Annotated in this window: 47 protein-coding genes (1 of these 47 running past the window's edge); 27 read left to right on the forward strand and 20 right to left on the reverse strand. The window is 40.2% G+C overall.

Annotated features, from left to right (window positions below; all coding sequences use genetic code 11):
• Positions 1–43: 43 nt before the first annotated feature.
• From QL229_RS08275 to QL229_RS08285, 3 genes are all read right to left on the reverse strand, one after another.
• Positions 44–334, reverse strand: a complete 291-nt coding sequence (locus QL229_RS08275) for an AMP-binding protein (protein WP_281546765.1) — start codon at positions 332–334, stop codon at positions 44–46.
• A gap of 9 nt (positions 335–343) precedes the next feature.
• A complete protein-coding gene (locus QL229_RS08280) occupies positions 344–1,024 on the reverse strand; it encodes a hypothetical protein (protein WP_138557782.1) in 681 nt (226 codons plus the stop codon).
• 103 nt (positions 1,025–1,127) lie between these two features.
• Positions 1,128–2,141, reverse strand: coding sequence for an AraC family transcriptional regulator (locus QL229_RS08285; protein WP_138557781.1), 1,014 nt, complete (start codon positions 2,139–2,141; stop codon positions 1,128–1,130).
• Positions 2,142–2,289: 148 nt separating this feature from the next.
• On the opposite strand from QL229_RS08285, the gene QL229_RS08290 reads away from it, so the two are divergent.
• From QL229_RS08290 to ahpF, 4 genes are all read left to right on the forward strand, one after another.
• Complete coding sequence (locus QL229_RS08290; RefSeq protein WP_138557780.1) at positions 2,290–3,291, forward strand: NAD(P)-dependent oxidoreductase; 1,002 nt, start codon at positions 2,290–2,292, stop codon at positions 3,289–3,291.
• A gap of 47 nt (positions 3,292–3,338) precedes the next feature.
• Entirely contained in the window at positions 3,339–3,842 is a 504-nt protein-coding gene (locus tag QL229_RS08295) for a 2,4'-dihydroxyacetophenone dioxygenase family protein (protein WP_138557779.1), read from the forward strand.
• 208 nt (positions 3,843–4,050) lie between these two features.
• A complete protein-coding gene (gene ahpC, locus QL229_RS08300; protein ID WP_135926910.1) occupies positions 4,051–4,620 on the forward strand; it encodes an alkyl hydroperoxide reductase subunit C in 570 nt (189 codons plus the stop codon).
• Positions 4,621–4,775: 155 nt separating this feature from the next.
• Positions 4,776–6,356 carry an alkyl hydroperoxide reductase subunit F gene (gene ahpF / locus QL229_RS08305; RefSeq protein ID WP_138557778.1) on the forward strand — a complete coding sequence of 527 codons (1,581 nt, stop codon included), beginning with the start codon at positions 4,776–4,778 and terminating at the stop codon, positions 6,354–6,356.
• Positions 6,357–6,444: 88 nt separating this feature from the next.
• On the opposite strand, the gene QL229_RS08310 is transcribed toward ahpF, so the two are convergent.
• The 10 genes from QL229_RS08310 to QL229_RS08355 all read right to left on the reverse strand — a co-directional run bounded on the left by QL229_RS08310 (position 6,445) and on the right by QL229_RS08355 (position 15,230).
• A complete protein-coding gene (locus QL229_RS08310; protein WP_138557777.1) occupies positions 6,445–6,915 on the reverse strand; it encodes a DM13 domain-containing protein in 471 nt (156 codons plus the stop codon).
• A gap of 2 nt (positions 6,916–6,917) precedes the next feature.
• Positions 6,918–7,724, reverse strand: coding sequence for a transporter substrate-binding domain-containing protein (locus QL229_RS08315; RefSeq protein WP_138557776.1), 807 nt, complete (start codon positions 7,722–7,724; stop codon positions 6,918–6,920).
• A gap of 18 nt (positions 7,725–7,742) precedes the next feature.
• Positions 7,743–9,374 carry a methyl-accepting chemotaxis protein gene (locus QL229_RS08320; RefSeq protein WP_348649180.1) on the reverse strand — a complete coding sequence of 544 codons (1,632 nt, stop codon included), beginning with the start codon at positions 9,372–9,374 and terminating at the stop codon, positions 7,743–7,745.
• A 114-nt stretch (positions 9,375–9,488) separates the two neighbouring features.
• Positions 9,489–10,325, reverse strand: a complete 837-nt coding sequence (locus tag QL229_RS08325; RefSeq protein ID WP_138557775.1) for a patatin family protein — start codon at positions 10,323–10,325, stop codon at positions 9,489–9,491.
• A gap of 86 nt (positions 10,326–10,411) precedes the next feature.
• Positions 10,412–10,864 (reverse strand): NfeD family protein, encoded by a 453-nt coding sequence (locus QL229_RS08330; protein WP_138557774.1) that lies wholly within the window; start codon positions 10,862–10,864, stop codon positions 10,412–10,414.
• Between the two features lie 8 nt (positions 10,865–10,872).
• Positions 10,873–11,826, reverse strand: a complete 954-nt coding sequence (locus tag QL229_RS08335) for an SPFH domain-containing protein (RefSeq protein ID WP_135926916.1) — start codon at positions 11,824–11,826, stop codon at positions 10,873–10,875.
• Positions 11,827–12,179: 353 nt separating this feature from the next.
• Positions 12,180–13,097: a GGDEF domain-containing protein gene (locus tag QL229_RS08340; RefSeq protein ID WP_135926917.1), complete on the reverse strand. Its 918-nt coding sequence runs from the start codon at positions 13,095–13,097 to the stop codon at positions 12,180–12,182.
• Between the two features lie 150 nt (positions 13,098–13,247).
• Entirely contained in the window at positions 13,248–14,141 is an 894-nt protein-coding gene (locus tag QL229_RS08345; RefSeq protein WP_138557773.1) for a bile acid:sodium symporter family protein, read from the reverse strand.
• Positions 14,142–14,150: 9 nt separating this feature from the next.
• Entirely contained in the window at positions 14,151–14,900 is a 750-nt protein-coding gene (locus tag QL229_RS08350) for a class II aldolase/adducin family protein (RefSeq protein WP_135926919.1), read from the reverse strand.
• 9 nt (positions 14,901–14,909) lie between these two features.
• Positions 14,910–15,230 carry an Mpo1-like protein gene (locus QL229_RS08355; RefSeq protein ID WP_135926920.1) on the reverse strand — a complete coding sequence of 107 codons (321 nt, stop codon included), beginning with the start codon at positions 15,228–15,230 and terminating at the stop codon, positions 14,910–14,912.
• Positions 15,231–15,327: 97 nt separating this feature from the next.
• Between QL229_RS08355 and QL229_RS08360 the strand changes: the two genes are divergently transcribed.
• From QL229_RS08360 to QL229_RS08375, 4 genes are all read left to right on the forward strand, one after another.
• Positions 15,328–16,293, forward strand: coding sequence for an AraC family transcriptional regulator (locus tag QL229_RS08360; protein ID WP_138557771.1), 966 nt, complete (start codon positions 15,328–15,330; stop codon positions 16,291–16,293).
• Between the two features lie 232 nt (positions 16,294–16,525).
• On the forward strand, positions 16,526–18,460 hold the full coding sequence (locus QL229_RS08365) for a methyl-accepting chemotaxis protein (RefSeq protein ID WP_138557770.1): 1,935 nt from the start codon (positions 16,526–16,528) through the stop codon (positions 18,458–18,460).
• Between the two features lie 205 nt (positions 18,461–18,665).
• Positions 18,666–19,559 (forward strand): cation diffusion facilitator family transporter, encoded by an 894-nt coding sequence (locus QL229_RS08370; protein ID WP_135926923.1) that lies wholly within the window; start codon positions 18,666–18,668, stop codon positions 19,557–19,559.
• Positions 19,560–19,621: 62 nt separating this feature from the next.
• Positions 19,622–22,411, forward strand: a complete 2,790-nt coding sequence (locus QL229_RS08375; protein ID WP_240704574.1) for a response regulator — start codon at positions 19,622–19,624, stop codon at positions 22,409–22,411.
• Here the strand turns inward: QL229_RS08375 and QL229_RS08380 are convergent.
• A complete protein-coding gene (locus QL229_RS08380) occupies positions 22,383–26,915 on the reverse strand; it encodes an EAL domain-containing protein (RefSeq protein WP_281546766.1) in 4,533 nt (1,510 codons plus the stop codon). The genes QL229_RS08375 and QL229_RS08380 overlap by 29 nt on opposite strands.
• 168 nt (positions 26,916–27,083) lie before the next feature.
• On the opposite strand from QL229_RS08380, the gene QL229_RS08385 reads away from it, so the two are divergent.
• From QL229_RS08385 to QL229_RS08395, 3 genes are all read left to right on the forward strand, one after another.
• Complete coding sequence (locus tag QL229_RS08385; protein WP_138557769.1) at positions 27,084–27,638, forward strand: isochorismatase family protein; 555 nt, start codon at positions 27,084–27,086, stop codon at positions 27,636–27,638.
• A 75-nt stretch (positions 27,639–27,713) separates the two neighbouring features.
• Complete coding sequence (locus QL229_RS08390) at positions 27,714–29,180, forward strand: methyl-accepting chemotaxis protein (RefSeq protein WP_138557768.1); 1,467 nt, start codon at positions 27,714–27,716, stop codon at positions 29,178–29,180.
• Between the two features lie 13 nt (positions 29,181–29,193).
• On the forward strand, positions 29,194–29,679 hold the full coding sequence (locus QL229_RS08395; RefSeq protein WP_138557767.1) for a DUF6436 domain-containing protein: 486 nt from the start codon (positions 29,194–29,196) through the stop codon (positions 29,677–29,679).
• 121 nt (positions 29,680–29,800) lie between these two features.
• Here the strand turns inward: QL229_RS08395 and QL229_RS08400 are convergent, their stop codons facing one another.
• A complete protein-coding gene (locus tag QL229_RS08400; RefSeq protein WP_138557766.1) occupies positions 29,801–32,074 on the reverse strand; it encodes a CHRD domain-containing protein in 2,274 nt (757 codons plus the stop codon).
• Positions 32,075–32,375: 301 nt separating this feature from the next.
• Between QL229_RS08400 and QL229_RS08405 the strand changes: the two genes are divergently transcribed.
• The 6 genes from QL229_RS08405 (at position 32,376) to QL229_RS08430 (ending at position 39,641) form a co-directional block, all read left to right on the forward strand.
• Positions 32,376–32,786: a hypothetical protein gene (locus QL229_RS08405; RefSeq protein ID WP_138557765.1), complete on the forward strand. Its 411-nt coding sequence runs from the start codon at positions 32,376–32,378 to the stop codon at positions 32,784–32,786.
• Between the two features lie 397 nt (positions 32,787–33,183).
• Positions 33,184–33,378, forward strand: coding sequence for a (2Fe-2S)-binding protein (locus QL229_RS08410; RefSeq protein WP_135926929.1), 195 nt, complete (start codon positions 33,184–33,186; stop codon positions 33,376–33,378).
• A 155-nt stretch (positions 33,379–33,533) separates the two neighbouring features.
• Positions 33,534–35,063 (forward strand): phospholipase D family protein, encoded by a 1,530-nt coding sequence (locus QL229_RS08415; protein ID WP_135926930.1) that lies wholly within the window; start codon positions 33,534–33,536, stop codon positions 35,061–35,063.
• Between the two features lie 253 nt (positions 35,064–35,316).
• Entirely contained in the window at positions 35,317–37,572 is a 2,256-nt protein-coding gene (locus QL229_RS08420) for an acyl-CoA dehydrogenase (protein WP_135926931.1), read from the forward strand.
• Between the two features lie 144 nt (positions 37,573–37,716).
• Positions 37,717–38,667, forward strand: a complete 951-nt coding sequence (locus tag QL229_RS08425; protein WP_138557751.1) for a phosphotransferase — start codon at positions 37,717–37,719, stop codon at positions 38,665–38,667.
• 2 nt (positions 38,668–38,669) lie between these two features.
• A complete protein-coding gene (locus QL229_RS08430) occupies positions 38,670–39,641 on the forward strand; it encodes a Gfo/Idh/MocA family oxidoreductase (RefSeq protein WP_135926933.1) in 972 nt (323 codons plus the stop codon).
• On the opposite strand, the gene QL229_RS08435 is transcribed toward QL229_RS08430, so the two are convergent.
• On the reverse strand, positions 39,638–40,456 hold the full coding sequence (locus QL229_RS08435; RefSeq protein ID WP_138557750.1) for an ABC transporter substrate-binding protein: 819 nt from the start codon (positions 40,454–40,456) through the stop codon (positions 39,638–39,640). The genes QL229_RS08430 and QL229_RS08435 overlap by 4 nt on opposite strands.
• Positions 40,457–40,650: 194 nt before the next feature.
• On the opposite strand from QL229_RS08435, the gene upp reads away from it, so the two are divergent.
• The 8 genes from upp (at position 40,651) to QL229_RS08475 (ending at position 51,909) form a co-directional block, all read left to right on the forward strand.
• Positions 40,651–41,280, forward strand: coding sequence for a uracil phosphoribosyltransferase (gene upp / locus QL229_RS08440; protein ID WP_135926935.1), 630 nt, complete (start codon positions 40,651–40,653; stop codon positions 41,278–41,280).
• A 9-nt stretch (positions 41,281–41,289) separates the two neighbouring features.
• Complete coding sequence (locus tag QL229_RS08445; protein ID WP_135926936.1) at positions 41,290–42,528, forward strand: uracil-xanthine permease family protein; 1,239 nt, start codon at positions 41,290–41,292, stop codon at positions 42,526–42,528.
• Between the two features lie 138 nt (positions 42,529–42,666).
• Positions 42,667–44,409, forward strand: coding sequence for an HAD-IIB family hydrolase (locus QL229_RS08450; RefSeq protein WP_138557749.1), 1,743 nt, complete (start codon positions 42,667–42,669; stop codon positions 44,407–44,409).
• Positions 44,402–45,622 (forward strand): glycosyl transferase, encoded by a 1,221-nt coding sequence (locus tag QL229_RS08455; protein ID WP_138557748.1) that lies wholly within the window; start codon positions 44,402–44,404, stop codon positions 45,620–45,622. The genes QL229_RS08450 and QL229_RS08455 overlap by 8 nt, the downstream gene beginning before the upstream one ends.
• 12 nt (positions 45,623–45,634) lie before the next feature.
• A complete protein-coding gene (locus tag QL229_RS08460) occupies positions 45,635–47,404 on the forward strand; it encodes a sugar phosphorylase (protein ID WP_138557747.1) in 1,770 nt (589 codons plus the stop codon).
• Positions 47,405–47,672: 268 nt separating this feature from the next.
• Positions 47,673–49,076, forward strand: a complete 1,404-nt coding sequence (locus QL229_RS08465) for a hypothetical protein (RefSeq protein WP_138557746.1) — start codon at positions 47,673–47,675, stop codon at positions 49,074–49,076.
• A 12-nt stretch (positions 49,077–49,088) separates the two neighbouring features.
• Positions 49,089–50,240, forward strand: a complete 1,152-nt coding sequence (locus tag QL229_RS08470; protein WP_138557745.1) for an imelysin family protein — start codon at positions 49,089–49,091, stop codon at positions 50,238–50,240.
• Between the two features lie 43 nt (positions 50,241–50,283).
• Positions 50,284–51,909, forward strand: a complete 1,626-nt coding sequence (locus QL229_RS08475) for a di-heme oxidoredictase family protein (RefSeq protein WP_138557744.1) — start codon at positions 50,284–50,286, stop codon at positions 51,907–51,909.
• Between the two features lie 36 nt (positions 51,910–51,945).
• Here the strand turns inward: QL229_RS08475 and QL229_RS08480 are convergent, their stop codons facing one another.
• Complete coding sequence (locus QL229_RS08480; RefSeq protein ID WP_281546767.1) at positions 51,946–52,989, reverse strand: ABC transporter substrate-binding protein; 1,044 nt, start codon at positions 52,987–52,989, stop codon at positions 51,946–51,948.
• A 159-nt stretch (positions 52,990–53,148) separates the two neighbouring features.
• On the reverse strand, positions 53,149–56,079 hold the full coding sequence (locus QL229_RS08485; RefSeq protein WP_138557742.1) for a TonB-dependent receptor: 2,931 nt from the start codon (positions 56,077–56,079) through the stop codon (positions 53,149–53,151).
• A 347-nt stretch (positions 56,080–56,426) separates the two neighbouring features.
• Here QL229_RS08485 and QL229_RS08490 point away from each other — a divergent pair, with 347 nt between their 5' ends.
• Complete coding sequence (locus QL229_RS08490; RefSeq protein WP_135926329.1) at positions 56,427–56,813, forward strand: cytochrome b562; 387 nt, start codon at positions 56,427–56,429, stop codon at positions 56,811–56,813.
• A gap of 51 nt (positions 56,814–56,864) precedes the next feature.
• On the opposite strand, the gene ykgO is transcribed toward QL229_RS08490, so the two are convergent.
• Positions 56,865–57,002 carry a type B 50S ribosomal protein L36 gene (gene ykgO / locus QL229_RS08495; protein WP_138557741.1) on the reverse strand — a complete coding sequence of 46 codons (138 nt, stop codon included), beginning with the start codon at positions 57,000–57,002 and terminating at the stop codon, positions 56,865–56,867.
• 19 nt (positions 57,003–57,021) lie between these two features.
• Positions 57,022–57,273, reverse strand: a complete 252-nt coding sequence (locus QL229_RS08500) for a type B 50S ribosomal protein L31 (protein WP_138557740.1) — start codon at positions 57,271–57,273, stop codon at positions 57,022–57,024.
• A 202-nt stretch (positions 57,274–57,475) separates the two neighbouring features.
• Between QL229_RS08500 and QL229_RS08505 the strand changes: the two genes are divergently transcribed.
• On the forward strand, positions 57,476–57,671 hold the 5' portion of the coding sequence (locus QL229_RS08505) for a hypothetical protein (protein ID WP_138557739.1). It continues 77 nt past the right edge of the window; only the first 196 of its 273 coding nucleotides appear in the window; it begins with the start codon at positions 57,476–57,478; its stop codon lies off the right edge, out of view.

A 57,671-nucleotide genomic window follows, 5' to 3' on the forward strand; every position in this document is an offset into this window, starting at 1 on the left:
AAAGCCGAATATATGGCAGCAATGAACTTTGAAATTCTATCAATTACTGTCTTGCAATCGGAGATAGTCCATATATGGTATTAACAACGATTAATCCGGCACGAAATGCAGCATAAGTAACGACAGGGTAGTCAACTATATTAGGCAATTGGATCGCGATTCGGTCGCCAACCTTAAGGTTACTTTGCTGTTGAAACCACTGAGCTAAGTAACGAGATTGCTGTTCGATTTGTGAATAAGTAAGTGTTTTACCCGCACTATTATAGGCTGGGAGTTCTGCATAGGTTTGACATGTTTGGTCTATCAATTGCGTGAGGTTATCATGTGTGTTCATGGTTGTTCCTTAGCGTGTTGTTCTTATTAGTTGTTGTTTGATGAGGCGATCCATTACAGAGTCCATAACCCAATTAGGTAAATAATGGCTCATGACATAAGTTAGTTTAGATTGTAAGCCAAGGATCACCATTCGTTTTTGTTTATCTAAGCTTTTTACTATTTGCTTAGCTGTGTCTGCAGCATTTTCTGAGGCGTTATGTGCTTTGTTGAAACACATCAAGCTGAGTTTAATTTTGTTTGGCTTAAACGTTTGGCGTAGTTCCTTTGCAAGTATCAATACACTTGGTTCTGGTGAAACTTGAGCTTTATTTGTAACAGGAATCATTAATGCAAGGTGGCTATTCATTGCCAGTTCTGGGCTTATAACTGTGGCAATGTTTCGTAGTGCAAGAGCGTGATCACAGTTGGTTATTTCATCCGAACGGTCACAATAAATTGCCAATTCAGGTTTACCAATAGCGGCAATTGCATTATTTACTTGGATTTGTAACCCTTCAATATCGCAGATATGGGTGGCAAAAAATTCTATATATTGATTGCTGTGTGCAAGGCTACACAAGGTTTGCTTTGTTATATCGCTAAATTGCTTGTCGAATAACGCAACATCATCACCACGACGAATATATTGCTTTGCTAATTCGAACCCAATACCACTATTACTACCGGTAATAAACACTCTTCTTAACATTACACGACCACTGATTAGCGAAACTAGCTAGTCAATATATATAAATTGTTAACCAATTAATTAACTTTATACGACCTGTTTTTAGCTTTTTGCGCCATTATAATCAATGTGACTTACGATAGTCTTTTGGTGGCATGCCATACCAGCGTTTGAATGCTCGGGTAAATTCGCTGTAATTAGAAAAGCTTAAGATATCTGAAATGTTTGATAAGCTTAGGCTTGATTCAGTTAAATATTGGTGAGCTAAATTGCAACGAACCTCATCAACGAGTTCGCGAAATGTTGTGTCATACTGGGCTAAATGTCGCTGTAGACTTCGCGCACTCATTGACAACTTTTCAGCGATTAAATTAACACCAAATTGTTCATGAAGTAGATATTGTTTTATAAGCACTTCAACATGTTCACAAATATTTTCGCGTTTAGACTCATTCGGGTGTCCAAGTTGTTGACTAAGAATAGAAAACAACTGCTTATCTGAGTTCTTAATGGCCAACTTTAGGTATTTTTTCTCAAACACTAATGCGGTATGAGCACAGTTAAATACTGGTATTTGACCAAGGGCTTGGCGGTATACACTGGTGTTTGCATCACAGCTGTGAGGCAGTTCTAAGCGGTAAAGTTTTATTTGGTCATCGGTTAATTGTTTTAAAAGATTAACCCCAACACTCAGAGCTAGGTCTGCTCCGTGATATACACCGACTTTTAAACTACTGCGCACTAAAAAAGACAGTTTTACAAAGTCTTGGCCACTTTCGAGCAACAGATCAGCACTATTTTGATGAATATGATAGTACTTGGTTAGGTTTTTTAACGCCATTTCAAGAGTCTCGCAGTTACCCATCAAATAACCAACCGAACCTAAGATGTTGAGACTTTGCCAACGACCTAGCTCTAGGCCGAAATAGGGCAGGTTTAATTCTTTCGCTGTGATTTCTAGTAACTCAATGAGCTGCTGATATTGCACAAAATTATTGGGCTCAATGAGCTGTTTTCTATCTAAGCCTACGCGCTCTAATAGTGCATCTGGGTTTACTAATTTACTTTCAATCAGTTCGACATAGCCATGTAAAGCAGATGCTCTAATTAGGTCAGGTGTGTGTGTTTTGCGAGGCATAGTTTGCTCTTTTTTAGTGCGTTGGCGTAAAAAGTAAAAAATTTTGCGTAAAAAGTAAAGTAATACAGGTCATTAAAGTTTAACAATGTATTAACCAAATGGCCTGCTAAATGCAATTGAGGCTGTAACGTGCTTAGAGGAACACACAATGAACTACTCAAAAGTTTTTATAAGTGGTGGTAATGGCTTTATTGGCCGCACGCTGGCGCGCTACTTTAAAGCGAATGGAGTCGATGTATGCGGCGTTGATTTAACGCCCTGTAAAGAATTCAATATTGTTGCAGGTAACTTGAATGAGCCTGCTGGCTGGCGTTCATTATTGAATGACTGTGATTTGGTTATTCATACTGCGGCAATTGTTTCAAATGCGTTTAGTTACAAGCAAACATGGCAGGCGAATGTAGGCTGGACGAAAAACTTACTTGATGCAGCGGTCGCAGCAAACACAGTAAGGCGTTTTATTCATATTTCGTCGACTGCCATTTATGGCAGTAATTGGCAAACAGATATTAAAGAAGACGCGCCTTTGTTACCTGATGGGCGAGCCTATAACGACTCAAAAATGATGAGTGAACATTTAGCGCTAAGCTATCACGCAAGTAAAAAACTCAATGTAACAATAATTCGTCCTGGCGATGTTTATGGCCCAGGTTCAAAGCCTTGGATAGCTTACCCATTGCAAGAAATCGCTAAAGGCACGTTTATGGTACCACAGGGCATGTTCGGCCCTGTTTATATTGATGATTTAGTGAGAGGCATTTATCAAAGTGCCATGAGCGAGGGGGCAAATGGTGAGATTTTTAATCTATCGGGCCCAGAGCAAGTAACTAATCAAACTTATTTTAATTATTTAGCGCAAGCACAAGGGAAAAAGCACGTCACAGTTGTGAACTTGTCCTTAGTGCTAAAACTAACGGGCTTTATAGAGTGGTGTTATCACCTTTTTGGTAAAACCACCGATATCAATCCATCAACTATGCGCATGCTAAGCCGAAAAAGTGCGGCATATAGTAGTGAAAAAGCGCACCGTGTTTTTGGCTATCAACCTGAATTTACCTTACAGCAAGGTATGCAACATGCGTTGCAGTGGGCGTATGAGCAAGGGCTTTGTAAAGAAGAGCCACGCACTAATACCGTAGAAGCAAATTAAAGACAACTAGTTAACTTATTGAAAGCAAATGAAAAGAGGGCACACACATGGCATTACCAGATATTATTAACCATCAAGATTTCTTACTGACAATTCATACCAATGATGAAAAGCTAATCAAAAACGCCTTACCGGGCGTGCATATCTACCCACTGATGCTGGATTCTGAAAATGGAGTATGGGTTTTGCGTGTTTTATTTGAACCAGGTACGGTTTTACCAAAACATTTTCATACTGGTGTTGTGCACTTATATACGTTAGCGGGAAGTTGGCACTACACTGAATATCCAGACGATTTACAAGTAGCGGGCAGCTATTTATTTGAGCCAGGCGGTTCGATTCATCAATTTCAAGTACCTGAAGACAACACTGAAGTGACAGATACCTTTATGGTGGTTATGGGATCTAACATCAACTTTGACCCTGATGGCAACTATATGAACATTATGGATGCAGGTTGGATTGAGCAAGTGATGTTAGCAGCTGCAAAAGAGCAAGGAATTGAGCCTAACTACATTAAACCTAAGAGCTTATACGGCTTTAGTAAATAATTTTATTCCCTGAAGCAAAGCCCTTAATTGCAGTAAGCTATTGAGGGCTTTATATTTATTACGGGTTATTTGTAGTTCAATCTAAAAAACAAATCAATTTAATCTAAACAATCAATTTTATTTTAATCGCTCACACCTCTATTGTATTAATCAAGCAGACGCAAGGCTGCGTTAATTAAACTTTTTAAATACATCAATGAGGAATACTATGAGCACTTCATTAATTAACACAAAACTACAACCATTCAATGCAACAGCTTACCACAATGGTGACTTTGTAGAACTAACAGAAAAAGACGTGCTAGGTAAGTGGTCAATCTTCTTCTTCTACCCAGCAGATTTTACTTTTGTATGTCCGACAGAGCTTGGTGATGTTGCAGACTACTACGAGCAACTACAAGAAATGGGTGTTGAAGTTTACTCAGTATCAACCGACACGCACTTCACTCACAAAGCATGGCACGATACGTCTGAGACAATTGGTAAAATCAAATTCCCAATGATTGGTGACCCTACAGGTCGTATTACACGTAACTTCGGTGTGATGATCGAAGATGAAGGTCTTGCACTTCGCGGTACATTCGTAATGAACCCTGAAGGCGAAATCAAAGTAATCGAAACTCACGACCTAGGTATCGGCCGTAGCGCGAAAGAGTTAGTACGTAAAGTACAAGCTGCACAGTACATTGCTAACCACGACGGTGAAGTATGTCCTGCATCATGGCAGCCAGGTGAAGAGACACTTGCTCCTTCATTAGACCTAGTTGGCAAAATCTAATTTGCCACGGCATTAAACGATAGCAAAGCTTTGCTTTGCTGTCCCAATGCAACCTTAATTGCCCATCACAACTCACATTAAGCACATTAGCGGGTGGTGGGCAGTTATACCCAAAATTTTTCTAGATTATTTATTCTGAACTCAAGGGCTAAGCCATGTTAGATACGAATATCAAAAACCAATTAACAAGCCACTTTGCTTCTATTACCAGCCCTGTTGAGCTGCTTATCGCCTTGGATGACAGCAATAAATCAACAGAACTTAAAAATTTAGCAAACGATTTAGCATCGTTAAGCGACAAATTCTCGGTGCGAGATAACCATAACCAAGACGTACGACGTCCGTCTATGGTGGTATCTTCACCTATTAACAACACGCAAATCACATTTGCGGGTGTGCCTATGGGCCACGAATTCACCAGCTTGATCCTTGCACTTCTTCACACAGGTGGTCATCCAAGTAAGGCATCACAGAGTGAAATTGAACAAATTAAATCATTACCTGGGCCGCTTAACTTTGAAGTGTATATTTCATTAAGTTGTCAAACCTGCCCGCAAGTAGTGCAAGCACTTAACTTAATGGCAGCACACAATAAAAACATTACGGCCACTATGATTGATGGTGCTTTGTTCCAAGACGAAGTGAATGAGCGCAATATCCTAGCGGTGCCAGCGGTGTATTTAAATGGCGAGCTGTTTAGTCAAGGTGCAGTTAATCTGACTGATATCTTGAATAAAGTAGATACCAAAGCGGCTGCACGCCAAGCCGAAGCACTAAACGACAAAGAGTTATTTGACGTACTTGTTGTTGGTGGTGGTCCGGCAGGGGCTTCTGCGGCAATTTATTCAGCACGTAAAGGCTTAAATACAGGCGTGGTTGCAGAGCGTTTTGGTGGTCAGGTTTCAGACACGTTAGCAATTGAAAACTTTATATCAGTTAAAGCGACCGAAGGTCCTAAATTAGTTGCTCAACTTGAAGAGCATGTAAAAGAATACGACGTTGATGTGATGCAAAACCAACGTGCGGCATCACTTACTAAGCAAGGTAATTACCAAATCACGCTAGAAAATGGTGCGGTTTTAAATGCGAAGTCAGTGGTATTAGCAACCGGTGCCCGCTGGCGCGAAATGAACGTACCGGGTGAGAAAGAGTATCGCGGTCATGGCGTTGCTTACTGTCCTCACTGTGATGGTCCGTTATTTAAAGGCAAAGCGGTAGCGGTTATCGGCGGCGGTAACTCAGGTATTGAAGCTGCAATCGACCTTGCTAACATTGTTGAGCATGTTACCGTGCTTGAGTTTGCTGATACCTTACGCGCTGATGAAGTCCTTATTCGTAAAGCAAATAGCTTAAACAACATTACGATTATCAAAAACGCGCAAACGACAGAAGTTGTTGGTGATGGTAAGCGAGTAACAGGCTTAAACTATATTGATCGTATCTCTGGCGATGAAAAATCACTTGAGCTTGCAGGTATCTTTGTGCAAATCGGCTTGGTGCCAAACACTGAATGGTTAAAAGATTCTGGGTTATCACTAACTCGCTTTGGTGAAATCGAAATTGATAGCAAAGGTGCAACATCATTACCGGGTGTTTACGCGGCAGGTGATGCAACAACAACGCCGTTCAAGCAAATCATTATTGCAATGGGCAGTGGTGCAACGGCCAGTTTAGGCGCATTTGATTACTTAATTCGCCACAGCGAAGAGGTACAAAGCACTGAAGATGCAGCTTAATTAGCGACTCTTGATTAGGCAGCTCACACCCATAGCTGCCGCTTTAAAGCCGCCCTCTCCAAAGGCGGCTTTGTTTTTATTAATCCAGCTATTGATACTGTGCTGCAGTAATAAATTCCTCAAAACTTTCACACCAAATAACCACTGTATTGTAATCGCTGACATCAATACCTTGTGGCACAACTAATTTAAAGCCATTGAATGAACGTACTCCTGCAACACGTTGCATGGTTCCTTTTTGTGCTAAAAAATCAGCTTCGTTATCAACAAAATTGCGCGATAAGTAAAGTTGATAGTCAGGTCCAGGTGATAAAGTACCTTGCATAGAAATAGCATCATTTGTTAGATAGACCATCCCATCACCATAATGAAGGCGATCTGAGCCTTTAAGATCTGGCTTAAACGCAGCACTAAACTGAGCTCTATCTTGATGCTGCTTCAAAATAGCAACATCGGGCGCTGGTTGCTCCGTTAAAATAGGCAAACTGTAAACCCCAGCCATAAAACCCATGGCAAAAATAGCCAATGCCATGATGATAATTAGCACTGCTTTTAGCATGCTTACTCCTTGTTCTTTAGCGTTATGGTGTGGCGTTGATTTAAAGAGTATTGTTTTTCAACATCACCAAAATATTGCAAATAGAGCCGCTCAAGTTCACCTGATTGCTTTAGCTTTTGCATACCTTGTTCTAGCAAATCCCTAATGTGTTGATTCTCTTTGCTTAAGTAAAAGTAATAGTCGCTGGGATATCGCAGCATAATGTCTGGTGCAATGATAAAATTGAACTGTTTGAGTCTATTGAGTTCAGTGCCAATAGCCAGTACTGAGCGTGGAAAGTAATCGGCAAAACCTGTCTCTAGAGCTTTGATCATGCCAGGATAATCAAGCTCGCCATTAACGGTTAAGTCATTGTCTCTTAGCACCGTATAATCAGACCAACTTTGCTGCTGTAATGCAATTAATGGTTTTAATTGATCAAGGCTTTTTATTGCACTGAACTTTGCTTGGTCATCAGCACGAATAATAAGCAAACGCTTACCGTGCAAACCCTTGTATAAAGGAATTGTGGTGTTAACTAATGAAGAGGGTTGCTTATAAGGGAAAGACAGCCAAGCTAAGGTAATTGTTTTATTATGACTAAGTTGTTCAATAATACGTTTATCATTCATTGGCTTGGCGTTGTACATTAATACAGCGTCTACGCCCATTGCGGCGAAGCTTTTAATGAGAATATCGTGGATGTATTGATTTTTTACCGCGTCGGTATAGCTCGGTTTTGCAAGTTGAATAACAATTTGCTCTTGACCAAAGCTCTGCTTAATGAATAGCGCGAATACCATCAATAAAATAAATATTGTTCTATTCATTTATTTGAGTCTCTGCATTTATACTTTGAAAACATGCACCTGCTGTTGTAAACGCGAAGCCAAAGAAGCCAATTCTTGGCTGGCTTGTGCATTTTGTTGTGAACTTTCGCTAACCAGTGAAATGCTGCTACTAAACTCATTAATATTACAACTTAGCTCGTTTGCAACAGTCGTTTGCTCATCTGTTGCGGTGGATACTTGGTTGTTCATATCGGCAATAAGTGCCATTTCTTGAGTGATTTCAGTGAGTAATTGTGAAGAGCGCTCAGCGTACTCAACACTTTGTTTGGCACTGTCATCTGCATTACCCATGGCGGTGACTGCTTGCTGTGCCATTGCTTGTAGTTTAGTAATCATTTCATTGATATTAGCGGTCGCTTTTTGGGTGTTATGTGCAAGCTGTCTGACTTCATCAGCCACTACTGCAAAACCACGACCTGATTCTCCCGCACGAGCTGCTTCAATCGCAGCGTTAAGAGCTAATAAATTAGTTTGTTCTGCGACTCCTTGGATCATCATCACGACTTGGTTTATATCAGTTGTTTGTGTATTTAACTCATTGATAAGTTGTGTATTTGCATTAACTATTTGCGATAAGCGGTTTATTGCATCAATGTTTTCTTGTACTGATTGCTGGCCAAGTTTAGCTGTTTTATCTGTGTGGGTGGCTTTTTCTGAGGTTGAAAGCGCATTTGCGGCCACTTGCTCAATCGCGCTACTCATTTGCGTAATTGCGGTGGCAATCATTGCTGATTGATGCTCTTGCTCAGTGGCAGTGCTTGCTACTTGATCACTAATTGAGTTCATTTGCTCTGCTGCTGAAGATAAGGTCAATGTTGCATTAGTTACATCATTTACTAGGTCGTGTATTCGCTTCATCATCGCGTTGAAATGAGTGGCTGCTTGAGCTATTTCATCGTTGCCATAAGTTTCTGCTCTGAGCCGTAGGTCAGCACTTTTAGAGATAGAACCAATAGTTTTACTTAATGATAACAGAGGGTTATGAATAGAGCGATAAATGACAAATGCAATAAATAATAAGATGATTATTAAAATACTGATGGATGCGCTCATGGCTATAGTGACTTGTTTAAAATCTTTTTCAGATGCAAGTTTAAACTTATTAGCTTCATTGATTTGAAGGTTTATCAACCCTTGATAGCTTTCGCTGAGTGGGTCGAACACATCGTAAAGGCTTTTTACAAACACCTCATTAGGAATTGCTTTTAATTCATTGTTTTTAACTTGATTTAAAAGTTTGCTGAGTTCGCTTTCTACCACAGTGAGATTCTTTTCAACGATATTTACTAAGCGTTGCTCTTCATTGGTGAGCTTGGTGCCTAAATAGCTTTTCCATTTGTTGTCGGCAACACCCTTTGCGTTTTCAACCGCAGCAAGAAAATCATTTTTTGAAATTTGCTCAGCCCGGTATTTATGAAACAAATCGACAATGCTAACGGCATAATTGTCCGATACTGTTTTTATTTGTTCAAGCGGGATGACTCTATCGTCGTAAAGACTGTCGATGCCTTTTACCATGCTCGACATAATGGACATCGTAAATATTGACGTAATCACAAAAACGCAGACCGGTAACAAAGCCAAAATGGCTAATCGCGTACGAACGGTATAGTTGTTTAACATGAGCATTAGAATGTTTGTAAGGACTTAGTATTAAAACTAATAGAGAATATTATTTAAGCAAGTTTTTGCAATAATTTGGGGTGTGTATTGCAAAAATTCGTTTCTATACGCGACTCGCTATCAAGCTAAATTCCTTAAAAACTGTTTTCCTGCCGCAATACCCATTTCATATCCTGCTGATAACTTAGCGTAAGACTTTGTTGTTCGACCTACAGCAAAATCAGGAGGAGGAGCGATGATGTTAACTTTACAGTCACTCGGTGGATTCATAACAAAGTCAATGCTTTGATTATAGTTTTCTGCTCGTAAGATGGATGCCTTAGCAAGCGCGGGTGTTTCTTTGTAAAGTCGTTTAACAAGCCAAGGTGCTTTCGATGGTTTTTTTCGATAGCCAATCGGCTGAGACAAAATAACTGTAATTTCCTTATTACCCATTTCGTAAGCTTTACGAATAGGGATAGAATCGGCTACACCACCATCTGTTAATTGCATACTGTTTATCTGTGGGTATTGGCGGTATGCAATTGGTAGTGCACATGAGGCTTTCAATTGCTCTTCAATAAGTTCAGCAGTTGCTTTTAAATACTCAGCATTACCTGTTTTAATATTAGTTGCAACGATATAAAACTCACTCGCTTGTTTTTCGAAGGTGTCTAAATCAAGGCGAATATCTCGAATGGTTTCTTGCCATAGCCAGTCTAAATCAAACAGGTGACCGCCTTTTAAAAAGCGAACATAATTAATGAACTCAGGTCGACACGAGTAATCTGTGATCACCGCATGGTTACGTTTATATTGAGCGCATAAATAAGCTGCGATGTTGGTGGCTCCTGCTGAAACACCATAGCATTGTTTGAAAGGTTGGTAGCTTTCTTTAATAAACGTATCAAGCACACCTGTGGCGAAAATACCGCGCATAGCGCCGCCTTCTACAACGAGTGCCTTGTTATTATCCATTACTGCTACCTTGCTTATAACCGTGATTGCTACTAACCATAACAAACACGGTTACAAAATTAAATAGAGTTTTGACTCTAAGCGAGTTAAATAGCTTCAACCCAAAGTACACCGACTTGTTTGTCGGTGACTTTTACAGTGCTCCCAGCCGCAATGGGGGAGTGGCTTTTTAGTTGCCACTGAATGCCCGAATATTGGTGTGTGGTTAAACCTTGGTCATCAACATCTGCATTTACAACAAAGGTCAGTTCAGCAAAGTCACTGTGAACAGGCTGAGTCTCTGTTTTATCTTGCATGCGTTTTAGGGGACGCCACAGCACGACCGCAAAACCAAGAGTAAACACAATATTACTCCAAAGTGCCGTGGTGTAAGTACTTGCAAGTAGCTCTATATTCATAAGTAAGCCACTGGCAAATAAAGATAAGCCTAAAAACAATAATACGTAGGTGCTCATACCCAGTACGGCAACCTCAACGATTAGCGCGATAACACCTAAAATCATTAATGCTTCGGCTAAATGGGTATCTAAAAACGCCATCGCTTCACCTAATTTTGTTGTTTCTTATTTAAAGAATTAATAATAGACATACCTTGAGCAACCAGCGAGCTTGCATCAGTGCCACTCTCAGGTAATAAAACTACTGATGATTCACGAGCTATCGCTTCTTTAGCGGCAATGGCTTTAGTCGCAAGGTCGAGTTGAATTGCTTTTTGACCTTGTTCAGTGTCAGCGGCTTCACCGACTTTACGAAGTGCATCGGCTTGTGCTTCTGCAACGGCGATAATTGCTTTTGCTTCACCTTCAGCGCGTAAGATTTGCTCTGCTTTTTCAGCCTCTGCAGCAAGGACTTGTGCTTGCTTTTTACCTTCTGCCACATTGATAGCTGACTGACGGTCGCCTTCAGATTCTAAAATTTGTGCACGCTTTACTCGCTCTGCTTTCATTTGTGCTTCCATGGCCTCCATTACAGAATTAGGCGGCACAATGTCTTTAATCTCGTAACGTAAAACTTGAATACCCCAAGGCTCAGAAGCCTGATTAATAGCACTAACTATGTTGGTGTTTAACATGTCACGTTCTTCAAAGGTTTTATCTAGCTCCATTTTACCAAGCTCTGAACGCATGGTTGTTTGCGATAGCTGAGTAACGGCAAATACATAATCATCAACACCATAGGTTGCTTTATAAGGATCAAGTACTCGGAAATACAGTACGCCATCGACGATAAGTGAGATATTATCTTTAGTGATAGCTGACTGAGAAGGCACATCTTGTGCTTGCTCTTTTAAACTTCGGTCTGCTGCAATACGGTCGATAAATGGCACAATAAAGTTTAAGCCCGCTTCTTTGGTTGAATGATATTTACCAAATCGCTCTATAAGCCAAGCGCGGTTTTGTGGCACGAATTTAACGCTGCTTTTTAGTAGCACTAATACAAAAATAAGAATAAAGGTTTCGACATTCAAAAGTAAGTCGAGAATTTGTGATACTGGATCCATGTACTTTCCTTAGATACGGTTAATGTTTTTACCAAATATTGAGATTATCACTACAGGATAAGTGCTGCCATCATTTTGCAATATAAAAAATACAGTTAATAGATCCCATTTTTTAAAAAGAAGTATGTAAAGCTTTGGTAAATGAACGTTTTTTCATTACATCAAAATGCTGCTGTTGGCCTGGTGTCACAAACGGGTAAAAGCAAAACATGGCACTATGAAAAACTCTGTCATCTGGGCCTATAACTAGATAAAAATTAGCGAGTAACACCACCTTATTGCATTAATGAGGTGGTGTTTATGGTTTATGCTATTCATTACACATCTCTAGCTAAGCTCTTTTTGCTAATAGGCTAGCAATCAATCCGTTTGTTAAGAGAGTGTTTTATTAGATACATGCTTTGATCAGCTTGAGCAACGACTTCTTCAGCACTTTTGGTATTACCATAAAACATGGTAACCCCAACACTAGCCGAACCGTAATACGTAACATGAGGGTGTCTAAATTCGACCTCTATTGCTGATTGGATCTTATGGGCAACTCTACGCGCATTATCTTTTGCATGTTGCTCTTCACGTCCAAGTCCTTCTAAAAGAATAACAAATTCATCTCCTCCTAGACGCGCTATACAGTCGTTATCACGCATAGTGGTTTTCATTCGCTTTGAAATTTCTATTAAGTAGTCGTCGCCAACATTATGGCCATACATATCATTTAGCTTTTTAAACTTATTGAGGTCGATAAAGATAACAGCGCCGTAAGTTTGCTTGCTTTTACTCAATTGTAGCGCGAGAGCAAGGCGAAGGAAGAAATAACGTCGGTTTAATAAATCGGTTAATGGGTCTGTGGAGGCATCGTATAGGAGTTGTTGTTCAAGTTCTTTTCGTTCGGTTATATCGGTTGAAATTCCCAATATGCCAATGACTTTATTAGGATCCGAATCGGAAAAGATGGGGGATTTTACCTCCCAGAAAATACTTTTCTCTCCTTTTGATAAAGTAAGTTCAATTTCTTCACGAGTGCGCTCTCCACTAAGAACACGCGCATCGATGTTTAATAGTTTTTCTGCAGTACTTTGCGGAAATAGATCCATATCGGTTTTAAAAAGCAGCTCTGATTCATTACATGCTAATAGGTTTAACGTTAATTTGTTTGCATAAACATATCGTGAGTAATCATCTTTGATGTACACATACGCAGGTAAGTTGTCGAGCGCTAGCTTTAACTCGGCGGTATGAATTGGTAATTGAGTATCGTTATATTTGGCCACACTATGTCCCTATAAAAACAGCCATACAGAGATATTGACCCAAAAAAAGCCGATGTACAAGAACGATTACAAATGTAAAAAGCGCCAAGTAAGTCCTTGGCATGCTTTAGTTTTAAGGTTGTTTTTTTTGGTCGGAAATAGGTGCGATTGTTATGGCTTGTCTTTAATAAGTTGTAGCGCTTGTCTGTTATTTTGTAACTTGAATAGAGCACAAAAAGCATACCCCGTTACGAACATAAATAAGCTGTAAGTTGCCCCTGGAATAGCAATTGTAGGGTTATTCATTAAAGTGCTGGCAATTAAAATCGCCAGTGTGCCATTTTGCAAGCCAACCTCTACGGCAATACTCATTTGTTGTTTGTTTGATAACCCCGACATTTTAGCAATTAAGAGTCCAAGTAATAAGGTACTCACGTTTAGTGTGAATGTTGCGATACCGCTACTGGCGAAGAAGCCAATCATTTGCTCTGAATTTTTATGAATTATTGCAATGACAATAATGATTAAAAAAATACTAGAAAAACTGCGAGTAAGAGGCTCAAGTTTTTTACTTATGTGTGAGCGATAATGATTAAACAGCATTCCCAAACTGACTGGTAGTAGGGTGATGACTAACATTTGCACAATTGTTTTTACGATAGGTAACTGGAATTCGTGTCCTGGAACACTCAACATTTCCATTGCAAAATGCATAATTATTGGCAGCGTAAATGGCGATATAAAGGTTGCTATTGTTGTTAAACTAATTGAAAGGGCAACATCACCCTTAAATAAGTATGTGTATAAATTAGAGGTCACTCCTCCTGGACAACAGGCTACTAAAATCAAGCCTATCGCCAGCTCTGCTGGTAAGTTAAAACTTACAGCTAGTAGAAACGCCACACAAGGCAGTAATAACAGTTGGCAGCTTAGACCGATACTGAGCGCTTTGGGGCTGATAAATAAAGCCCCAAAGTCTTTCTTTTTAAGCCCTAAGCCCATGCCAAACATGATGATAAATAATGCTAAAGGCAGCACTACTTTAGTCATGATATCTACTTGCATAGGAAATCCTTATTGATCATATCCGGGGCTCTTATTGTCCAATAAACGCAATAACGCAGGCCATGCGATTGCACCACCTAGCCCTTTAGTTGCTATTTCTGTTTGTCCTTTAATCCCATCAATGATAGCGCTTGGCACTTGCACGAGTTGCTCGGTGTTTTGTGACGTACGGGTTTGCACAGCACACGCAGCTTCAAATACGTACATAAATAAAAATGCATCAGCAACAGTTTTACCTACTGTTAATAGGCCATGATTGCGCAGCATTAAAAAGTTGTTACTACCTAAATCATTAACTAATCGGTCTTGCTCAGCGGGATTTAGCGCAATGCCTTCATAGTCGTGATAACTTAACCCTGAATGCACCACAACAGCCTGTTGTGAAATTGGCAGTAAACCATCTTTATTAGCCGACACAGCTGTGCCATTTAGTGAATGAGTATGAATAACGCAATGGGCATCATTGCGCGCCATATGAATGCAGCTGTGAATATTAAATCCCGCAGGATTGACCGGGTATTCACTGTCGTGCAGCTTATTACATTGTTGGTCTACCTTGATAAGACTAGATGCAGTGATTTCGTGAAACATCATGCCGTAAGGATTGATCAAAAATTCGTTTTCAGTGTCTGGTACACGCATAGAAATATGGGTAAAAATCAAATCATCCCAGCCATACAATGCAACCAATCGATATGCGGCAGCAAGCTCAACACGGGCTTGCCATTCTTGCTCTGATACTGTGTTTTTTATGGTCATGATAGCTTCCTAAAATGGCACTTTACGAATAATAATGTCTTTAAACATCACCCAATCGCCTATGAAGCTATAAAATGGGTGCGTAAAGGTCGCTGGGCGATTTTTCTCAAAAAAGAAATGCCCCACCCAAGCAAAGCCATAACCCACAAGTGGGCATAAAATTAGCCAGCTATATTGCTGTTGATAAATAGCGGCAAACAAAATTGCCAAAACTAACCAACTGCCAAAGAAATGTAAGCGACGACAGACTTTATTTTTGTGTTCTTGTAAGTAGTAGGGGTAAAACTCTTTAAAGCTCGCGAACTCGCGTTTACTTGCTACAGTGCCCATATTGTTGTCTCCTTTGTTAATTACAGGTAAACAATAGGCTTTTATTTATTATTTTACTTGATAATATGGGTCATTAAATTGTTTTTGTGGGACATGTATGCGCACCCTATCAAGCTGGTGGCTTAGGGCTATGGCTGAGTCATTTAAGTGGCAAGGTTTGCCGATTAATGAGTTATTTGCACAAGCTAATATTCCGTTAGCCGATTTGAGCAGTCAAACAGCACGGTATCCACAGGCTAATGTCAGTACACTATGGAAACAAGCACAGGCTTTATTGCCCGATACGCATTTGGGGTTGTATGTAGGCAGTAATATGAATGTGCGTGCTATTCCTGTCGTTGGTATGGCCATCATTCAAGCAACACATTTGCTGAGTGCATTTCGACTGATTTTACGCTATCAAAAACTGATGGGAGATACCCATAATGTGTCGTTAATTGATCATGGTAACGAGTATGAGTTGCGATTTAACTTTAACGATGGTGAACGCGATATGTCCTTACTTAGCTATGAAGCGCCAATGGCATTTTGTTTAAAAATAGCGCGAACAGTAAAGGGAAAGGACTGGTGTCCAAGTCGAGTTTATTTACAACGTAAAGAGCCTAATGCCGAAATTAATGAACATTTTAACTGCCCAATTGAATATGGCGCTAAAACCCATAGCTTATTTTTTAGTGAATTAGTAGAAAGCCAGTCAGTTGTGTCAGGTCAAATTAAAATCACAACACAAACCAATGTCACAGATATTTTGCGCATTTTACTGGAAGAGCATTTAACCCAAGGACAAGTTAGTTGCAGTGTAATGGCGCACGCACTAAATGTGAGCGAGAAAACGCTGCAAAGGCGCCTTGCAAAAGAAGGCACGACTTTTAGTCAAGAATTAACCAAACTTCGACAACAAAAAAGTACTTCGCTTATAAGCGAAACAGACTTATCACTAACAGAAATTGCTTTTTTGTGTGGCTATTCAGAGGTTAGTGCATTTCATCATGCATTTAATCGCTGGTACGGCATGTCACCTAAAGCATATAAACAAAAAATAACAATAATCACCGAACCTTAGAGTCAAAGTATTTACGACAATCAGCGTTAATTTAGTGAGACTTTTAGAGTAGGAGAGAAGCAGCGTGGAATCTGTTAATGGTGTGCTTGAGTTTGATAGTCATTTAACTTAAAACAATAATAAAAGCTTAAATTGCAATTGCTTAACATTGACTTGTTATCTAAAATTGCAAATAAGACGCAAGGATGGCCTCTAACCTAAAAATCCACCATTAAAGTATGAGGTTTGCCACATGCGAAATCTATCGCTGCGGACTATTTTTATTAGTTTTGTATTAATTGCACTATTTGTTGTCACTGTGGTTAGTGCTTTAATCAACACCAGCCAATTTTCAGGGCTTTATTATCAACAAACTGAACAACAGCTTCTGCCTGATGCTGTGGGTAAAGTTGCTGCTGAAATTGATGCACAGATGCGTTACCCCATCTCTGTTTCAAAATCATTGGCAGGAAACCAAATTCTGCATACGTGGATGACCGAAGGTGAGAAAAACTCGCCTATCCATCAACGCGTAATGGCTTACTTTGCTGATTTACAAAAAAAGAGTGGTGCATCATCGGTGTTTTGGGTGAGTAAAAACTCGATGAGTTATTACACACAAGATGGCTTTTTTAAATCAATCTCACAAAGTGAGCCAAGAGACAGTTGGTTTTTTGATTTCATCCGCTCAGATAAACGCCAAGCGCTCGCATTAGATGTCAGTGAACAAGGTGGACACCTGACTCTATATGTAAATACTTTGGTTGAAATAGCAGGGCAACGTCTTGGTGTTGCTGGGCTTGGATATGATATTTCAGATATTTCTAGTATTGTCACGTCGCGCAAAATAGGCGAGCAAGGTTACTTATTTTTAATTGACGATAGTAAGCGCATTATTGCCCATGCAAATGATGCCTACATTGGCAAACCAGTTTCAGATGTAAGTTCATTGAGCACATTGCAGCAGCTAATGAAAAACCAACATGATGGTTTTATATTATCGCAAGTAGAACTGAGTGGTGAAGATGTTTACGCTGGGGTTATGCCAATTGAGGGGACAGGTTTGACCTTAGTTGCGATACAGCCAAAGCAAGAGATTTCCAGTGCGATTAATAAGGTTGTTTGGATATCTATTGTTGTTAGCGTTGTGCTTGCTGTTATCTTTTTGGTACTGACTCTGTATTTTGCGAATTGGTTAAGTAAGAAAATACGCGGTGTGGGAGACGAACTGCTCGGTATGGCCGGCCACGGTGGTGACTTAACAAAGCGTTTGGACGATAGCGTTGATAACGAATTGGGTCATCTTGCTAAGGGATTTAATGCAATTATAGGCAAAGTCGCTGAGCTCGTTGATGAAATCAGTGTTACAGAGCAAGCCATGCGTGAAGGCATTGATGAGCTAGCAAGTTTTGCAAACAAGACATTTACCGCAACTGATGACCAACGAGCCCAGACCGATCAAGTTGCGACAGCTATCACAGAAATGGGACAAACGATCAATGAAGTATCTGATATCGCCCATCGTACTGCTAACGACACCGAAGAGGCCGTAAAAGAAACCGTTGCAACGAATCAAAGCATGGCTGCGACCGCTCAAACTATGAATGAACTTAACGACATTCTGCTCACGGTTGATAAGAGTATCGGCGAATTTGCCAATCAGGCTGCAGAAATTAACTCAGTTGTTGAAGTGATCAATGCTATTTCGGAACAAACTAATCTGTTGGCGCTCAATGCTGCTATAGAAGCCGCCAGAGCAGGTGAACAGGGGCGTGGTTTTGCTGTTGTTGCAGATGAGGTGCGTTCACTTGCACAACGTACTCAAAAGTCGACATCAGAAATAAGAGAGCAGGTATCACGTTTACAAAGTTCTTCATTGCAATCACAAGAAGCGATAGCTGAAGGTACTCAAAGTAGTCAAAAGGTGACTGAGCTGACACATATTGCAGTGTCTGCGTTGCAATCTATTCAGCAAAAGTTTGAAGTTATTAGTCAAGGTAATCATCAAGTTGCTGCTGCGACTGAGGAGCAGGGCACAGTCGTTGAACATATCAATCAGTCGGCACATGATATTTCAGACAGTGCAACACAAATTCATGATAACGCAGAGCAACAACAACGTGGTACGCAAAGCTTATTATCGCGTGCACAGCACCTTAAAGATTTAGTGAGCCAATTTAAGGTGTGATTTGTCATTGTCATAAGTGTTAACCATTTCGTTGTTAACGCTTTACTCTCTTCTGTAGGTTGAACTCTTTTTAACTTATGAATTGCGCAAATAACTTTCAAAAAGGGCTAAGTACCTAAGTTTTTAGTGCGTTTAAGTGCTTCTCGTATTACAATTGCTACTTTATATCATTTCTTTATACAGCGAATAGGTTTTTCACTTCTTCATGACAGATATTACTACGCACCAAGCATCTAGACGCCGCTTGTTAATTGCCTTAGCAATAACATGCTCGTTTATGGTTATTCAAATCATCGGTGCCTACTTTTCAAACTCGCTTGCTGTACTTGCCGATGCTGGGCATTTATTTGTTCATAACAGCTCTTTATTTATTGCTTTGATCGCTTCAAGCATGGCGATTCATTTTGCAAAAAATTATAACGATGGTTACCAGCGTGCTGAACTGACAGGGGGCCTAATCAATGGCATTTTGTATCTGAGCATTAGTGTGATCATCTTATTTGAAGGGGGAGAGCGGTTTTTACACCATTCTGATGGACATGATTTACAGATTAATAGCTATTTAATGTCTGTGATTTCAGCGATTGGCTTCTTATTTCATGGTGCTGCTGCATGGGTTCTGTACAAAGGACGTAAAGCCAGTATTAATGTGTATGCGGTATTTTTGCACTCATTTTTTGACTTAATCTCTACAGTTTCTACTTTCTTTGCAGGTATTTTAATTCATTTAACTGGCTGGCCTGAAATCGATATCATCTCAAGTATGTTGATCGCTTCCTTTGTTTTGTTCACGGGAGTAAAAGTAATTACCCGCTGTATCAAAGGACTTATGGAAAACAAAAGTAAACTTCCAGATGTATCAGAGATAGAGCAAAGTATTGCCTCAGTTGAGCATGTACAAAATGTTCATAATGTTACAGTGGTACGCCATGACAAAGACATCGTGGTTGGTGCGCACGTGGTCTTAAAGCGCCATTGTACTGTTGAAAAGCATGATGAGGCGTGTCGCTTAAAAATTGAGACGCTCCTACGTGTGCGCTTTAATATCGAAAAAAGTGTTTTGCAGGTAGAAAGTCATGAATGTCACCATGTTAATTAAATTGGTAAAATGTTAATTTTTCTTTTAAGTTAAAGGTAGAACATATTAGTGGAATAGCGCCTTTGCTTAAAAATAAACCAGTATATTTTAACTTTATGACTGCGGTGCTTTTAGGATGCATCGCAGGTGTTGTTAATTTACTGCCTATTTGGTTTCTAGATAGCTCTGAATTTTTACTCGGTCAGCTTTTCGTTATCTTAAGCTTATTGCTTTTAGGCTGGCGATTTGCAGTTATCACCTTTATTTTGAGCACTGGATTTATCTTTTATCGATGGGGTCATGCATGGCCGTCCATTGTTTTTGCACTCGAATTAATTTATCTGCAGATAGTTTGTTTATCTAAAGCAAAGCCGGTTTTTCTCAGAGGGATGATGTTTTGGTTTGCTTTAGGGTTACCTGCATTGTGGGCCTTTGGGCACTTCTTCTTAGCTCTTCCTATTCTAACTATCGCAATTGCGTTGGCTAAATATTGCTTAAATGCCGCGATTTATCTTTCGGTTATCGACTTATTAAGTTTCTTTTTCAGCCGTTACTCTTGGCATAAACATTACTCGTCTCTTTATAAAATTTTAAATTACGTTGTTACCCTACTCGTTGTGTTAGTTGTTATTTTGACCTCAATAGTATTAACCAACAATCACTATGCACGGATTGAGTATGAGATAAATGCCCAATTAAAAGAAAAAGCTAAGGAGATCACACGTAATATTGATGCGCATCTTGATCATCACAAGAAGGGGGTTGTTCTAACTGCAAAAAGTATTGCTAGTGGTGTTCCTAAGCAAATTGCCCTCGAAAACATGGCGCATTTATACCCTGGTTTTAGGACACAAATCATCGTTGATGCGCTTGCTGATGTTACACATTTTTATCCTAAGTCATTAGCTGTCAGCCTACAGCAATCTAATATTCGCGCCAATGTTGCAGATAGAGACTATTTCATTAACGCCCCTAACAATCACAACGGCTACATATCAACAATCTTTAAAGGCCGGGGATTTGGCTCTTTACCTATAGTGGCTGTATCTGCGCCAATATACACCGATGGGATGTTTTCTGGTGTTGTAGAAGGTTCACTGATGTTTGATTATTTTGCTGGCTTGCGACCAAGTTTGTTTACGCACGAAGGTGAGTTATTAATACTTGATGCATCAAACAAGGTTGTTTATAGCACTTTAGATGATTTTACTGAGCTACAGCAACTGACAACTGATGAACTAACAACCTTTTCCGATGATACACGCTTTAAAATGTTTAATATTGAAAATGAGCAACAATTTTATGCTCGTGAGGCGCGTTCAAGTGAGCATAATTGGTTGGTTGTAACCATGCTTAATCGTCGTTATGCAAATGACGTTGCGGTCAGTGCATGGGGGCAATCTATTGTGATGATTATTTTTATTATCTTACTGACCAGTATTTTCATCACTCAACTTAGCCGCTGGCTTACTACGCCAATATTAAAGTTGGCAGAGCAAATAGATAAGTTTGATCCTGAAAATGCAATTACCAAAGCTCACTTACCCGAAACATGGTTAGAAGTAAGTCGATTGCAGGCTCAGTTTTCGAGTTTGGCAAATAAGCTTGCCTTGAGCTTTAGTCGCTTACATCACGCTAATCACGAAAATGAACAGCTTAATAATAAATTACAAGACTTTAACGCCAAACTCGAGCAGCAAGTAAATGATAAAACGAATGAGCTTGTTGAAGCGGTAAGGCTTGCCAATCAGGCTAATAGAACTAAGTCACAGTTTTTAGCAAATATGAGTCATGAAATACGTACCCCACTCAACGGCATTTTAGGGATGACGCAACTGTTGTTAGATAACCAAACCTTACCTGAGACTGAGCGTGAAGAGTTGGCGATGATACATCAAAGTGCTAATAATTTACTGCTGATTTTAAATGACATTTTAGACTTTTCAAAAATTGAAGCTGGGGCGCTTAAATTAGAGTATCGGGCTGTTGAAATCAAAGCTTTGCTTAGTCAACTCGCCAAGGTGTTTAGCAATACAAGTGTTAAGCCGACAGTAAAGTTCAGCTTGTCTATTGCAGACGACATTCCAAATTATATTAGTTTAGATCCATTAAGGTTTAGCCAAGTCGTTAATAATATTTTGAGTAATGCGGGTAAGTTTACAGAAACTGGTGAAATTTCATTAAACTGTACTATTGAAGAGCCGTATTTAGTTATTCGAGTGCGTGATACCGGTATTGGTATTTCAGCTGAGCAGCAAGCTAAACTATTTAATGAATTTACCCAAGCAGATATTTCAACTACCCGTAAATACGGTGGAACGGGTTTAGGCTTAACAATCAGCCAGCGTATTGTGGAGTTGATGAGCGGTACGTTATCACTGGAAAGTCAACAAGGCCAAGGTAGTGAATTTACAATTAAAGTGCCTATTGTGCAAAGTGACGCAAAAGTAATGCAAAGCCAAAATGTACAAAAACCTGATTTAAAAGGGATCCAAGTTTTAATTGTTGAAGATAATCCTATAAATCAAATTGTCCTTAAAAAAATGATGTTAGATACCTCGTGTTCATTGCATCAAGCTAATGATGGTATTGAAGCGCTTGCGCACTTAGAAAAGTCTGATGTAGATATCATTCTAATGGATTGTCAGATGCCAAATATGGATGGTTACCAATGTACTCAAAAAATAAAACAAAACCCTGAACGTTATGGTGATGCAGTCATTATTGCTATCACTGCAAATGCGTTTGAAGAAGATCAAAAGCGTTGCTTGGTCGCGGGAATGGATGACTTTATATCTAAACCAATAAACAAAGATGAGCTTTATCAGTGTTTAAATAAGTGGCTTACAACTCGTTTAAACGATCTACAATAGCTTGAATGGTACTTTCTTTGATTAGATCTTCAGCTTCCATTGGCTTTGCAAAGTAATAGCCTTGTAAATCATCACAACCCATATTGCGTAAAAAGTTAATCTGCTCAAGTGTTTCAACACCTTCGGCGATACAATACAAGCCTAGGTTCACGGATAAGGCGTGAATGGTCTTAATGATTGATTCATTACTGTTATCAGAACCAATGTTACGTACGAAACTTTGGTCAATTTTTATGACATCTATCGGGAATTGGTTTAAATAGGTTAGTGACGAGTAACCAGTTCCGAAGTCATCAAGTAACAACTTAAAGCCTGCATTTTTGAGTTTTTGCAGTTGTTTTGATGCTTTGTCTTTGTCTTCGAGTAGCGTGTTTTCTGTGATTTCAAGACGCAGCTGAATAGGTTTAACTAGATGATTGTTGAGGATCATTAGCAAACGTTCAGTTAAGTTTGACTTTAGAATATGGGTGGGCGACAAGTTCAAAGACAAGTAAAATTTTGGGTTGGCACGCAGTATAGGTTTTAGCTCTGTCAGTGCTCGGTCAAGTGCTTGCTCGGTCATTAAATCAATCAAACCAATTTCTTCTGCAATAGGAATGAACTCTGCAGGAGACACATAGCCTTGTACGGTCTTCCAGCGCATTAGAAGTTCTGCACCATTAATGGTTTTCGTGTTTGCATTGACAATAGGTTGATAATTGTTGAATAAAATATCGTCTTTGAATGCGTCTTTTAACGCATTTTCTAGCAATAACTTTTTAGTTAACTGGTTATTCATTTGCTCAGTAAAGTATTTAAAGTTATTTCTGCCAGATTGTTTGGCATGCATCATAGCAATATCTGAATTTCGAATGAGATCATCTGCTGTTTTTGCATCGAATGGGTAAAGTGCTACGCCGATACTTGCTGATATATTGATAGAAAAATCATCAATGATTACTTTATTGGCAAGCTCTTTGGTGAGCTTTTTAACTAGCTCACTCAATGCTTGAGGAGATTGTAAATCTTTAACAAGCACTAAAAATTCGTCACCACTTTGACGGCCAACGAGCGCACTTTGTGGCAGTATCTGTTTAACTCGTTGTGTTACATTACATAACAGTTGGTCGCCGACAGCATGACCAAATGAGTCATTTACAGGTTTAAATTTATCTAAATCAATGAATAACAAAGCGGCTAACTTATTGTGCTTTTTAGCGCGATTAATGCTGCTATTGATTTTTGCATACATTAAGGTACGGTTTGGTAGCCCAGTCAAAGAGTCGTAATTTGCTAAATATCTTAACTCATCCTCAGCGCGTTTTTGTTCCGTTAAGTCAGAAATCACGATGACGTAATAGTTAATCGTTTGACTGTCTTTAGCAACCGCTGTGACACTAATATGCACTGGATGCGAAGCATTTTTTAAGGTGCGAATAAAGGCTTCTGTTTTCCAGTTTTGCTTGGGTTTGAGTGTTTTTAAAATACTTACATATTCAAAGTATTTAGTTCGACCTATCGCGTTGATAAAGTCTCTCGTTGTTAAGTCAGCAATATTTGCTGGTGTTGCGAATGTTTCGCTAAAACTGGCGTTTGCAGAAAAAGGCATGAGTGTATTATCTAAAATAAGCAGCCAATCATTAATTTGACTAAAGGCTTCTCCAAGTACACTTGCTTGCTGGGCATTAGCTCTTTGTTCGGTGATATTAGTGTAAAAGCCCGCAACCTTTAAGGGGCCGCCTGTCTCATTCGTTTCTACTACCCGGCCAACATCTTCATACCAAAGCCAATCGCCATTATTATGTTTTAAACGATAGGTAATATTCCACTGTTGTTTGTTGGCTTCTTTTAAGAACAACTGCCATTTATTGATAACATAATTGCGATCGTGTGGGTGAATTAAGGCAATAAAGTCTTTAATCGCTATGCGGTCTTTGAACTCATTATAGCCAAGTTCAGCCGAAAAACGGTTGGTGTAGAGTATGTCATTGTCTAGATTGATCTCCCATACGCCACTTTTGTTACTGCTTAAGGCAAGCTCTGTTTGTTGTTGTGATTTTAAAACCTCAACATGAGCACGACTGATCGCTTGTTGGCGAGCTCGATATTGCCAAAAGATGATCAGTAATATTGTGAAAATAATTACGCCATATGAGGTCTTTGCTATGGGGGATGTCCAAGGGGCGTGAGCGACATTAAAGCGCAGTTGCCTTGTTGCTGAAATAGCCTCACTGATTTCTGATGAAGACGAAATCGATAAAACGTAATCACCGGGAGGTAATTTTGTAAAGAAAACTTCATTGGTCTTTAATTTATCGTATTGCAACGATGTTGGGCCATCCAGCGTAACCTTATACAGTGTCTTATCTTTATTAATGGTATCAAAATTAGAAAAACTCACACCTAAGCCCATATCTTCTGAGGTGATCTGCAATGGTGAGTTTACATACTTGTAAGGATGATAATTGAGCTCTCGCGATAGTAATGATACATCCGTTATTTCGGTCGTGATGTTACCTATTTCTACAGCAGATGATAAGAAGTCTTCGGGAGCTGCGATAAGTACACCACGGGTAGAGCCAAAAGCAATCTCACCGTTATCGAAAGTCGTATCTGCGTCGAAATTGAACTCATTAACAGCTAGACCATCTCTTATAAAATAGCTATCGAGCGCAAGTGAACTCAAATCTAAACGATATAGACCATTTTGTGTACTCATCCATAAAAAGCCGAAACGATCAATTTGAAGACCGAATACTGATTTAGCTTTTAAACCTGATTGACGATTAATGCGGTGTTTTATTTCGTATGTATCTGCATCAATACCTATTAACCCTTCATCAGAAGAGGCGAGCCAAAGTATATTGTTATAATCAATCACCCAATCATGGATGGTCGCAAAAGCTAATGGGTTAAAGTTTGTAGCCTCGTAGACAAGCGTGAGCTTTTGCGTGCTTTCATTATACCTAAACAGCTTACTAGACATACTGATTAGGTACTCGTCAGGGTGAGTTGATAGAGGTTTTAAAAATGTGTAAGTGTTCGCTGCCTCTAGCTGTTCTTTTAATCCTTTTATAGGGCTAAGTTCACCTGACTTACCATTGTATTTGTAAAAATTTTCTTCATCTACAAATGCAAACTGGTCTGGTCCCATGGTATGAAAACCCCAATTAGGCGTTTTAGTAAGCGCCTCGATTGTTTCTGGGTCACCTTTTAGTTGCACAAGCTTGCCTGTTTGTTTATCAAATAGGCCAAGCCCTATGTACTTCATTAACCATAAAAAGCGGTTATTGCCATTAAGTTCGGCTTTAGCTATTCCATAAATCCCATGTTCACCATGGAAAGCTTTTTCATCATTGCTTACTAAATAGGGCGTTAGCTCTTTGTTGTTTTGGTTATACTTTATAAGGCCATTATCAGTGCCTATCCACAACACATCATCTTCTTGTAATACGGTCCATACATTATTGTTATAGCTATATTGAGGTGTTTTTAACTCAATATGCTTAAACCGCCTTGCTAGTGTTGACCATGTAAACACCCCTTGCGAGCGCGAAGCAAGCCAAAGCAAGCCAGTTTTATCAACCATCACATCAGGTATGGTGTTATCAGTCATCAAAAACTTACTTTGGTCGAAGCTTAGGATAAAGTCGATAGCTAAAGATTCACGGTTGAACTCATACAATCCTTTTTCGGTGACAATATATTCACCAAATGAACTTGCAGAATAGTCCCAAATATTTAACTGAGGAATTAAGAGATTGACCTTTTCAAATGCAAGTAAACGATTAGCGTTAAAGGGAATATCATACATTCCTTCAACTGTACCAACGAGTAAGCCTAGTTGAGGGTCAACATGAAGAAGTTTGACGTTTCTATTATCTTCGGTGATATTTTTCTTCTCGGTGAGCGGGATATGAGAAACATGGTCATCCGCTAAGTTTTTAGAAAAGAGCCCCGTGGATGTCCCTATGTATAAAAAGCTATCGTAAATTGTTAGCGCACGAACAATATGTTCTTCTTTATTGATTGAAAACTCATGTAAAAACTTTTTCGACTGCTTATTGTAAGAGTAAACGTGCTGAGAGATTGCAAAATAATAAAAATTATCATCTTCTGTGATAGCTAAAATCGGTGAAAAGTAGGGATCTTCTGGATTGAGTTTGCCTGAATATATTTTTTCGACTTTTAGAGTCTTTGGATCAATAAAAAACGCCCCAGAAAACTCCGTACTCACAAATATTTTACCGTTTTGTGTTTTGGCTAGAAATGTTATTTGGCGTTGATCGAGAATATACTCACCAGCAAAAGAGCTTACTTTATAGCCATCATAACGGTTTAAACCTTGATAAGTACCAATCCATATAAAGCCCAGATCATCTTGAACAATTTTAGTTACGCTACCTTGTGTTAGGCCTTCATCGGTAGAAATGCGTTGGATTTGCAGTGCATAGTTTTGTGCAAACGCAGTGGGAATGAGCGCGGAAAAGACAAATAAGAAAACAAAAAGAAAACGTTTAGGCACTGACTGATTAACCCTAAATTAGTGTTTGCGCATAATTTTTAACAAAATATAGCACAATTATGAACGTAATTTATGGTTCTGAAAAGATAATTTAGTAACAATGTCTGCTTAGTTCATATTTAGGAAGCTATGCTATAACTTTAGTAATTATCATAGTTTGAGGAAGTAATGCGCCATTCATATATATGCCAACAAAGCCAAGCAATGCTGCTGATCATTGATGAGCAAGCTGGATTAGCCCCTGTTATTGACGATTTTACTAACGTTGTACAACACACAGCTACCTTGTTAAATAGTGCTAAGTTACTGGCGATCCCCTATTTATTTACAGAACAAAATCCTTCGAAATTAGGCCATACCAGTGAAGAACTCGTGCCGTTTATTACAGCAGAAAATTGTTACCATAAAATTCATTTTAGCGCCTGTTTAGAAAATGATTTTAACCACAAGTTAGCTGACTTTAGACGAGCTCAGGTAGTGGTCACAGGAACTGAGGCACATGTGTGTGTGTTGCAAACATGTTTAGACTTGCTGGCTGCAGGTTTTCAAGTATTCGTTGTTGAAGATGCCATTGCTTCTCGAAATCAAAACCACAAAAAGCTAGCTATTAAGCAGCTATCTGCAGCGGGTGCTATTATTACTTGTACAGAGAGTGTGATATTTCAATGGCTAGAAAAAGCAGGGACTGATCAATTTAGAGCATTATTGCAATTAATAAAGTGAACCGTGATGCGCATCAAGCCGTATTGGCTCGATTAATTGTATTTTGTATATTATTTAATAATTAAGGCTTTATCTATGACGAGTGTGCGCCGCCTTTTTACTTATTTGTTCCTTTTATTGTTTGTTGAATCTTTGGTGTTAGGTTTTATCTATTCGACCCTAATTACAGGTGTGGTCACAGGCCTATTACTGCTGTCTTTACCACTTTGGATGCTCTATCAATATCCAACGAGCAAATTAACAGCCCATGTTGTGGCTGCCGGTTGCATGATGTTTTCGTTTTTACACATCCAACAAAGCTACGGCCTAATTGAAGTTCACTTTGAAATATTTATTTTAATGGCCGTGTTGATCATGTTTGTTGAATGGCGCGTGTTTATTACAGCGCTTGTCTTTGTTGCCGTTCACCATTTGAGCTTTTACTTTTTACAGATAAACGAGTCTGGTTTTTATGTTTTCGATCCAGACAGGCTGTATTTTAGCACTGTACTTATTCATGCTGTATATGCCATCGTTGAAGCATTTGTGGCAGGTTATATTGCCAAAACTTTGCATCGGGAGAGAAGCTCAGGTCTTTCTTTAAGCGATACAACAGAACAAATTATGGCTGATGAAAACCGTATAAATATTAGCCTAAGAGCAGATGAGCGCCATAGTAAAGCTGTGGCGGGTTTTAATCGCTTACTTGGCTTTTTATCTCGGGTTGTGGGGGATGTGAAAAGTCAAACTAATGTTCTTAAAAATCAATCTAAACAATTGCTTGAGGTTCATGATGAGCTGCATGAGCAAGCCGTGTTACGTGAGCAGTTGTCTATAGATATTGCACAATCAGGCGAGCGTGTTGCTGAAGGCTTTGCCCATGTTGAACACGAAAGTAATGAATTACAAATGCAATTTGAGCAGTTGCATGTTAGTGCCGCAGACGCATTAAATGAAGTTGCAAATACCGATACCAAAGCAGCAGAGTTGGCAAGCAACTTACAAGAAGCTGATCAGAATATTTCTCAGTTAGTGAATGCTTGTAGTCATATTTCTGAACTCCTTAATGAGATTTCATCAATTGCTGAGCAAACTAACTTACTTGCGCTAAATGCAGCTATTGAAGCTGCGCGTGCTGGTGAACAAGGCCGCGGCTTTGCTGTAGTGGCTGATGAAGTCAGAAACCTGGCAACGCGCAGTAAACATACCACCGATAAAATAACCAATACGCTCGAAAGCTTGATGCAAAACAGTGCTTCATCAACTAAATCAATGCAAGGCAGTGTGGCACTCATTGAGCAACTGTCAGCGATTAGCTCACAGATGAAACTACAAATTACTGAAATGACAGAGCAAGTTAACCTTGCTGCAAACAGCTCTCAATCGGTTGCGCATGTAGTACAGAGCCAAGCGGGAAATACACGTGCCATTGCCGAGAATTCACAAGCGTTAATTGCTAATCAAGCCAAAGAAAACCTGATGATCGAAAAGCTTACCGAGCGCGTGCAACTCATTGATGAAAGTATTGATGTGATGGAGCAGGGTATTGCCAAATTCAAGTAGCAAGAGGGTGATTGTGGCAATCCTAGTTTGGATTGCCTTGGTTGTAGCTGCTTTATCGATTGCCTACTCTCAACAAATCACACTTTTTGACCCAGATAGAAAACTAGCAAAGCCAAATTGGCTGTCATTATTTCAAACCTCCATGGGGCTTAGCGCAAAGAACAGCAATACCTTATATATTATTGATGATAATAGCTGTGTCTGTTCAGCTCGCTCCCAAGCCCATATTGCTAGCCTTACAGATTATGCTACTGAACAAGATGTTAAAGTTATAAAGCTTAAACCAACCTCAGCAGTGGCGGCACTATTACCCGCTTACCCGGCTGCTGTACTAATTTCGGAAAATCAACAGCTTGTATACGCAGGTCCATTGTCAAAAGGACTAGCGTGTTCAAGCCTAGATGGCTTTGTCGAGTTAGTGATTGCAAACTTACGTGCTGGGTTTAACAGTCGGTTTATTAATTCAGATGCCGAGGGGTGTTATTGTGAGATTAGGTAGTAAGAAAATTACACATTCGCTATTTACAATAAAGTTGAAAGTATAATTTTAATTGTAGGGTCTTATTTTCGCTTAATTAGATAAAGAGGCCAATTAACTATTGGCCTCTGTAACACGGGAATTATTGAATTTGGCCTCTTATCTCTCCATTTGGATTAGCAGGAGTATGTACATTTACATAATGACCTCCTGAAGCGAGAACAGAGAAAATTTCAGCATTAATCATTAAGCCTGTAGTGCTCATCCAGCGATTCATATCATCACTGTCTTGCTCAAGAGGAGCTAGCACAGGGCCATTTTCACCTGCAAAACCGGTATGAATGTGCGCAGCGCTCGCATCGCTTACTCCTGATGTAAGTACTTGCAATTCAACGCTGTAATCATTGGTGTTTACTAATGCATAGCCATCGCCAGAGGCATCTGTTGTCACCGCAGGAACTTGTTGTTCACCACTTAGTGGGAAGGTCACGAATACATAGTTATCGGTAAGGATTTGGCCACGCAGTTCACCACTTGGGTTAGCAGGCGTATGCACATTAACGTAATGGCCACCTGATGCGAGTATTGCGAAAATGTCGGCATTGATCATGGTGTTTTCAGGTGTTTGCCACAGATTTGTGTTCTCGCTTGACTGCTCTAGCGCAGCAAGTACATCACCATTCATACCGATACGGCCAGTGTGAATGTGTGCAGCAGTAGCATCACTAACACCTTCAGTTAATGCTCTTAATTCTAGATGGTAATTATCCATGTTCACTAATGCATAACCACTGCCTGATGCCATAGTGTCGACAGCAGGAACTTCTTGCATTCCACTGAGTGGGAAAGTAACAAGCTGATAGTTGTCTGTTAGGATCTGACCTCTAATTTCGCCACCTGGGTTAGCTGGCGTATGAACATTAATATAATGGCCACCTGAAGCAAGTACTGCGAAAATATCAGCATTAATTTGCGTGTTTTCCGGTGTCATCCACATTCCTGTGTCAGTACTTGATTGCTCAAGCGCAACTAATACATCGCCATTTGTGCCAATCCGGCCTGTATGAATGTGAGCGCCAGTTGCATCATCAACGCCCATGGTGCTAACACGTAGTTCTAAGCCGTAATTATCCATGTTAATTAATGCATAAGCTTCGCCGCTAGCGTTACTCATAACGGCAGGTACCTCTTGCTTACCGCTAAGTTTAAAGGTTGTGAAGATATAATTGCTGGTAAGAATTTGTCCGCGAAGCTCGCCACCAGGGTTACCCGGAGTATGGACATTTACGTAATGGCCTCCAGAAGCTAGTACTGCAAAAATATCAGCATTGATTTGAGTATTGCTTGGCGTCATCCACACGTTGCTGTCGTCCATTGATTGTTCAAGAGCGACTAATACATCGCCATTTGTACCAATACGACCTGTATGAATGTGCGCAGCGCTGGCATCGTCTAAGCCTGAGGTTACAACAGTAAGCTCGACACTGTAGTCGGTAGTATCAACTAATGCATAGCCATCACCACTTGACATTGTGTTTACCATTGGTACTTCTTGATTGCCACTTAAAGCGAATGTAGCAACAGCGTAGTTATCTGTTAGGATCTGGCCGCGGATTTCACCACCGGCATACTCCGGCGTATGAACGTTGACATAATGACCACCATCTAAAAGGATTGCTAAGGTATCACTATCGATTGTTGTACCTTCTGGGACTACCCAATCTGTCATTACTTCATCATCTTGCTCTAGAGCAACAAAAACATCACCATTTGAACCTAATTTTCCAGTGTGGATATGAGCTGCAGTTGCGTCATCAACACCCATAGTCACTGCACGAAGGCGCAATTCTGTTGTGGCACTGTCGTAAGACGCATAGCCATAACCCATTGCGTCGCTGTCGTTCATAGGTACTTGTTGATCGCCATTTAAAACAAAGGTGATGATACTGGTTGTATCAGGCACAATTTGCGCACGTAATTCACCATTAGCATACTGCTCAGTGTGTAGATTTATATACCAATCGCCATCCATTAAATCAGCGATTAAGCTTTCATCAAGGTCGGTAATTGCGACTTCATACATACCATCGGTGGTGGCTTCAAATGTGAATGCAACATCGCCATTAGCACCTAAGTCGCCGTCATGTATATGTGCTGCGCTAAAGCCCTCGACTGAGCTTGCGTCAAGTGTTGCGCGAAATTGCATTAAACTTTCGTCAAGCTCTACTGTTGCAGTTGCTGTTTGCATTGAGTTATTCATCGGCACTTCTTGCTTGCCGCTCAATGTAACGGAGTAGGTCATACTTGGGCTGAATTCTTGAACTGGGGGTGGAGTAACCACTTCGGTTTTATCGTCGTCATCATCGCTGCATGCTGTGATAAATAGCAAGCTTGTTGCCAAGAGTAAGTATTTCATCGTTCTTCCTTATATATTTGTATGTTCGGACGTTACGACGTGTCCATCACAACAAAGTGAACGAGGGAGATTTGAAAAGCGATCACAAAAGGTTATTAAAAAGTTATCAAATGGTAATTTATAACTAGTTTTTGCAATTAACTAAATTATGCTTTAGGGAAACAAGTACAAGGTGAGTGCTTGAGTATGCCTTAAGACTTTAAATAGAAAGATTTGGATGCTTAATAGGTACGTTTTGTGCATTAATTTCTTTTTAAACAGCACAGCTTAAAAGTGTCAAAAAAATAACCTTTGGAATATCATGCAAGTTACTCCATTTTCATCTTCTGTATTGTCAGACCCTGTGGGTCAGAAAAATAAAAATGATCTAAATCTAAACACCAATAATGCAACAAACAGCTATGCCAAAAATAATGAGCAAAATAACAATGTAGATTCTGATACAGAGACAAAACCAGATACCCCACTCACTCAGCAAGAGTTAGTTGCTAAGATTAAAGAACTGCAAAATAAAATTAATATTGTAGAGACAAGTGAAGAGTTAACGCCTGAGCAGCGTGAAGTGCAACTAAAAGAATTAAATGAGCAGTTAGACGATGAGGTTAATGCTGTTCAGCGAGCAGTGAAAAGCAATGTTTCTTCGATGATCAATTCACTATTTTCAATGCCTAGCAATAATCATTCAGGTATGCTTTTCAATAACAAGGCATAAAGTGTAATTAGAAGGACTCTTTTTCGGTTTAAAGTTTGGGTAAGTAGTGCAAAATTGCCGCAGGCTTTAATAGCTAAATTATTAAGCCTGTTAATTTGGAGTTACTAAAAAATCATTAACTTTAATTATGCTTTTGGTGCGGTCGTCTTAAGTAGCTACTTGCCCACATTACTGACAAACAACAACTAGCAAATTAGATCTTACAAAAAAATTTAAAAATTTTTCTTTCCCCGCCTTTGACTAACCGTCCATAACATAAGGGGAAATTTTTATGCGTGTGCCATTTAGACAGTTCTGGTTCAAAAGTTATGCAAATATTGTCTATAACACTATTGCGAACTATTACCGTTTAGATTAATATGCATTCCATCAACAGAAATGAGAGTGGTTTGCATTCATGTATATTTGCCTTTGCCATGGTGTAACTGACAAAAAAATTGAACAAACAATTGATGATGGCGCGATGACTATGCGTGAATTATCAAAAGAGCTGCAGGTGGGTACCCAGTGCGGCAAGTGTTGTGGTTGTTGTAAAAAAATTCTCAATCGTAAACTAATCGAAATTGCTGATATTACTGAGCAAGTAGCTTAATCTATTTGCTCTTAAAGCCGTTAAAACCTTTTTATTACTACTTTTTACTTCTTTATCCCTCCATATTAGTTTTTATTTGCTTTTAATCCGTTCATTTATTAGGGTAATAGTATAACGATCACGTGTATCTCACGTTAAATCAATGGTAGGAAGCCATGATACTAGACTCTTCAAAACTCCTTTTTTGTGTATTATTTTTGTATATTTCTGGTTGCGCACAATTACCTTCAAGAGAGTCTATTCAACCAAGTTATGCCATTGCAGCAGATACACCCAGTACTATAGGAGATGCGGTGGGTAATAATCATCCTGGATTATCTGGTTTTTATCCTCTAGCAGATGGGGTCGATGCCTTTGTAGCTAGATTGGCACTTATTGATTCTGCAGAGCACACCATTGATGTGCAGTACTATTTATACCACAGACAGCAAACCACTATATTATTTACGGCTTTTTTATTAAAAGCTGCGGAGCGTGGGGTAAGAGTACGTTTACTACTCGATGATTTATCGCAAGCAGATAGTGAATTAGACCTCGCTGCACTGGCTGTTCATCCTAATATTGAAGTTCGTTTATTTAATCCCTTTCCTAACCGTCGTTTTAAAGCGCTTGGCTTTCTAAGTAATTACAGTCAACTGTCAAGACGAATGCATAATAAGAGTTTTATTGTTGATAATCGGATTTTTATCACTGGTGGCCGAAATATTGGCAATGCTTATTTTTCGGCAGAAGATCATTCTGAATTTATTGATTTAGATGTGATGAGTGCTGGAGAGATTGTTCCAGAGGCATCAAAAGCCTTTGATTTGTATTGGAATCATCAACTTTCTTACCCTGTTGAAGAGTTACATGGTTCACGAGATGAGCAATCTTTGGTTGATATTACAAACACACTTTCAAGCTATGTTGAGCAAAACCAGCAAAGTAATTATGTTGAACAATTACGTGAAAGTGAGTTTGTAAAACGGCTTCAAAATGATGATATTAAGTTTGATTGGCAAAAATCTGTGCTGTTTTACGACCATCCCGATAAAGTGATGAATGATGTCAATGAGCGCTCTGCAAACATGTCACCACTATTATTTAAAGAAATGGGTGAGCCCAAGCACAGAGCAATTATTATTTCACCCTATTTTATTCCTCGCGATTCAGGTGTGAAACTGTTAACAAACTGGGCTCAAAAAGGTATTGATGTCACTATTTTAACTAATTCTTTAGCTGCTACGGATGTATCCGCGGTGCATGCTGGTTATAAAAAATACCGAGAAGATCTCATTAAGGCTGGGGTAAAGCTTTGGGAATTAAAACCCAGTGATCTAATGGCTATTAAGCGCAAAGCAGGGCGTAAAGTTACAGGGTCATCGCAAGCAAGCTTACACGCAAAAACCATGACCTTTGATGATGAAAGGATTTTTGTGGGTACCATGAATCTAGACCCTCGCTCACTTGATTTAAATACCGAGATGGGAGTGTTAATCGAAAGCGAAAAGCTTAGTCGCTTTTTAGCCCATTGGGTTGATACGCAAATGCCCGAATATGCCTGGAAAGTTGAACTTAAAGATGATGACTTAGTTTGGCTCGACACAGTAAGTAATGAGCAGTTTGATGAAGAACCACAAACATCATCTTGGCGGCGTTTTCAGGTTTGGTTTATTTCGCTATTCCCCATAGAAGATGAACTATAAATCATTCATTCAGTATTTGTATCTAAGCCCAACTTTTTAGTTGGGCTTTTTGTTCTCAGTCTTTAGTTGTTAACTATTTCGGGATAAAAAATTGCAATTGAGCGTACACGTGTAAACCCATTGTATTCAAGTGCTTAGCATACAAAGAAAAAATAAATATAAAAAAATGTTAAAAAAACTGGTTGGACCAATTGATCTATTGCTCATTTTGTGACGTAATGTAGGTATTACTATCTGGTCGGATGAGTTTATTATGAGCTTACGTACAAAATTAAAAAAAGTATTACCTAGTATTTCAATTACAGAACAAGAAGCGTTAGATGCGGGTGATGTTTGGTTAGAAGGTTCAATCTACCAAGGTAAACCTGACTTCGATGCACTTCGTGACGTGCCAGCAGCTAAGCTGAGCGCTGAAGAACAAGCATTCTTAGATGGCCCAGTTAAAGAATTATTATCAATGATTGATGATTCTGAAATTCAAAATGGTGTACATCTTCCTGACTACATTCTTGATTTCTTGAAAAAAGAGCGCTTTTTCTCGCTTATCATCCCTAAATCATTCGGCGGTTTAGAGTTCAGCCCTTATGCAAACTCTACTATTGTTGCGACTATTGCGACTAAGAGTTCTGCGGTTGCGGTAACCGTGATGGTTCCTAACTCTCTAGGCCCAGGTGAGCTATTACTACACTTCGGTACTAAAGAGCAGCAAGATCACTACTTACCACGCCTTGCAAATGGTCGTGATATTCCATGTTTCGCGCTGACTAGCCCAGAAGCGGGTTCAGATGCGGGTGGTATTCCAGATATCGGTGTTGTTAAACGTGGTCAATTCAATGGCGAAGAAGTTTTAGGTTTAGAAATTACTTGGGACAAACGCTACATCACACTAGCACCTATTGCGACAGTATTAGGTTTAGCATTTAAAGTGGTTGACCCTGATGGTTTACTAGGTGGTAAAGAAAACCTAGGTATTACCTGTGCGCTTATTCCTAAAGATCACCCAGGTGTTCAGCTTGGTAATCGTCATGACCCTATGGGTATTCGTTTTTACAACGGTACGACACGCGGTGAAAAAGTATTTGTACCAATGGACTTCATCATTGGTGGTCAAAAGAACATCGGTCGTGGCTGGCAAATGCTGGTTAGCTGTTTAGGTGCAGGCCGTGGTATCTCGTTACCGGCACTAGGTGTTAGTTCATCACAAGTGGCATTTAAAGGTGCTTCTGAGTACGCAGCTGTGCGTGAGCAGTTTGGTTTGGCGATTGGTCAATTCGAAGGTATTCAAGAGAAGCTTGCTGATATCGCAGGTAAAACTTACCTTCAAGAAGCAATGCGTGTATTAACAACAGAAGGTTTAGGCATGGGCTTAAAACCATCTGTAGTCACTGCGATTGCTAAATACCACATGACAGAAATTGGCCGTAACGTGCTTGATTCAGCAATGGATATTCAAGCAGGTAAAGCGATTCAAAATGGTCCGCAAAATACATTAGCAAGTGGTTATGTTGCTCAACCTATCGCAATCACGGTTGAAGGTGCAAACATTCTTACTCGTAACCTAATGATTTTTGGTCAAGGTGTAATGCGTTGTCACCCTTACCTGCAATCTATGGTTGAGTCTATCCACAGCGAAGACAAAAATGCAGACAAAGAATTCAACAGTATCTTACGTAAAACAGTGGGCTACAGCGTAGCTAACAGCTTACGAGCTTTCCGTTTAGGTGTATTACCGTTTACTGCGGGTGCTAAATCGTCACTACCAGAAGTACGTGAATACGAAAAAGCAGCGCACAAACTATCTGCAAAACTTGCAGTTTACGCTGACTTCTCGTTATTGGTACTGGGCGGCAAACTTAAGCAAGCAGAAATGTTATCTGCACGTTTAGGTGACGTAATGAGCTTCTTGTATGCGGCGATGGCATCGATTAAATACTACGAGCAAAAAGTAGCAAGCAGTGAACGTGAGCAAGCTGCGCCTTACTTCCACTATGCGACTCGCTTTGCACTACAAAGCGCTGAAGAAGCATTGCATAAGTTCCTAGATAACTTCCCTGCAAGTGGTACTCGTAAGTTTATGCGTTTCATTACTATGAACTACTCAAAGAAAATGCCTAAGATCAGCGATGATTTAATCCGTGAACTTGCGACTCAAGCGCAAATGGATACGGCATTTAAAGCGCAAATCACTCACTTGGTTAATCCAATTGAAGGTGATGGTCATTACATCAATGAGCAAGCGTACAAAGCGAAAATGGCGTGTCTTGATTTACTTGCAAAAGTTAAAAAAGCACTGCGTGCTAAAACTATCAAGCCGGGCGTTCGTTTTGCAGAAACACTTGATAATGCACTTGTTGCAAGTGTTATCAACGAAGAAGAATATGCAAAACTGATTGACTACAACAAGAAACGTGAGAAAGCGATTCGTGTTGATGAGTTCGATTTTGATATGAACTTACTGGATGACAATGCAAAGCCAGTTAACCCACTTAAAAGTGTGGTAAACGAGTAATTCAACAATGCAAGTCCTTAGCAGTATTAGGACTTTATCTTCGAAAACCCGTGCTTAGCACGGGTTTTTTATTGCCTACGGGCCGTTGTGCCAATAGCTAATTTCACCTACCATTGCCATTCGTTTTTTAAATCATAGAGCGTTATGGATCTTAGGCAATTTGTTACTTCTCACTTATCAAACATTACAAATTTACAGCAAGCCGCGTCAGTTTGGAGCGGGTGCGGTGAGATTATTCGTTGCCAAGTGAACGGTGCAGCGACTGTAATTAAAGCGATTGAAGTACCTAGCCAGATTAATCATAGCCGTATAACGCAAAGTGATTTTGCTCTTGCCAGAAAGCGCCAATCGTACTTAGTTGAATTTAACTGGTATCGGCATTACGCTGAGCAATTACCCCATGAAGCTGCAACAATCCACTGTATTGATGCAATACAAGAGGGCACTAAGCAAGCGTTATTATTTAGTGATTTCGTAGCACATGGTTACCAGCAAGCACATGCTACACACAGCCACATTCAAGCAATTATAAACTGGCTTGCACATTTTCATGCTTTTTACTTAGCAAGCTCAGCCGAGGGACTTTGGCCTCGAGGTAGTTATTGGCATTTATCAACACGGCCCGATGAGTTACAGCGTATGAGCGATTTAAGCTTAAAAGCGCAGGCGCAACCTATTGATGCTGCGCTGAGTGAGTCACCTTACCAAACGATAATTCATGGTGATGCTAAGCTTGCCAACTTTGCTATTGCGCCACAAAACCAACATGTTCTTGGCTATGATTTTCAATATGTTGGCAAGGGTGTTGGGGTGATTGATGTAATGTATTTTTTAGGCAGTTGTTTAGATGATACAGCATTAAAATCAGTTGCAGATGATTATTTAAATCGTTATTTTGACACTCTTACCCTAGCACTAAAACGCTATCAACCGAGTATAAATCCTGTGCATGTTGTTAGAAGTTGGCGAGCGCTATGGTGTTACGCATGGAGTGATTTTTATCGCTTTTTAGCAGGTTGGAGCCCAACTCATGCAAAAATAAATGGCTACATGCAGCAGCAATTTGCAACGTACTTAACAAATACAAAGGAATAACAATGAATAAGCCAATGCGATTTGCCATTATTGGCTGTGGTGCTGTAACCGAAGTGAAAAGCGGCCCAGCTTACCAACAAGCAGAAGGTATTGCGCTTATTGGGGTGACACGCCGCGACCTAGAAAAAGCCCATGATTATGCTAAACGCCATAATGTAGCAAAGGTGTACACATCGCCAAGCGAACTCATTAACGATACCAGTGTTGATGCAGTGTATATTGCCACGCCGCCAGATAGCCATAAAGCGTATGCTCTTGAGGTGGCTGCGGCAGGTAAACCGTGTTGTATAGAAAAGCCACTTGCGCCAAGTTATCAAGACAGCCTTGATATTGTCGCAGCGTTTAAAGAAGCTAAACAGCCGCTGTTTGTGGCTTATTATCGTCGTTCGTTACCGCGCTTTAATCAAGTTAAACAGTTACTTGAACAAGGTGCCATTGGTAAGCCGCGTCATGTCAGTTGGCATTTAAGTAAGTCGCCGAATCCTCTAGACTTATCGGGAGAGTATAATTGGCGTACCGATCAAACAGTAGCACGAGGCGGTTACTTTGACGATTTAGCCAGCCATGGCCTTGATTTACTTGCCTACCTTTTAGGTGATTTTAATAAGGTGCATGGTTTATGTGCCAATCAACAAGGCTTATATTCTGCATTCGATGCCATAACCGCGCACTGGCAGCATCAATCTGGTGTTACTGGCACCGGAAGCTGGAACTTTGCCTCAGCAAATCGTTTTGATGATGTAATGATTTATGGCAGTGAAGGCGAGCTTAGCTTTAGTGTATTTGATGAAAAGCCCATTGTGCTTAACAACGCAAAGGGAACACAACAGTTTGTAATTGATAACCCAGCACATATTCAACAATATCATGTTGAAAACATGGCGAATTATTTTCATGCCCAGCAACCACACCCATCAACAGGTGAAACCGCACTACATACAAGCTGGGTTATGGAGCAGATTTTATCGGCTTAGTGCTCAAACGCTGCATTGAAGGCATTTACAATTTGTGTGTTTTCACCTTCGTGAAATAGCGCCTTTAAACGCTGACTAATTAATGTGCGTACCTTTTTTGTTTTAAGTGCTTTGTCGAACAGTGCTACGGCTTGTTTGCCGACCTCTGTCGGTGAACAGGCAATATAACCAAACAACGCGGCTTTTTCTGGCTTAAGGCTGATATAGCGAATGTGACTTAGACCCGGTGCTCGCTTATAGCGATTGTTAAATACAGTTTGGTATTCTAAAACTGCATCAATTTTGTTTTGAAATAGCATCTGACCAAGCCGAGGTGCATTGGTTGCCCCTTCTAACATAAAAAAGTGCTCATCATCTAAGCGTATAAAGTTATCAATTTCTTCTGAATATGAGCGGCCCTTGATGATGCCTATTGTTAAATTGAAGTCATTAATAGCTTGTAGCAGGGTAATGGAGTCAGGGATCTTTGGCTTGTTGAATACCACCAATTTGTTAGCAGGAAAAGCCATCAGAGGGTATTGACTAAATACGGCTTGGGCCTCACGGTCAGGGGTTTTTAATTTATTGTATAAGCAAACATTATTCATTTTGCTTAACTGCTGCCATTCTCTTAGCCGACTTGCCGGTATAAAGTGCAGGCTGATTTCATCACCTAACTCAGCGGAAGCAGCAAGTAAAAACGTAGTGGCTTCATTTTCTGGATTGCCGCCATCTTGGGGGATAAAGTCAGCCATCATTTGAATATTGAGTGTTTCACTGTGGGTTGGTAAGGAAATGCAATAAAATAGTATTAAGGTAAATGTGAGTGTTTTCATTACAGCTTAACCCAAAAAATAATTAAATCTTAAATATTGACCGTACGTGTTGTTGCAAAAAAATTAAAATTTGCACACAGCTGTTTAATTTTAGACCAGTTGTTCGAATTAATGCAGTAAGTATGCAATTTTTGCAGTCGAGTAGACTATTTTGCGCTAAAATAGGCGTAATTTATTTCATTTAGGTTCTACTTATGTCTATCCATGTTATTACTCATCCGTTAGTTCAACACAAACTTGGCCTTATGCGCGCACAAGGTATTAGCACAAAAAGTTTCCGTGAGCTGGCGTCTGAAGTAGGTACTTTGCTTACATACGAAGCAACAAAAAACCTACCATTAGAAAGCGTGCAGATCACTGGATGGGATGGTTCAAACCTCAATGTAGAGCACATTAAAGGTAAAAAAATTACTGTTGTGCCTATTCTACGTGCCGGCCTTGGTATGATGGATGGCGTTATGCAATTATTACCTGCTGCAAAAGTTAGTGTTGTAGGTTTGCAGCGTAACGAAGAAACATTGGAGCCTGTGCCATACTTTGAAAAACTGGTTGGTAAAATTGATGAGCGTTTAAGCCTTGTTATTGACCCAATGCTGGCAACGGGTGGTTCAATGATCGCCACAATCGATATGCTGAAAAAAGCAGGCTGTAAAGATATTAAAGTGATTGTACTAGTGGCAGCACCTGAAGGTGTAGAAAAAACCCTTGAGGCGCACCCAGATGTTGAAATCTTCACTGCATCACTAGATAGTCACTTAAACGAAAAAGGCTATATCATCCCAGGCTTAGGAGATGCCGGTGACAAGATCTTTGGTACAGTGTAAGGCGTGCACGTGGAAAATCATCAAACATTTTCGTTAAAAACAATTCTAACCGGCGCGCAAATGCTGTTTGTTGCATTTGGCGCACTGGTACTTGTGCCGTTACTGACAGGCCTTGATCCCAATGTGGCTTTATTTACCGCAGGCCTAGGAACCTTGCTGTTTCATGTGGTTACCAAAGGCCAAGTTCCTATCTTTTTAGCATCGTCTTTTGCTTTTATTGCACCTATTATCGCCTCAGTACAAATGTGGGGTATTCCTGCAACTATGGGCGGTTTAATGGTGGCAGGCTTTTGCTATTTTGCACTTAGCTTGATTGTAAAATTTAAAGGCGTGAATGCACTGCATAAAGTGTTACCTCCTGTGGTTGTTGGCCCAGTTATTATGGTGATTGGTTTAGCCTTAGCGCCCGTTGCTGTGAATATGGCAATGGGTAAAGCAGGGGATGGCAGCGCGCAACTAGTTCCTTATGAACAAGCTATTTGGGTGTCTGGTTTATCATTATTGGTTACGCTGATTTTTGCGGTATGGGGTAAAGGTGTATTTAAACTTATTCCTATTCTTGCTGGTGTTATCGCAGGTTATCTTGCTTCGTTATTTATAGGTATTGTGGAATTTAATGCGGTTACTGAAGCTCGCTGGTTTGCTGTACCTGCATTTACTTACCCTGAGTTTAAGTGGCAAGCTATTTTATTTATGGTGCCTGTGGCCATTGCGCCAGCTATAGAACATATTGGCGACATGATGGCAATTAGCCAAGTCACGGGTAAAGACTATTTAAAGAAACCGGGCTTACATCGCACTTTACTCGGTGATGGCTTAGCAACCTCTGCGGCATCGGTTTTTGGTGGTCCACCTAATACAACCTACTCTGAAGTAACGGGGGCGGTCATGCTTACGCGTAACTTCAACCCTCGAGTGATGCTTTGGACTGCTATCATCGCGATTGTGCTCGCATTTGTGGCAAAAATGGGGGCGGGTTTACAAACTATTCCGGTTCCTGTGATGGGCGGCATCATGATTTTACTATTTGGCTCAATTGCCGTTGTAGGCTTAAATACTTTAGTAAAATCAGGTGAAGACCTTACCGCGCCTCGCAACTTGACTATCATCGCACTGATTTTAGTGTTTGGTATTGGTGGCATGCACCTCGGCGGTGACGAGTTTAGTTTGCAAGGTGTGAGCTTATGCGCAATTTTAGGGATTATCTTAAATGCTGTCCTCCCCAAAGCAGTGCAACAAGTTGATTAGAACTTAAAAACTGCTTAAATATTGCACCAAAAAAGCGCGTTAAATACGCGCTTTTTTTGTAACTATATAAAAAATAACGAGTTATAAAACTGGTCTACTAACTGCATTTATCTCTATGTCATACTGGTAGGAGCGATTATGCAAGAGGCAAATGTTGTGGATATTACCCCGTTTTTAGCGAAGCATCAGTTACCACTCAAGTATCAATACTTAAGTGAGCAGTTTTTTATACCCCTCGCGCAAGATATCTTGAGCGCAAAAATGACCGGCCAATCTATGCTGGTGGCTATCAACGGCTGCCAAGGCTCAGGAAAAACAACCCTCGCTGATTTTTTAGTGACTTGGGTTAATAGCAATACTGAATTTAACAGTGTGTCATTATCAATCGATGACTTTTATTTAAGTCGTGATGCACGCACTGAGCTTGCTAAAGATGTTCATCCCTTGTTTGCCAGTCGTGGTGTACCAGGTACGCATGATACGCAATTAATGGAGCAAACCTTATCGGCCTTGTTGGCAGGTAAAGTGAATGTGCCATTACCTCAATTTGATAAGCTAACCGATGATCCAGTGCCACAAGCCCAGTGGCCGAGCAACCAAAAGCCCGTAGATATCGTGTTTTTTGAAGGTTGGTGTGTAGCCAGTACACCTCAGCAACCTTATCAACTGCAAACTCCAGTTAATGAATTAGAACGACTAGAAGATGCCGACGGCATTTGGCGTCGCTGCGTAAATAGCTGCTTAGCAAATGAATATCAAAATGTATTCGCAATGGCCGATTACACCATTATGTTAAAAGCGCCATCATTTGAGGATGTGTATGCTTGGCGCTTAGAGCAAGAGCACAAGTTAATTGCCAAAAAAGGCCAAGGGCAGGGCACGTTTGATGAAGTGAGTTTAAAGCGTTTCATCTCTCATTTTGAACGTATTACGCGTGAAAACTTAGCCACTCTTGCGCACAGTGTTGATGCGTTATTGTTGCTTGATACTGAGCGTGATATTACCAAAATGGAACTACTCGCTGACCAAATTGCTCAACCACTTATTTTTACTGATTTAGACGGCACATTGCTTGATCACGATAGTTACGAATGTGAGGTGATCAAACCATTTTTGGCTAAGTTGAATGATACCGGTGTCAATGTCATTTTTAATACCAGCAAAACATTTGCAGAAGTCACTGATATTCAAAAAGCTTTAAATCATCACCAACCCTTTATTGTGGAAAATGGTGCGGCCGTTTATATCCCGAAAGATTATTTTAAAGTAAAGCCGATTGGCTGTGATGAGTATCAAGGTTATTGGCGTTTTGCGATGACACAAAGCACCGATAAATTGCATGAAGATCTTAAACAATATGCCAGTCAATTTAGCCATTGTGTGCGCTTATTTAGTCAATTTAGTGCACAAGAAATAGCCAAACTAACAGGGCTACCCGTTGATAAAAGCGAACTGGCTTTAAAGCGTCAATATTCAGACCCAATTTGCTTTTCTGGCAGTGATGAAGAGAAACAAGGTTTGATAGAGGCAATGAGTCAAGTAGGATACGAAGTGCTTGTTGGTGGTCGCTTCATTCACCTAACTAAAGGTAACAACAAAGGCCTTGCACAAAAATGGTTGTTAAATCAGTTCAAAAAAGCTTATCGCAATCCATTCACTGTAATAGCGCTCGGCGACAGTCAAAACGATGTCGCCATGCTAAAAGCGGCCGACACCGCTATTTTAATCAATAACCCTGGCAGCCAAGTACAATCGCAAATATTACAAAAAGCTTGGCAGCTAAGCGAAAAACCAGCCCCAGCAGGTTGGGTTCAAGAAGTTTCTGCGTTAACTATCATCAAAGCGCGTTTTGCAGCAAAACAGGAGCAATCTCATGGCTGATTTCTATCAAAATGGCATTATCACGACCTTACACAATATTGCTGACCGTCCAGTCGAAGAACTAGAAAAAGAGTTATTGGATTTTTCAAAACAGCGTCCTATGGGTTTGATTTTACCCTCACTTTACAGTGAGTTAGAAGGACCCGCTTTGCAAAATATTATAGCTGAGCTCAAACATGTGCCTTACTTATCACAAATTACCATTGGCCTAGATCGCGCCGACGAAAGCCAATATCGCCATGCGTTACAGTTTTTTGCTGAGCTTGACCAGCATCATAAGGTACTTTGGAATGATGGCCCGCGTTTACAAGCGCTTGATAAAGAACTACAAAAACTTGGCGTTGCGCCACGAGAGCTAGGTAAAGGTCGCAATGTTTGGTATTGCATGGGTTATAAGTTAGCAACCTCAAAAGTAGAGTCAATTGCACTACATGACTGCGATATTTTGACTTACGACAGAGCACTTTTAGCACGCTTAATTTATCCTGTTGCTCACCCTCGTTTTAACTATGAATTTTGTAAAGGCTTTTACCCGCGCACCGCTGAGGGCAAAATTAATGGCCGCGTGTCACGTTTGCTGGTAACGCCGCTATTACGCTCATTTAAAACAATTTTAGGTAGCAACGATTATTTAGAATACATGGACTCGTTTCGTTATCCGCTAGCGGGTGAGTTCTCATTCCGTCGCGATGTACTTAATGATATTCGTATTCCAAGTGACTGGGGTCTCGAAATTGGCGTGTTATCAGAGATGTATCGTAACTATTCGCATAACCGGTTATGTCAGGTCGATATTGCTGATAACTATGATCATAAACACCAAGACCTATCGCTTGAAAACCAAGCAGCAGGCTTGTCGAAAATGTCGATTGATATTACTAAAGCTTTATTCAGAAAGCTGGCTACCCAAGGGGTGACCTTTACCAGCGAAACAATTCGTTCATTAAAAGCAACTTACTACCGTATCGCACTCGATTTTATCGAAACTTATCACAACGATGCGCTGATGAATGGTTTAACACTTGATATTCACCATGAAGAGAAAGCCGTTGAAATGTTTGCGCAAAACATTATGAATGCGGGTCAGCACTTCTTAGAAAACCCAATGGAAGCACCATTTGTGCCGAGTTGGAACCGAGTCGCTTCGGCAATGCCAGATGTATTTGCTCGCTTAGAAGAAGCCGTAGAGCTTGATAACAAAGAATTTATTTAACGGAGAAGACACGTGACTTTAGAGCTACTCCAACAACGGGTTATACAGCATTTAACCTGTATCTACGCCGAGGTTGAGTTATCAACCTCGCTTGAACAACTTGCAGACAGGCTTATCAATACCATGTTAGGTGATGATCCTGTTCGTGACCCAACGCCGCATAAAAACCGTTGGGATGAACAAGACATGATTTTAATTGCTTATGGTGATTCAATCATTCGCCATGCGAATACGGATGATGCCGTGGCAAAGCCTGAAGAGCCACCTTTGCATACTTTACATCGGTTTGTAAAAAGCCAATGCTTGCCTGAGCTTAATGCACTGCACATTTTGCCATTTTACCCATATAGCTCAGATGAAGGCTTTGCGGTAATGAATTATGTGCAAGTGAATGAAGCGTTAGGCAGTTGGCAGCATATTCGTGATATTTCAGCAGATGTTAGATTGATGGCTGATTTGGTGATCAACCATTGTTCAAGCCGAAGTGTCTGGTTCGAAAACTTTATTCAAGGCAAAGAGCCGGGTAAAGGGTATTTTAAAACGGCAAGCCCGAGTGACGACCTAGTGCAGGTTGTTCGTCCGCGTACATCGCCTCTTTTACAAGCGGTCGAAACAAAAGATGGTTTGCAACATGTGTGGTGTACGTTTAGTCATGACCAAGTCGATTTTGATTTTGCCAACCCAGATGTACTGAACGAGTTTGTGGGTATTATTCGTCATTATTTAGATAATGGTGTGCGTATTTTCCGCCTTGATGCGGTGGCATTTTTATGGAAAAAGCTCAATACCCGTTGCATTAATTTACCTGAAACTCACGAAGTGATCAGGCTACTTCGCACCCTTATTGAGCACTTTGAGCCTAATGTGATTATTATCACTGAAACCAATATTCCAAATCGCGAAAACCTATCGTACTTTGGTAATGCCAACGAAGCGCACTGTATTTACAACTTCTCATTGCCACCGTTGCTGTTACACACTTTACTCAGTGGTGACAGCACGGCATTAAAGCATTGGATGATGAGTATGCCACCTCCTCAAGAAGGGACCGCATACTTTAACTTTATAGCTTCACATGATGGTATTGGTTTAAGGCCTGTCGAAGGGTTATTGGAGCAAAGTGAAATTGCCGAAATGGTCAGTACGACTGCAAAGTATGGCGGTAAAGTCTCACTTCGTACCGCACCAGATGGAACTAACACCCCTTATGAGTTAAACATTGCTTTATTTGATGCATTGCAAGGTACTCATAAAGGCCCTGATAAGTGGGGAGTTGCTCGCTTTTTATGTGCACATGCCATTATGTTTGCGCTTGAAGGCATTCCTGGTTTGTATATTCATAGCTTACTCGGTACTACCAACGATTATGAGCGCTTTGAAAATAGCCAACATAATCGGGCTATTAACCGTCACCGTTGGCAAGAATCAGATTTACTAGCAAAACTGAGTAATGAAAATGCCCATCACCGTACTGTGTTTAAAGCGATGAAAAACTTGATGTCTATTCGTAAGGCGCAAAGCGCATTTCACCCTAATGCGACGCAATATACGTTACATTTAAGTGAGGGGTTATTTGGTTTTTGGCGACAAAGTATTAACCGTTCACAAAGCATGTTTTGTGTTTATAACATTAGTGATGAGACGCAAACTCTCACTCTTGCAGACTTAAATTTGATTGGTACCGAGCAGTGGCGAGATTTAATAAGCGGGGAGCAAATTACTGAGCAAACACAAACATTGTCGCTGACTCCATATCAAGCAGTTTGGCTCAGCAATAAATAATCCTATCATCAAGATAATACAAGTCTTATCGTTAACAAGTATGCCCATCAGGTGGGTTTGCTTGTTAACAAGTAACTTACAGTTATCGTAAATTGCTTCCTTATTGCACACCAAATTATCATTCCAGCTTAATTTTCAATGAAATAGTCTTAGAAATTAAATCTTATTTAATCTAATTTACCGTTTTTAGTAAAAAGTAAAGTTAACAACATTTACAATATAAAAGATAACTATTATCATTTGGTTTTATTTTTAGGTGCACTTTACGATGAACAAAGCAGTACTCTCTCTCGCGGTGTCATTGGCTTTGACTCCACTATACAGTGTTGCAAATGATGACATGCAAGCTCAACTCGAAAAACTTCAACAACAACTCCTTGAACAACAAAAAGCGATTGATTACTTAAAAAGTCAATTAGAAGCAAAAAACACCCAGCAAGTTGCAGTGCAACAAAAAGCCCCAGTTGTTACTGAGCAGGCAGCACCCGTTGCTACAGTCGCAAGCAAAAAAGAATCAAAACTTACTTTTAAAAGCTACGGTACTTTGCTTTATAAAAGTGACGAAGTGTTTGCCAACGTTCAAGATACTTCTCCAGAGCGCCGCGCCACAACAGATTTAGAGCGTGTTGTTACTGAGTTTGAATATGAAATTGATGATAAATGGAAAGTCGAATTTGAACTTGAGTATGAACACGGCGGTACAGGTACCACGCTTGAATATGACGGCTTTGAAGAATTTGGCGAATTTGAATCAGAAGTTGAAGCGGGTGGTGAAGTTATTGTCGAAAAGCTGCAACTAGAATATGAATATAACCCTAACTTTACTGTCAAGTTTGGTCATATATATGTTCCGGTAGGCTTAGGCACAGACTTAAACAAGCCTGATCAATACTTTACCACGACTCGCCACTGGGGTGAGGCAACCATGATCCCGCAAGTTTGGCACGAAACTGGAGTTAACTTAATTTCTCGTTGGTCTGACTTTACACTGCAAACATTGGTGACGACAGGTCTTAACTCTGAATACTTCCGTTCGACTAATTGGGTCGCGGGTGGTGCACAGCAACGCTTTGAAGAAAATACCGCAGATGATTTAGCGCTCACATTACGCCTTGATTATGGCAATGTTAAAGCTGGTAAAGGTTTTGGTGTTAGTTACTATACGGCAAACACATCAGATAACCGTCGCAATCAGGGCAAACTCGATGAGGATGGAAACGTATCTATCCTCGGGTTACATGGTGCATGGACGTTAGATGATCTTGTGTTTCGTGGTCAGTACTTATATGGCGAGTTAGAAGACTCAGTTGCTATCACTGCAGCGAATAAAACAACACCGGGCCTGCGTCCGGGAAGCTTTGCACAGCTTGGTAGTAAAGCAGAATCTGCATTTGTAGAAGCCGCTTATAATATGCAGGGGCTGTTTGATTTATCTTCGCCGCTGTATGTATTTACCTCGTTTGATTATGCCAACCCAATGCTTGAAGTGGCCAGTGGTGCGGCTATCCATCGTTACGACATTCGTGAGCTTAACTTTGGTTTAAATTACCTTCCAAACAAAAACTTAATTCTAAAACTTCAGGGCGGTCAACGTTATTACGCACAAGACGATATCGATGACACGACTCACTTTAGCGCCTCTCTTGGCTATAAATTTTCTACAGAACTATAAAGGAATCTTGGGATGAAAACTGTATTAAACAGCATTACAGCTGTCATTTTAGCGTCAACACTTGTTGCATGTGGTTCGTCTTCTTCGGACGATTCTTCAGATACAAGCACACCTGTTACTGAAGTAACAGGCTTTAGCTATGACGCAACAGATTTAATTGAAAACGTAACTGAGCAAGTGATTGTGGATGGTTACGAAATGCTAAACAGCAAGGCGGCTGTTTTACATAATGCGACACTGACATTATTAGAAAACAAAAACGAAGCCGCGCTGCTTGCTGCTCAACAAGCATGGAAAGATGCACGTGTATTCTGGGAGCAAGGTGAGTCGCATATCTTTGGTCCTGTTGATAGCTTATCAATTGATCCACACCTTGATACTTGGCCACTGAATACAGCTGATTTAGAAGCACTACTTGCAAGTAACACAACGTTCTCGGCTGATAATGTAAAGAACTTTGACGATGGTGTACAAGGTTTCCACACTATGGAGTTCTTATTATTCGGTAATGGCGTTGAAGATAACGATAAGTCAATTGACGAAATGACTGTGCGTGAAATGGAATACCTAATTGCATGTGCTGAAGTATTCAATATTCATACACAAAGCCTTGTTGATGCATGGGGTATATCAGCAAATGCGGATGATGAACCTGCTTATAAAGATTATTTATTAACGCCGGGTAATGATAAATACTCATCTGAGTTAGGTGTTATTGAAGAGTTAGTCAATGGTGTTATCGGTATTGTTGATGAGGTAGGTAACGGTAAAATTGCAGAACCATTTGGTACTAGCAAAGACACAGCTGACACATCATTGGTTGAATCACAATATAGCTGGAACTCATTAACCGACTTTAGCAACAACATTGTTGGTGTACAAAATGTGTTTTTAGGCACATTCAGCGATGAAAACGACAGCCCAGGCCTAAAAGCATTCATTACTGCCGGTGACGCTGAGCTAGCAGCGAAAGTTGAAACTCAAATTACAGAAGCTATTGCAGCGATTGATGCCATTGCAGGTGCAGATGATATGCCATTTAGACAAGCGATTAAGGATGATGCTGGTCGCGTTCGAATTCAAACAGCGATTGATGCGCTAGGTGAATTACAAGCGACCCTTGAAGAAGAAGTTGTGCCACTTATCAAAAAGTGGAATTTATAATCGCTGGGGAAGCATTTGCTTCCCCTCTTTGCAAGATACCGTCATGAATGTAAAAGCAATTAAACCAATTCTATTTGCTTTCACAGCCTTATCTTTAGTGGCATGTGGAAGTAAAACCAGCGATAAAAGCGCGACCGAAACGACAACGCCACCACCGACAAGTAGCGAAACGGATCCAAATTATATTGATGTCGTTGCGTTGGCAGGTGATGCGACAGCCCTCGATACCAATAATTCAGGCCATGGTTTCTCTACACCTATGCCTAATTTAAGTGATTCAGAACGCGATATTCACTTAACTGGCGATGCTAATTTTGAAACATCCTTTACGACAGCCCCGAATGATGCACACCCGGAACTCGATGGTTTAGGGCCAGTTTTTAATAACAATAACTGTAATGCTTGTCACCAACGAGATGGTCGCCCAAGTACTATTGTTCCTACCGCTGAACAGCAAACTGTGAAGTTAACGAATGATGCAGGGATCTTTTTACGCGTTAGCTTAGCTGATGGCGTGTGTGAAATGCCAAGTAGTGTCAATGATTTTTGTCAGGCTACAGGCGTTGAAGGGTTTGGGGATCAACTCTTTCACCGGGGGATTTTACAAGCCCGTGAAGACTGGCAAACGCATAATTTTGGTGGCCAAGCTGATGTATATCTAAGCTATGATTACACGGAGTTTAGCTACCCAGATGGCAGTACTGTCACGTTGAAAAAGCCGGTATTTACTATCGACAATGCGTGGGACTCACCTGAAAACTTCAGTTTAAGTGCCCTTGCCAATGAAGATGTACGTTTTAGTGCCCGTAATGGCATGCCTGTCTTTGGTCTTGGATTGCTTGAAGCGATTGAAGAGCAAGATATTCTAGCGCTTGAAGATGTTGATGATGCCGACAACGATGGAATTTCTGGTAAAGCAAACTGGGTATTTGATGCTGTTAAGGCTCAAGCGGGTGATGAAAACCCTGTGTCACTTGGACGATTTGGTTGGAAAGCCAGTACACCATCAGTCAGACAGCAATCACTAGGTGCACTACGTGGTGACATGGGGGTAACCAACTCATTGTTCCCTGAAGAAAGCATTGCTAATACATTAATGCACGAAAGTTATTTATCTCGTACTAACTATCAAGATACCGGTTCTGATGAGCAAGGATTGCCAGAAGCCAGTGATGAGTTTGCTGATACGGTCGTGTTTTACGCAGAAACACTTGCTGTGCCAGCACGTCGTAATGTAGCAGACGAAGGTGTTAAAGCCGGTGCTCGTTTATTCGATGATTTAAACTGTACTGGTTGCCATACGCCTCGTTTTGTAACCGCAAATGGTGCCGCTTTATTACTGGGCGGTGTTGCAGCGCCTGCGGCAGTAAAAGGGCAAGAAATTTGGCCATTTACTGACATGTTGTTGCATGACATGGGTGAAGAGCTCGCAGACAACCGTCGTGATTTTATGGCAACAGGCCGTGAGTGGAAAACGCGTCCGCTTTGGGGGATTGGTTTAACGAAAACAGTTAACCCTGCCGCTGGTTTCTTACATGATGGGCGTGCAGCAACACTTGAAGAAGCGATTTTATGGCATGGTGGTGAAGCTGAAAAAAGTAAGCGTGAATTTACAGAGCTTAGCAGTGAAAAAAGAGCACAGTTAATCAGCTTTTTACAATCACTATAGCTGTAACCCCCTTTAAAAGCGCACTGTCAACGCCCTTTACAGTGCGCTTTTTGTTGCCTCTAAGAGAAGAGATTCAACACTAAAGGGAAGAGGGTTTTCATGTGCCTTGCTGAAAACGCGAAAGTTAATTGCCACGTTATCACTGTGAATTTGTTCAACCAGCTTTAGCGTTTGTTCGTTATGTTGACTGAAAATAGCCACTTCTTGATGCATTGCTCCAGTTGAGTAATTATTGAGTAGATCATGAACATTTACTATAGCTAAAGCTCCGAGCGTAACATGACCACCGATTGTGACATCTATTTTTTTGGCCACTGCCCTAAGCGGCCAATTAATTGCTCCAACCACTACGTTTTTGCGTTTGTTTAACTCATCAAGCGCAGCAATTGCCCCTAACGCCATCGCATCATTTGCCGCCCAAACAATATTAATAGTTGGTTGATGCCTAAAAAAACCAAGGCTTTGACGGTAGGCTTGTTTAGTTGACCAATTGGCAACTGCATTAGCAGTAATGTTTGCACTAGTATTAGCTGCCACACTTTGCTTTAAACCTTGCTCCCGATCAAGGGCTGCATGGGTGGTGTAGTCTCCATTAATTGCGAAAATGTTGGCAGCTTGCTGGCTCTTTTCAATTAGTTTGTTGGCTAATAATTGGCCTGCTTGTTTGTTATCGGGTACTACGCTACCAGTGACATTAATACCATGATCACTCATAAGTTTTAGCTCTTGCTTAGATGGGCGGTTGAGTAAAAAATAGATGGGTGTAGGTACAGGAGACAAGCTTAAAAGCTGTTGCGTAAGCACACTTTTCTCATCAACTAAAATGAGCATATCTGGCTTAGCTTTGATTGCTTTAGCCACTAAAGATTTCATTTCAATATGATTTCGATTGGCATAATGAATAGTTAAATCGAGATCAAAGTCTTTTGCAGCGTTTTGCATCAACTGCGACACTTCAAACCAAAACGGGCCTGTTACATTGGTATCTGCATGACCTGGATTAATAAAAATAATACTTTGCTTGGCAAAAACACCAGGCAGGTAAAATAGACAGATAGTGATAAATACTGTTTTAAGCATGGCTTTATTAGGTTAAAAGACCGGTAGGGTAGAGTATAGCGCGAATTGGTAGATTTTAAGTAAATGATTGGAATAGGGTATTTTTTTTAATATCTGATAGAAAAAGGGCTGCACAAATGTGCAGCCCTAAGAGAATCAAATTGAAATTGTCACGCTAAATTAAAATTCATACGTTACATTGGCGAATACACGTCGGCCAATTGAGTCGTATTGAGAATACAATGCCGCATTACCTACTTGGAACTCTGTGCTTGATAAGCGAGGAGGCTCTTTATCAAATAAGTTTGCAACACCCATTGTCGCGCTCCAACCACCTGAGAAGTTAGCCGAACCTGAAAGTGTGTGATAGGTTGTCCATCTAGTTTCACCAACGAAACGAACTTCTTCTCCACGGTATGTTGTTAGATTTGAATCATTGTTATATTCGTAATCGTTAGTAGAGTCGAAGTAATTCGCAGTCCATGTCAGGCTGTAATCATCCCAGCTATAAGTTAGTGATGCGTTACCAACATGCTTAGGTTCACCCATCTCGCCAACTTCATTGTTTAGCTCACTATTTTCGAATAACTGATAAGTACGCTCAATTTGCATTGTGTGTTCTAATCGGAATCGAATAGAGCCAAAGTCAAACATGTCTTGGTATGTGAAGTTATAATCGACACCGCGAGCATTTTGGCTCGCAACATTTACATAGCCACTATAGATTTCATCAATACCGTAGTCGTTATTAGAACCATCTCGGCGAGTGAAAAGGCCACACAACGGCTCATTTGCAAAATCTTTAGATTCATAACATTGAGACGTAATATCACCGCCACTTAAGCTAGTTACTTCATCATCAATCGAAATGTTGTAATAATCTATTGAAAGAGCATAGGTGTCTTCTGGACTTCTCCAAACAAAACCAATAGTTTCTGTGACCGCAGTTTCAGCTTTTAATCGTCCTTCACCACCACTTGTATAAATAGTTGCAGAGCTACCGCCTAAAGCATAATCAGCAGGGATACCATCTGCTTGACAGTTGTTTGCAACTGTCTGAGTAATATTACCTGCGGCAAACTCTTCAGACCAATTCAAACAAGGATCGACAGCTAATTGTCCACCAAAACCAGATTGGTTTGCTAAATAAAGTTCATAAAGTGCTGGCGAGCGGAAAGAACTACCGCGGTTTGCACGAATATTAAAGCCTTCAAGTACTTCCCAATTTAGACCTAGCTTATATGTTGTATCGTTGCCATAAGTATTGACGTCTGTCCAACGGAATGATGCTGATAGGTCAAGCGAGTTCATTAAAAATAGATCTTTTACAACAGGTACTTTGACTTCACCATACACAGCTCGTGTGATTTGTGAACCTGCAGTGATCCCCGCTCCTGTTAGACCCCAAGAGTTACCCTCTAATGTATGTTTTCCTGGCGTGTCTTCGATTTCATCTTTCTGGATTGAAAGACCAAATGCAGAGCCAACTGTGCCTGCTGGTAAATCAAATAAGTCACCAGTAATATAAGCATCTAAAGTTTGTTGCTTATAAATAGTATTACCGATATCTTCACCAAAAATAAAATCTCTAACCTCTTGAGATGGGTTTCCAGCTAAGAAATTTGGATCAGTCCAAGGGATATCTACACAAGTTCTTTTTGAAAACTCAGTTACTTCACCATTACATTGGACGCCGTTAGCTAAATTTAGCTGAGACATGACAAGCGAATCTCTTAAGAAGATCTGTTGCTGATATTCGCCGTCATTGTAACTATTTTGGTAAGAAACATCCCACAACCAATCGCCTAGGCTACCTTCTAAACCAACTACAGCACGCGTGTAATCAACCGTCGTCTCAGAACCGTAGTGATCAGATAATGCAACAGGCATTAAAAATGCGTTTCCAGAGAAACCATCAAATAGGTCTGCAGCTTGAGGGCCAATATCACCAATCCAAAACTGTCTATAACTACTCATTGTGGTCGTTCGTGAGCTATGGATTAATTCGCCGTATAATTTCATATCATCAGTAATTGCGTAATCACCTTGAGCAAATACTGACCACACTTCAGTTTCTGGACGCATACTTTCATTGTCTAGAAACGGGTGCTGAAGGTCCCACCAACCATCACTTTCTTTGTCATAAGAAACAGGATACCAGCCATCAGGAGTGGTTAAATCACCTGGTTGAGTCGCTGTGCTATTATAATTATCATATCCGTTTGCGCCGAAGAATCCATCATAGTCGTATGCTAGGTTTGGTCCACTACCTACAACATTTGATGCACCTGCACCATATACCCAAAGGCCATAACCAGTTTCATTACAGTTTGCCTTGCCTGTTCTTGGATCTATCGGATCAGCTTGAGAGCCATCCGAATTATATAAAAGTCGCTCTGTACAATTAAGGAAGTCTCGATCACCTCGTTTCAACTCTTTTGAAACTTTATAATCAGCAGTTACACGGAAAGAGCCTTTGCTAAATTCTTCACCATAGCTAACATTGAAGCGTTGCTCTTCACCACCTGATTCAAATGGTTGGCTAATATCAACATTTACAGATTTATCGTCACCTTTTTTAGTAATAATGTTGATAACACCTGCAATCGCATCAGAACCGTATAATGAAGATGCGCCATCTTTAAGGATTTCTACACGTTCAATTGTCGATAGTGGAATAGTATTAAGGTCAAAAGCAGAAACTTGGCCACGAGTACCTGCTGGACCAGCTCTACGTCCATTTAGAAGAATTAGGGTACGAGAAGCACCTAAACCACGTAACGATGCAGTCTCCGTACCTTTACCACCAGCAGTAACATAACCCACACTCATTGCTGAGGTAATTTGATTTGAACCTGCAGCGGCAGTGCTGGTTCTAAGTAAATCAGCTAGTGTTTTGATGCCTTCATTTTTTGCATCTTCTACTGTGATTATATCTATAGGAGTTTCACTTGCGAAACTGTCAGTTCGAATACGAGAGCCGATAACTTGTACTTTTTCAATAGCTTCTGCACCTTCTTCATCAGCAGCAAATGACTGACCTGAAATGGCAAGCGCCGATGAGCATAGAGCAAGCTTGATGCTAGCACTTAAAAGATTATTTTTTATCATTATTTCACCTGTTACTTTATTGTTCTATCCCTGGGTGGGGTGTTAACTATGTTTTCCAAATGTTAACGAGATCACTCTAGCATTGTCCCTATTGTTCCCAAATCAAAAGTTCGTAGCAAAATGTAGCCACTTAAAACTTTTTTATAACAATGGTTTATTGTTGAGTTGGTTTTTTAGATTGATAATGTGGCTATTTATAGTTTGCTTTTACGCAATGAAAATGATTATCAATAGATGTGATTTTTGGTATGGTAATAATGCTTTATAAACTGATGCTAACTTTTTGAATTAGGCTGATGATGTGTTTCGACATATAATGCGGCCAAGTTTTTCCACATGAGTACTTTATGAAATTTTTTCTAGTTACCTTATTGGTATTTTTCTCGGCAGTCTGTGTAGCAGAAGAGCTCGATCTTGAAGCAAATATGAAGAATATGGGGCTGGCTTATAAAAACTCGGTTCGTGCAACGAGTCTTGAAGTGTTTAATACATCAATTGATGAGTTTATTCACTTGTTAGAAAAAGCACGGACAGCCGACTTTAAACAGCATAAAACAGCATCTCTTGAAGGACTTGATAAAGTAATCAAACAGGCAAATCTGGCTAAAGAACTAGCCAGCAAGCAGGGACTTGATGCAGCGAAAGTACCTCTTAAATCAATAGATGATTTACGAAAAAAATACCATGAACTCCATGAACCGCCAGGTTTTTGGCAGCTGTTATTTGGAAAATAATATTATTTAATTTTCGAAATTAGACTTAAAAAAGGTGCTGAAGCACCTTTTTTAACGCTTTTTCTTTTTACCTTGAACTGCTTTAAAGCGCGGATTGTCTTTATTAATTACATAAACGCGGCCTTTGCGCTTGACAATTTGGCAACCCGGACGGGATTTTGCACTTTTAAGAGAGCTTAATACTTTCATTTTAACTCCTAAACGCGATTTACTTGCTCACTAAGTTTTTAAAACGACGATTAAATGCAGCTACACGACCATCGCTTGCTACTGCTTTTTGCTTGCCGGTATAAAATGGGTGTGAATCACTCGATACATCAATTGGTACGTAAGGGTATGTTTTACCATCAAGCTCTATAGTACGCGATGTTTTAATCGTCGAACCGATAATAAAGTAGCTGTCGGCAGCAGTATCGTGAAACGCTACTTGATGGTATTCAGGGTGTATATTAGGTTTCATTATTTACCTTTTTGTTATGTGATAATATATCAAATATAAAGCAAAAATAGACAGGCTTCAAGATAAAAATAATTCTTATTTGTAGGTTGGTTGGCTTAAAATTAGTCATTATGAACAATCAGTGAGCAGTTGAATTTAAAAAACTGGCTATTGTTAATAAGGCTGTTATAACTAGGTATGCGTGCTTATTTAAGAGAGGGATATGGAAGTGAATGATATAGCTGGCCGCGAAGAACTAGATCAAAATGTAATGAACACGCTTCGCGATAAAGATCACTCTACATTAGCAAACCAAGTTGATACTTTGCAGTGTTCACATAACGACATAATAGAGCTTTTGGCTCAGTATCTAGCACTTAGTGAGCAGGATGATGATGAGCGTTTTGATCATTGGTTTG

Source organism: Pseudoalteromonas sp. PAR1, from assembly GCF_947311895.1.
GTDB classification, from domain to species: domain Bacteria; phylum Pseudomonadota; class Gammaproteobacteria; order Enterobacterales; family Alteromonadaceae; genus Pseudoalteromonas; species Pseudoalteromonas lipolytica_C.

Excerpts from the sequence above, each read along its gene's own strand:
- QL229_RS08275 (WP_281546765.1), bottom strand. The coding sequence starts at position 334 with ATGAACACACATGATAACCTCACGCAATTGATAGACCAAACATGTCAA.
- QL229_RS08280 (WP_138557782.1), bottom strand. The coding sequence starts at position 1,024 with ATGTTAAGAAGAGTGTTTATTACCGGTAGTAATAGTGGTATTGGGTTC.
- QL229_RS08285 (WP_138557781.1), bottom strand. The coding sequence starts at position 2,141 with ATGCCTCGCAAAACACACACACCTGACCTAATTAGAGCATCTGCTTTA.
- QL229_RS08290 (WP_138557780.1), top strand. The coding sequence starts at position 2,290 with ATGAACTACTCAAAAGTTTTTATAAGTGGTGGTAATGGCTTTATTGGC.
- QL229_RS08295 (WP_138557779.1), top strand. The coding sequence starts at position 3,339 with ATGGCATTACCAGATATTATTAACCATCAAGATTTCTTACTGACAATT.
- ahpC (WP_135926910.1), top strand. The coding sequence starts at position 4,051 with ATGAGCACTTCATTAATTAACACAAAACTACAACCATTCAATGCAACA.
- ahpF (WP_138557778.1), top strand. The coding sequence starts at position 4,776 with ATGTTAGATACGAATATCAAAAACCAATTAACAAGCCACTTTGCTTCT.
- QL229_RS08310 (WP_138557777.1), bottom strand. The coding sequence starts at position 6,915 with ATGCTAAAAGCAGTGCTAATTATCATCATGGCATTGGCTATTTTTGCC.
- QL229_RS08315 (WP_138557776.1), bottom strand. The coding sequence starts at position 7,724 with ATGAATAGAACAATATTTATTTTATTGATGGTATTCGCGCTATTCATT.
- QL229_RS08320 (WP_348649180.1), bottom strand. The coding sequence starts at position 9,374 with ATGCTCATGTTAAACAACTATACCGTTCGTACGCGATTAGCCATTTTG.
- QL229_RS08325 (WP_138557775.1), bottom strand. The coding sequence starts at position 10,325 with ATGGATAATAACAAGGCACTCGTTGTAGAAGGCGGCGCTATGCGCGGT.
- QL229_RS08330 (WP_138557774.1), bottom strand. The coding sequence starts at position 10,864 with ATGGCGTTTTTAGATACCCATTTAGCCGAAGCATTAATGATTTTAGGT.
- QL229_RS08335 (WP_135926916.1), bottom strand. The coding sequence starts at position 11,826 with ATGGATCCAGTATCACAAATTCTCGACTTACTTTTGAATGTCGAAACC.
- QL229_RS08345 (WP_138557773.1), bottom strand. The coding sequence starts at position 14,141 with ATGCAAGTAGATATCATGACTAAAGTAGTGCTGCCTTTAGCATTATTT.
- QL229_RS08350 (WP_135926919.1), bottom strand. The coding sequence starts at position 14,900 with ATGACCATAAAAAACACAGTATCAGAGCAAGAATGGCAAGCCCGTGTT.
- QL229_RS08355 (WP_135926920.1), bottom strand. The coding sequence starts at position 15,230 with ATGGGCACTGTAGCAAGTAAACGCGAGTTCGCGAGCTTTAAAGAGTTT.
- QL229_RS08360 (WP_138557771.1), top strand. The coding sequence starts at position 15,328 with ATGCGCACCCTATCAAGCTGGTGGCTTAGGGCTATGGCTGAGTCATTT.
- QL229_RS08365 (WP_138557770.1), top strand. The coding sequence starts at position 16,526 with ATGCGAAATCTATCGCTGCGGACTATTTTTATTAGTTTTGTATTAATT.
- QL229_RS08370 (WP_135926923.1), top strand. The coding sequence starts at position 18,666 with ATGACAGATATTACTACGCACCAAGCATCTAGACGCCGCTTGTTAATT.
- QL229_RS08385 (WP_138557769.1), top strand. The coding sequence starts at position 27,084 with ATGCGCCATTCATATATATGCCAACAAAGCCAAGCAATGCTGCTGATC.
- QL229_RS08390 (WP_138557768.1), top strand. The coding sequence starts at position 27,714 with ATGACGAGTGTGCGCCGCCTTTTTACTTATTTGTTCCTTTTATTGTTT.
- QL229_RS08400 (WP_138557766.1), bottom strand. The coding sequence starts at position 32,074 with ATGAAATACTTACTCTTGGCAACAAGCTTGCTATTTATCACAGCATGC.
- QL229_RS08405 (WP_138557765.1), top strand. The coding sequence starts at position 32,376 with ATGCAAGTTACTCCATTTTCATCTTCTGTATTGTCAGACCCTGTGGGT.
- QL229_RS08410 (WP_135926929.1), top strand. The coding sequence starts at position 33,184 with ATGTATATTTGCCTTTGCCATGGTGTAACTGACAAAAAAATTGAACAA.
- QL229_RS08415 (WP_135926930.1), top strand. The coding sequence starts at position 33,534 with ATGATACTAGACTCTTCAAAACTCCTTTTTTGTGTATTATTTTTGTAT.
- QL229_RS08420 (WP_135926931.1), top strand. The coding sequence starts at position 35,317 with ATGAGCTTACGTACAAAATTAAAAAAAGTATTACCTAGTATTTCAATT.
- QL229_RS08425 (WP_138557751.1), top strand. The coding sequence starts at position 37,717 with ATGGATCTTAGGCAATTTGTTACTTCTCACTTATCAAACATTACAAAT.
- QL229_RS08430 (WP_135926933.1), top strand. The coding sequence starts at position 38,670 with ATGAATAAGCCAATGCGATTTGCCATTATTGGCTGTGGTGCTGTAACC.
- QL229_RS08435 (WP_138557750.1), bottom strand. The coding sequence starts at position 40,456 with ATGAAAACACTCACATTTACCTTAATACTATTTTATTGCATTTCCTTA.
- upp (WP_135926935.1), top strand. The coding sequence starts at position 40,651 with ATGTCTATCCATGTTATTACTCATCCGTTAGTTCAACACAAACTTGGC.
- QL229_RS08450 (WP_138557749.1), top strand. The coding sequence starts at position 42,667 with ATGCAAGAGGCAAATGTTGTGGATATTACCCCGTTTTTAGCGAAGCAT.
- QL229_RS08455 (WP_138557748.1), top strand. The coding sequence starts at position 44,402 with ATGGCTGATTTCTATCAAAATGGCATTATCACGACCTTACACAATATT.
- QL229_RS08465 (WP_138557746.1), top strand. The coding sequence starts at position 47,673 with ATGAACAAAGCAGTACTCTCTCTCGCGGTGTCATTGGCTTTGACTCCA.
- QL229_RS08470 (WP_138557745.1), top strand. The coding sequence starts at position 49,089 with ATGAAAACTGTATTAAACAGCATTACAGCTGTCATTTTAGCGTCAACA.
- QL229_RS08475 (WP_138557744.1), top strand. The coding sequence starts at position 50,284 with ATGAATGTAAAAGCAATTAAACCAATTCTATTTGCTTTCACAGCCTTA.
- QL229_RS08480 (WP_281546767.1), bottom strand. The coding sequence starts at position 52,989 with ATGCTTAAAACAGTATTTATCACTATCTGTCTATTTTACCTGCCTGGT.
- QL229_RS08485 (WP_138557742.1), bottom strand. The coding sequence starts at position 56,079 with ATGATAAAAAATAATCTTTTAAGTGCTAGCATCAAGCTTGCTCTATGC.
- QL229_RS08490 (WP_135926329.1), top strand. The coding sequence starts at position 56,427 with ATGAAATTTTTTCTAGTTACCTTATTGGTATTTTTCTCGGCAGTCTGT.
- ykgO (WP_138557741.1), bottom strand. The coding sequence starts at position 57,002 with ATGAAAGTATTAAGCTCTCTTAAAAGTGCAAAATCCCGTCCGGGTTGC.
- QL229_RS08500 (WP_138557740.1), bottom strand. The coding sequence starts at position 57,273 with ATGAAACCTAATATACACCCTGAATACCATCAAGTAGCGTTTCACGAT.